General features: G+C 66.7%; 43 protein-coding genes and 1 tRNA gene (1 of these 44 only partly in view). 36 read left to right on the plus strand and 8 right to left on the minus strand.

Going from position 1 to position 57,671, the window contains the following annotated elements; translation table 11 throughout:
• The 18 genes from F7D09_RS02160 to F7D09_RS02250 form a co-directional block, all read left to right on the plus strand.
• Positions 1-1,246 carry the 3' portion of an enolase C-terminal domain-like protein gene (locus F7D09_RS02160; protein ID WP_152233797.1) on the plus strand. Its footprint begins 38 nt before the window's first position, so the window shows 1,246 of its 1,284 coding nt (coding positions 39-1,284); the start codon falls outside the window, past its left edge; its stop codon occupies positions 1,244-1,246.
• Positions 1,247-1,295: 49 nt separating this feature from the next.
• The gene (locus F7D09_RS02165; RefSeq protein WP_152233798.1) at positions 1,296-2,087 is read left to right on the plus strand and encodes an L-fucose dehydrogenase; all 792 of its coding nucleotides are present in this window, start codon (positions 1,296-1,298) and stop codon (positions 2,085-2,087) included.
• A 135-nt stretch (positions 2,088-2,222) separates the two neighbouring features.
• Positions 2,223-3,224 (plus strand): amidohydrolase family protein, encoded by a 1,002-nt coding sequence (locus F7D09_RS02170; RefSeq protein WP_226835865.1) that lies wholly within the window; start codon positions 2,223-2,225, stop codon positions 3,222-3,224.
• Between the two features lie 78 nt (positions 3,225-3,302).
• Positions 3,303-4,190, plus strand: a complete 888-nt coding sequence (locus F7D09_RS02175; RefSeq protein ID WP_152233799.1) for a dihydrodipicolinate synthase family protein — start codon at positions 3,303-3,305, stop codon at positions 4,188-4,190.
• Positions 4,191-4,595: 405 nt separating this feature from the next.
• Positions 4,596-5,093 (plus strand): RbsD/FucU family protein, encoded by a 498-nt coding sequence (locus F7D09_RS02180; protein WP_152233800.1) that lies wholly within the window; start codon positions 4,596-4,598, stop codon positions 5,091-5,093.
• 479 nt (positions 5,094-5,572) lie between these two features.
• Positions 5,573-6,910 (plus strand): carbohydrate ABC transporter substrate-binding protein, encoded by a 1,338-nt coding sequence (locus F7D09_RS02185; RefSeq protein WP_152233801.1) that lies wholly within the window; start codon positions 5,573-5,575, stop codon positions 6,908-6,910.
• A gap of 266 nt (positions 6,911-7,176) precedes the next feature.
• The gene (locus tag F7D09_RS02190) at positions 7,177-8,109 is read left to right on the plus strand and encodes a carbohydrate ABC transporter permease (RefSeq protein ID WP_226835867.1); all 933 of its coding nucleotides are present in this window, start codon (positions 7,177-7,179) and stop codon (positions 8,107-8,109) included.
• 15 nt (positions 8,110-8,124) lie between these two features.
• Positions 8,125-9,048 carry a carbohydrate ABC transporter permease gene (locus F7D09_RS02195; protein ID WP_152233802.1) on the plus strand — a complete coding sequence of 308 codons (924 nt, stop codon included), beginning with the start codon at positions 8,125-8,127 and terminating at the stop codon, positions 9,046-9,048.
• Positions 9,045-9,224, plus strand: coding sequence for a DUF6903 family protein (locus tag F7D09_RS02200; protein ID WP_152233803.1), 180 nt, complete (start codon positions 9,045-9,047; stop codon positions 9,222-9,224). Before F7D09_RS02195 ends, F7D09_RS02200 begins: the two co-directional genes overlap by 4 nt.
• A gap of 287 nt (positions 9,225-9,511) precedes the next feature.
• On the plus strand, positions 9,512-10,936 hold the full coding sequence (locus F7D09_RS02205) for an alpha-L-fucosidase (RefSeq protein WP_193312280.1): 1,425 nt from the start codon (positions 9,512-9,514) through the stop codon (positions 10,934-10,936).
• A gap of 26 nt (positions 10,937-10,962) precedes the next feature.
• Complete coding sequence (locus tag F7D09_RS02210; protein WP_152233804.1) at positions 10,963-11,997, plus strand: hypothetical protein; 1,035 nt, start codon at positions 10,963-10,965, stop codon at positions 11,995-11,997.
• A gap of 164 nt (positions 11,998-12,161) precedes the next feature.
• On the plus strand, positions 12,162-15,521 hold the full coding sequence (locus tag F7D09_RS11335) for an immunoglobulin-like domain-containing protein (protein WP_226835869.1): 3,360 nt from the start codon (positions 12,162-12,164) through the stop codon (positions 15,519-15,521).
• A 234-nt stretch (positions 15,522-15,755) separates the two neighbouring features.
• Entirely contained in the window at positions 15,756-18,008 is a 2,253-nt protein-coding gene (gene gnpA / locus F7D09_RS02225; RefSeq protein WP_152233805.1) for a 1,3-beta-galactosyl-N-acetylhexosamine phosphorylase, read from the plus strand.
• A gap of 376 nt (positions 18,009-18,384) precedes the next feature.
• Positions 18,385-18,774: a Rid family detoxifying hydrolase gene (locus tag F7D09_RS02230; protein WP_152233806.1), complete on the plus strand. Its 390-nt coding sequence runs from the start codon at positions 18,385-18,387 to the stop codon at positions 18,772-18,774.
• Between the two features lie 229 nt (positions 18,775-19,003).
• The gene (locus tag F7D09_RS11340; protein WP_226835871.1) at positions 19,004-20,398 is read left to right on the plus strand and encodes a glycerophosphodiester phosphodiesterase; all 1,395 of its coding nucleotides are present in this window, start codon (positions 19,004-19,006) and stop codon (positions 20,396-20,398) included.
• A 282-nt stretch (positions 20,399-20,680) separates the two neighbouring features.
• Positions 20,681-22,510: an arginine--tRNA ligase gene (gene argS, locus F7D09_RS02240; protein WP_152233807.1), complete on the plus strand. Its 1,830-nt coding sequence runs from the start codon at positions 20,681-20,683 to the stop codon at positions 22,508-22,510.
• A gap of 684 nt (positions 22,511-23,194) precedes the next feature.
• Positions 23,195-23,599: a hypothetical protein gene (locus F7D09_RS02245; RefSeq protein WP_152233808.1), complete on the plus strand. Its 405-nt coding sequence runs from the start codon at positions 23,195-23,197 to the stop codon at positions 23,597-23,599.
• Positions 23,600-23,728: 129 nt separating this feature from the next.
• Positions 23,729-25,360, plus strand: coding sequence for a diaminopimelate decarboxylase family protein (locus F7D09_RS02250; protein WP_152233809.1), 1,632 nt, complete (start codon positions 23,729-23,731; stop codon positions 25,358-25,360).
• A 368-nt stretch (positions 25,361-25,728) separates the two neighbouring features.
• On the opposite strand, the gene F7D09_RS02255 is transcribed toward F7D09_RS02250, so the two are convergent.
• From F7D09_RS02255 to F7D09_RS02265, 3 genes are all read right to left on the minus strand, one after another.
• Entirely contained in the window at positions 25,729-27,174 is a 1,446-nt protein-coding gene (locus F7D09_RS02255; protein WP_152233810.1) for a Maf family protein, read from the minus strand.
• Positions 27,175-27,271: 97 nt separating this feature from the next.
• Positions 27,272-28,270 carry a homoserine kinase gene (gene thrB / locus F7D09_RS02260; protein WP_152233811.1) on the minus strand — a complete coding sequence of 333 codons (999 nt, stop codon included), beginning with the start codon at positions 28,268-28,270 and terminating at the stop codon, positions 27,272-27,274.
• A 112-nt stretch (positions 28,271-28,382) separates the two neighbouring features.
• The gene (locus F7D09_RS02265) at positions 28,383-29,696 is read right to left on the minus strand and encodes a homoserine dehydrogenase (protein ID WP_152233812.1); all 1,314 of its coding nucleotides are present in this window, start codon (positions 29,694-29,696) and stop codon (positions 28,383-28,385) included.
• 525 nt (positions 29,697-30,221) lie between these two features.
• Here F7D09_RS02265 and nagE point away from each other — a divergent pair.
• The 4 genes from nagE (at position 30,222) to F7D09_RS02285 (ending at position 34,986) form a co-directional block, all read left to right on the plus strand.
• Positions 30,222-31,769, plus strand: coding sequence for an N-acetylglucosamine-specific PTS transporter subunit IIBC (nagE, locus tag F7D09_RS02270; protein ID WP_152233813.1), 1,548 nt, complete (start codon positions 30,222-30,224; stop codon positions 31,767-31,769).
• Complete coding sequence (locus F7D09_RS02275) at positions 31,766-32,272, plus strand: PTS sugar transporter subunit IIA (RefSeq protein WP_152233814.1); 507 nt, start codon at positions 31,766-31,768, stop codon at positions 32,270-32,272. The genes nagE and F7D09_RS02275 overlap by 4 nt, the downstream gene beginning before the upstream one ends.
• 276 nt (positions 32,273-32,548) lie before the next feature.
• Entirely contained in the window at positions 32,549-33,520 is a 972-nt protein-coding gene (locus tag F7D09_RS02280) for an ABC transporter ATP-binding protein (RefSeq protein ID WP_376862830.1), read from the plus strand.
• Complete coding sequence (locus F7D09_RS02285) at positions 33,517-34,986, plus strand: FtsX-like permease family protein (RefSeq protein ID WP_152233816.1); 1,470 nt, start codon at positions 33,517-33,519, stop codon at positions 34,984-34,986. Before F7D09_RS02280 ends, F7D09_RS02285 begins: the two co-directional genes overlap by 4 nt.
• A 143-nt stretch (positions 34,987-35,129) precedes the next feature.
• On the opposite strand, the gene F7D09_RS02290 is transcribed toward F7D09_RS02285, so the two are convergent.
• Positions 35,130-36,074 carry an AEC family transporter gene (locus F7D09_RS02290; RefSeq protein WP_152233817.1) on the minus strand — a complete coding sequence of 315 codons (945 nt, stop codon included), beginning with the start codon at positions 36,072-36,074 and terminating at the stop codon, positions 35,130-35,132.
• A 125-nt stretch (positions 36,075-36,199) separates the two neighbouring features.
• Between F7D09_RS02290 and dapE the strand changes: the two genes are divergently transcribed.
• The 4 genes from dapE to rpmA all read left to right on the plus strand — a co-directional run bounded on the left by dapE (position 36,200) and on the right by rpmA (position 41,646).
• Positions 36,200-37,453, plus strand: coding sequence for a succinyl-diaminopimelate desuccinylase (gene dapE, locus F7D09_RS02295; protein WP_152233818.1), 1,254 nt, complete (start codon positions 36,200-36,202; stop codon positions 37,451-37,453).
• Positions 37,454-37,952: 499 nt separating this feature from the next.
• Entirely contained in the window at positions 37,953-40,880 is a 2,928-nt protein-coding gene (locus F7D09_RS02300) for an Rne/Rng family ribonuclease (RefSeq protein ID WP_152233819.1), read from the plus strand.
• Positions 40,881-41,052: 172 nt separating this feature from the next.
• Positions 41,053-41,361: a 50S ribosomal protein L21 gene (rplU, locus tag F7D09_RS02305; protein ID WP_152233820.1), complete on the plus strand. Its 309-nt coding sequence runs from the start codon at positions 41,053-41,055 to the stop codon at positions 41,359-41,361.
• Between the two features lie 33 nt (positions 41,362-41,394).
• Complete coding sequence (gene rpmA / locus F7D09_RS02310; RefSeq protein ID WP_152233821.1) at positions 41,395-41,646, plus strand: 50S ribosomal protein L27; 252 nt, start codon at positions 41,395-41,397, stop codon at positions 41,644-41,646.
• A 160-nt stretch (positions 41,647-41,806) separates the two neighbouring features.
• Here the strand turns inward: rpmA and F7D09_RS02315 are convergent, their stop codons facing one another.
• Positions 41,807-42,817, minus strand: coding sequence for a CTP synthase (locus tag F7D09_RS02315; RefSeq protein ID WP_226835873.1), 1,011 nt, complete (start codon positions 42,815-42,817; stop codon positions 41,807-41,809).
• 170 nt (positions 42,818-42,987) lie between these two features.
• On the opposite strand from F7D09_RS02315, the gene obgE reads away from it, so the two are divergent.
• The 9 genes from obgE (at position 42,988) to rplA (ending at position 51,893) form a co-directional block, all read left to right on the plus strand.
• Positions 42,988-44,694 carry a GTPase ObgE gene (obgE, locus tag F7D09_RS02320; protein ID WP_152233822.1) on the plus strand — a complete coding sequence of 569 codons (1,707 nt, stop codon included), beginning with the start codon at positions 42,988-42,990 and terminating at the stop codon, positions 44,692-44,694.
• A 126-nt stretch (positions 44,695-44,820) separates the two neighbouring features.
• Positions 44,821-45,951 (plus strand): glutamate 5-kinase, encoded by a 1,131-nt coding sequence (gene proB / locus F7D09_RS02325; RefSeq protein ID WP_152233823.1) that lies wholly within the window; start codon positions 44,821-44,823, stop codon positions 45,949-45,951.
• Between the two features lie 218 nt (positions 45,952-46,169).
• Positions 46,170-47,375 carry a pyridoxal phosphate-dependent aminotransferase gene (locus tag F7D09_RS02330; RefSeq protein ID WP_152233844.1) on the plus strand — a complete coding sequence of 402 codons (1,206 nt, stop codon included), beginning with the start codon at positions 46,170-46,172 and terminating at the stop codon, positions 47,373-47,375.
• A 224-nt stretch (positions 47,376-47,599) separates the two neighbouring features.
• Positions 47,600-47,675 (plus strand) — tRNA-Trp (locus F7D09_RS02335).
• Positions 47,676-47,711: 36 nt separating this feature from the next.
• Positions 47,712-47,939, plus strand: a complete 228-nt coding sequence (gene secE / locus F7D09_RS02340) for a preprotein translocase subunit SecE (protein ID WP_152233824.1) — start codon at positions 47,712-47,714, stop codon at positions 47,937-47,939.
• A gap of 29 nt (positions 47,940-47,968) precedes the next feature.
• Positions 47,969-48,805 carry a transcription termination/antitermination protein NusG gene (nusG, locus tag F7D09_RS02345; RefSeq protein ID WP_152233825.1) on the plus strand — a complete coding sequence of 279 codons (837 nt, stop codon included), beginning with the start codon at positions 47,969-47,971 and terminating at the stop codon, positions 48,803-48,805.
• A 712-nt stretch (positions 48,806-49,517) separates the two neighbouring features.
• Positions 49,518-50,429: an ABC transporter permease gene (locus tag F7D09_RS02350; protein ID WP_193312281.1), complete on the plus strand. Its 912-nt coding sequence runs from the start codon at positions 49,518-49,520 to the stop codon at positions 50,427-50,429.
• A gap of 325 nt (positions 50,430-50,754) precedes the next feature.
• A complete protein-coding gene (gene rplK / locus F7D09_RS02355; RefSeq protein ID WP_152233826.1) occupies positions 50,755-51,186 on the plus strand; it encodes a 50S ribosomal protein L11 in 432 nt (143 codons plus the stop codon).
• Between the two features lie 14 nt (positions 51,187-51,200).
• On the plus strand, positions 51,201-51,893 hold the full coding sequence (gene rplA / locus F7D09_RS02360) for a 50S ribosomal protein L1 (protein ID WP_152233827.1): 693 nt from the start codon (positions 51,201-51,203) through the stop codon (positions 51,891-51,893).
• Positions 51,894-52,176: 283 nt separating this feature from the next.
• On the opposite strand, the gene F7D09_RS02365 is transcribed toward rplA, so the two are convergent.
• Positions 52,177-53,064, minus strand: coding sequence for a PucR family transcriptional regulator (locus F7D09_RS02365; protein ID WP_152233828.1), 888 nt, complete (start codon positions 53,062-53,064; stop codon positions 52,177-52,179).
• 40 nt (positions 53,065-53,104) lie between these two features.
• Entirely contained in the window at positions 53,105-55,450 is a 2,346-nt protein-coding gene (locus F7D09_RS02370; RefSeq protein WP_226835875.1) for a DUF6020 family protein, read from the minus strand.
• 134 nt (positions 55,451-55,584) lie between these two features.
• On the opposite strand from F7D09_RS02370, the gene F7D09_RS02375 reads away from it, so the two are divergent.
• Positions 55,585-56,529: a biotin--[acetyl-CoA-carboxylase] ligase gene (locus F7D09_RS02375; RefSeq protein ID WP_376862877.1), complete on the plus strand. Its 945-nt coding sequence runs from the start codon at positions 55,585-55,587 to the stop codon at positions 56,527-56,529.
• Positions 56,530-56,750: 221 nt separating this feature from the next.
• Here F7D09_RS02375 and F7D09_RS02380 read toward each other — a convergent pair whose 3' ends face one another.
• Entirely contained in the window at positions 56,751-57,350 is a 600-nt protein-coding gene (locus F7D09_RS02380; RefSeq protein WP_152233830.1) for a biotin transporter BioY, read from the minus strand.
• Positions 57,351-57,671: the final 321 nt, after the last annotated feature.

Below are 57,671 nucleotides of genomic sequence, written 5' to 3' on the forward strand. Positions count from 1 at the left end.
CTTCCCCACCTCCAGCACACTGTCCGGATCGGACGCGATGAACAAGGACCCCGACTACTCGTCGGCGTACGTCGTCGTCTCCACCGACGCCGACGACGGCCTGAGCGGCACCGGCTTCGTCTTCACGATCGGCCGCGGCAACGACGTCGTGGTCGCCGCCATCGATTCGCTCGCCCACACGCTCGTCGGCCGCAACGTCGAGAACCTGCTCGACGACATGCGCGCCGCGTGGGACATGTTCGTCCACGACTCGCAGCTGCGCTGGCTCGGCCCCGAAAAGGGCGTCGAGCACATGGCCATCGGCGCGGTCCTCTCCGCGCTGTGGGACCTCAAGGCCAAGCGCGCCGGCATGCCGCTGTGGCGGCTGCTCGCTCACATGGACCCCGAGGAGCTCGTCGCCACGCTCGACTTCCGCTACCTGACCGACGTGCTCACCCCCGACGAGGCCGTCGACATGCTGCGTCGCGGCAAGGACGGACTCGAGGAGCGCGAGGCCCAGCTGCTCAAGCTCGGCTACCCCGGCTACTCCACCGCCGCCGGCTGGCTCGGCTACTCCGACGAGAAGATGATGGCCATCGCCCGCGAGGAGACCGAAGTCAAGGGCTTCAAGCAGATCAAACTCAAGGTCGGCCAGAACCTCGACGACGACCTGCGCCGCCTCGGCCTCGCCCGCGAGACCATCGGCCCCGACGTCAAGCTCGCCGTCGACGCCAACCAGGTGTGGGACGTGCCGCAGGCCATCGACTGGATCAACCACTTCCACGACTTCGACCTCGAATGGGTGGAGGAGCCCACCTGCCCCGACGACGTGCTCGGCCACGCCGCCATCCAGAAGGCCATCGACCCGATCGCCGTCGCCACCGGCGAGCAGATGCAGAACCGCATCATGTACAAGCAGTACCTGCAGGCCGGCAGCTTCAAGGTCATGCAGATCGACGCGACGCGCGTCGCCGGTCCGCAGGAGATCGTCATGGAATACCTGCTCGCCAACAAGTTCGGCGTGCGCGTGTGCCCCCACGCGGGCGGCGTCGGCCTGTGCGAGGCCGTGTGCCACTTCGCGATGTTCGACTACCTCGCCGTGTCCGGCAAGTGGGACGACCGCGTGATCGAATACGTCGACAACCAGCACGAGTACTTCGTGCACCCCACCGAGATCCGCAACGGCCGCTACGTGGCCCCGACCGCGCCCGGCTCCGGCGTCGACATGAAGCTCGAGGCCGCGCAGCGCTACCTGTACCAGGGCTGAGCGGGCGCGAACGCACGACAGAACGGCATAGAAGGGACGGACAACCATCATGGATCTGCATCTGAAAGGCAAGGTCATCATCCTCACCGGCGGTTTCAAGGGCATCGGCAAGGGCATTGCGCTGCGGCTCGCCCGCGAAGGCGCGATCCCGGTCGTCATCAACCGCGCGGACGGGGCCCAGGAGGAGTTCGACAGGGAGATGTCGGCCATCACCGGCGACTACCGCACGTACCTGATGGACCTCAACGACACCGACGACATCGCGCCGATCGTCGAGGAGGTCGCCAAGGACTACGGGCACATCGACGGCCTGGTCAACAACGCCGGACGCAACGACAACCTCGACCTCGACACCACGTCGTGGCGCGAGTTCGAGCAGTCGCTGCACGGCAACCTCACCCACTACTTCGAGCTCGCCCACCGTTGCGCGCCCTGGCTGCGCAAGTCCAAGGGCTCGATCGTCAACATCTCCTCGAAGACCGCGCTCACCGGTCAGGGCAAGACCAGCGCCTACGCCGCCGCGAAGGGCGCGATCCTCGGCCTCACGCGCGAATGGGCCGCCGCCCTCGCCAAGGACGACGTGCGCGTCAACGCCATCGTCGTCTCCGAGGCGTGGACCCCGCTCTACGCGAAATGGATCACCACGTTCGGCGACGAGGCCGCCCAGAAGGCTCAGCTCGAGAAGATCACCTCGCGTATTCCGCTCGGCCACCGCATGACCAACGTCGACGAGATCGCCAACACGGTCGCGTTCCTGCTGTCCGACTGCGCCTCGCACACGACCGGCCAGTGGGAGGTCGTGGACGGCGGCTACGTGCACCTCGACAGGGCGCTCGCGTAGGCGTCGGATCACGCCGATGCCCGGCTCCGCCCTCCGCTCCCGGCCGTTTCCGTCACAGCGGATGTTCGCCCGTTGTGACGGAAACGGGCGCAGGGCAGGCACGGGCGAGGCCGAGACGAAGCAGGGAAGAGACGATTGGCAACGGAAGGCGCAACAGTGGACGAATGGGACGACGACGCCATGCACACGCTGAAAACCGGCATATACGATGACGGCGGCGGACTGTCGGTCATCGACGCTCACTTTCACATCTGGGACCCGGCCGAGCAGCGGCTGGACTGGCTGGGCGGTGACGCGTCCGGTGACGCGGCCGGCGGTCTCGCCGCGCTCAACCGGCGCTGGACCATGCGCGACCTCGAGACGTGCTACCGGCCGTTCGCCGCGCAGGGCGTGCACTGGCTCGGCGGCGTGTACGTGGAGGTCGACTGCGACGACCCGATCGCCGAGGACCGGCTGGTCTACGGCAACCGCGACCCGCACATCCTCGCCGACGTGATGCGATCCGCCGTCTCGCCGTGGATGCGCGTGCCGCTGTTCGCCGCCGGCGTGCGCGATCCGCTGCACGTGCCGTCCAGCCCGCGCGGCCGCTGCCTCGAGCCGACGTTCGTCGCCGGACTGCGTGCGCTGGGCGCGGCCGGGCTGCCGTTCGACGCCTGCGTGCGCGTGGACGAGCTGGACGACCTCGCCGCCGCGCACGAGCAGACGCCGGGGCTCACGCTGGTCATCGACCACATGGGCAACGTCACGCCCGACACGTTCGACGAACGATACATGGCGGCGATGCGGCGGCTGGCGGCGTCGCCGAACACGGTCGTGAAGGTCTCGGGATACCCGACCGCCGACCGTGCGTTCGTACGCGACCTGCTCGCGTTCTCGCGCGAGACGTTCGCCGGGCGGCGCATGTACGCGTCGAACTGGCCGGTGGTCTCCATGTACTCCACGTTCGACGAGCATCTGCAGCTGCTGCTGGACGAGGACGGCGGCGACGAATCGCTGTTCCGAGACGTGGCAGCCCGCGTGTACGGCATCGACGTACGCGGGGCGCGCGGGAGCGGCCGGCGGAACGCGGACGGGGGACGACCGTCACAGGCAGACGAACCGGGGGAGCCGGCAGAGCTGGGTTCGCCTGCCCACTGACGGCGGCCGGCCGCGTGCGCGAAACGTGCGTGTGAAACGTACTGACGAAACGAAACCAACTGGTAAGAAGGAGACATCATGGGAGCACAGTTCGAAGGCGTGTTCTGCCCGTCGATCACCATCACCAAGGCCGACGGCTCGCTGGACGAGGAGCTGTGGGGCCGCCACCTCGACCATCTCATCGAGGCCGGCATCAACGGCGTGCTGCTGTTCGGCAGCATCGGCGAGTTCTACGCGTACCCGCTCGAGTTCAAGGAGCGGGCCGTCGACTTCGCCGTGCGGCACGTGAACGGCCGCATCCCCGTGCTCGTCGGCGTCGGCGGCACCAACTTCGGCGACGTCCTCGCGTTCTCGAAGCACGCCGAGAACGTCGGCGCGAACGGCCTCGTCGTCGTCTCGCCATACTACTTCGGGCCGTCCGAGGCGGCCGCCGAACGGTATTTCGGCACGATCGCGGATTCGGTCGAGCTTCCCGTGCTGCTGTACAACTTCCCGCCGCGCACCGGCGCCGACCTGAGCCCGCAGCTCGTGGCGTCGCTCGCCGCGAAGCACCCCAACATCGTGGGCATCAAGGACACGGTCGACACGATCAGCCACACGCGCATGGTCATCGACGCCGTGCGCAAGGTGAACCCCGACTTCAGCGTGCTGTCCGGCTTCGACGAGTATTACACGCCCAACCGCATCGCCGGCGGCAACGGCGTGCTGTGCGGCCTGACCAACGTGGTGCCGGAGGATTTCGCGGCGATGCACCGCGCCTGGCAGAAGGGCGACTATGCCACTGCGCTCGATCACGCGAAGCGGATCTCCAAGCTCATGGCCGTCTACGGTCAGGCCGACCTGTTCATCGGCGCGATCAAGGAGGCTGTGCGCGTCAAGGGCCTGCCGATCGACACGACGATCCGCGAGCCGCAGGTGCCGCTGACCGACGGGCAGAAGGCCGCCATCGCCGACCTGCTCGCCTGATGTAGGTGCGCGGTCCGGCGCAGTCGCGCCTTGGCCCCCTCGGTGGAGGGGGCTGTCAGCGAAGCTGACTGGGGGAGCGTCCGCGGCCGAAGGCCGCTGATAATACGGCATCGCGCTGTCGCGCGATACTGTGCCTGTCGGCGGCGCCGGCGCGCCGCTGACGCTCCCCCAGTCACGGCCTTCGGCCGCGACAGCCCCCTCCACCGAGGGGGCCAAGGAGGCGGGACGGTCGGTTTTGCTGATAGCGTCCGGCGGTCAAGGGGTGGCTTTCGGCTTTGACGGCCTTCGGCCGCGACAGCCCCCTCCACCGAGGGGGCCAAGACCGGGCCGGGGCCGAGGCGGGTCAAAGGCGGCGTAGGATGGTGGCGATACCGCCGACCGTCGAACGAACATGAAAGGAACATCATGCTGCTGGGCATTCCTCCGATTGTCTCCCCGCTGCTGCTCAAGACGCTGAGCGAGATGGGCCACGGCGACCGTCTGGTCATCGCCGACGGCAACTTCCCAGCCGAATCGGTCGGCCGCGACGCCATCGTCATCCGCTGCGACGGCCACGGCGTGCCCGAGCTGCTGGACGCCATCCTGCGGCTGGTCCCGCTCGACCAGTACGTCGACAAGCCGGTCACGCTCATGGACGTGGTGCCCGGCGATCCGGTCGCCACGCCGATCTGGGACGAGTACCGCGACATCATCGCACGGCGTGACCCGCGGCTGAACGCCGCCGCCGGCGACCGTCGTCCCGGCCCCGCCGGCGAAGGCCCGTCCGGTCCGGACGACCTGATCGGCAAGGTCTCGCGCTTCGACTTCTACGACCTTGCGAAGTCCGCCTACGCGGTCATCGCCACCTCGGAGAGCGCCCAGTACGCGAACGTCATGCTGCAGAAGGGCGTCGTGTTGCAGTAAACGTGCGTTCGCCGGGGTACCACCCTCAGTCTCGCTTTGCGAGCCAGCTCCCGCCGGCGGGAGCGCATTCCTTCTGCTCCCGCTGGCGGGGGCTGTCAGCGAAGCTGACTGGGGGTGGTACCCGTGTTACACGCCGCATCGCGGTCAATATATGCGTAATATGAACATATACGATGTAACAATTGGATAAACGGCATGTGCCGGCAATGTGTGCCGGTGTTACCGGCGTGTTTCTTTGGTCTGGTTTTTTCTGCTGTCGAAAACGTTGGAATTCCAACGAAACCACAATCAAGGCAAGAAATAACAACAAACAAGTTAAAGAAAATTTCAAAAAAACCTCTATCAGATTCCACTTTTCTCGAAACTTGTTGTACACTCTGTAACTGTACAAAGCAGTACGGGTGACGAAAGAAGCCCGGAAGCGCGGATCGCAAACCAGACCCGTGCACCTCCAACCAAGAGACAAGGAGGTCAAAGCAATGAAGAACATCGCTTTGGCAAAGAAGATCATCGCCGTCGTCGGCGCGGGCGCCATGATGGCCTCGATGGCCGCGTGCGGCAGCACCAACTCCAGCAGCGACGGCAAGGTCACGCTCAAGTTCGCGGCCTTCGAAGGCGGCTACGGCGTCCAGATGTACAAGGACGTCGTCAAGGAGTACGAGAAGCTCAACCCGAACGTCACGATCAAGCTGCAGACCTCCAAGAAGATCGCCGACGAGATCACCCCGGGCATGAAGGCCGGCAACTACCCCGACATCATCGAGCTGGGCCAGGGCACCGAGTCCGGCCTGACCGAGACCATGCTGAAGGACAAGGCCGTCGAGAACGTCACCGACGTGCTCGACATGAAGGTCCCCGGCGAGTCCAAGACCGTGCGCGAGAAGCTCGTCGACGGCATCATCGGCCTGTACACCAACCCGTACGGCGACGACAACACCTACCTGATGCCGATGTACTACTCGCCGTCCGGCCTGGTCTACAACCAGAAGCTGCTCAAGGACAACGGCTGGGAGGTCCCGACCACGTGGGACGAGTTCTTCAAGCTCGGCGATGAGGCGAAGGCCAAGGGCATCTCGCTGTTCACCTACCCGACCTCCGGCTACTTCGACGCCTTCTTCAACGCGCTGCTCGCCGACATCGGCGGCACCGACTTCTACAACGACGTCATGACCTACAAGAAGGACGTCTGGAAGTCCAAGGACGCCAAGGAGGCCCTGACCCTCGTCCAGAAGCTCGTCACCAAGTACCTCAACCCGGACACGGTCGGCTACGCCAACGGCCAGGACTTCACCAAGAACCAGCAGTCCGTGCTGGACGGCAAGTCCCTGTTCATGCCCAACGGCACCTGGATCGTCAACGAGATGAAGGACGCGCCGCGCACCGACGGCTTCGAGTGGGGCTTCGCTCCCGTCCCGACCACGAAGGAAGGCGGCACCCGCTACATCAACACGACCATCGAGGCCGTGTGGATCCCGTCCAAGGCCAAGAACAAGGAGGAGGCCAAGAAGTTCATGGCCTTCCTGTACTCCGACAAGGCCGCCGACATCTTCAACAAGACCGGCGCCGTGCAGCCGATCAAGGGCATGACCGATAAGGTCGACTCCTCCATGAAGGTCTTCTACGACGCCTACAACCAGGAGAACGTCAAGGCCGTGGCCGGCTCCTTCTCCACCACCGCGTCCGTCGAGGGCAAGAACATCAAGGACGACCTGTACACCGCGGTCGATTCCGTCGCCTCCGGCAAGAAGAACCTCTCCGATTGGCAGAACGCCCTGAACGAGACCAGCAACGCGCTCAACGCCGCCTCCGGCAACTGATCGCGCGGGCGAACGCCCGAACATCACATAACTGAATACCCATAACTCAATACCGACGAGGCCTGCGGATCGCGCAGTGCAGTTTCCGCCCCATCCGCAGGCCCCGTGTTTTTCCTATCTTCGATGGCCGCCGCGGCCCACTCGCGACACCTCCTACTCCTTTCTTCGTCCCTGCGGCCTGCAGGGCGGCCATCGACTTTGATTTTTCACGCAACCATCAATCGCCCCGCTTGTGCGGGACCCTACTTTCAGCTGGGAGAACATCGATGTCGTCATCGACTACTCGCGCGGAAAAGGGCAAGAAGACCGTGCTTGAACGCAAGCGGGCGCGGTTCGGCCTGCTCTGGGCCCTCCCCACCGCGATCCTGTTCATCATCTTCATGGTCGTGCCGACCATCAACGTGTTCCGCATGTCGCTGTTCAAGTGGAGCGGCTTCTCGGACGACGCGACGTTCGTCGGCCTGTCGAACTTCAAGACCCTGGCCGGCGACATGAACTTCGTGCACGCCTGCCAGAACACGATCCTGCTGCTCGTGGTCGTCACGTCGATCACCATGCCGATCGCCATCATCTTCGCGGCGATCCTCACGCAGGACAGGATCATCGGTTCCGGCTTCCTGCGGTTCGTCATGTACGTGCCGTCCATCCTCTCCGCCGTCGTCATCGCCGCGATCTTCTCCGCCATCTACGACCAGAAGGACGGCCTGCTCAACGGCACGCTCGGCTTCCTCGGCCTCGGCGCCCTGCAGCGCGTGTGGCTCGGCGACCAGAAGATCGTCATCTACTCCGTGGCCTTCGCCATGGTCTGGCAGTCCTTCGGCTACTACATGGTCATGTACATGTCCTCGATGGCCGGCGTGGACCGCAGCCTGTACGAGGCCGCCTCGATCGACGGCGCCGGCAAGGTCCGCCAGCTCTTCTCCATCACGATCCCGATGATCTGGCAGAACATCCGCACCACGCTGACCTTCTTCATCATCAGCTCCGTCAACCTGAGCTTCGTGCTCGTCACCGCCATGACCAACGGCGGCCCGGACGGCGCCTCGCAGACGATCCTCGGCTACATGTACCAGCAGGCGTACACCAACTCCACGTACGGCTACGGCATGGCCATCGGCGTCGTCATCTTCCTGTTCAGCTTCATCCTGTCGCTGCTCGTCAGCCAGGTCACCAAGCGCGAGATCGTCCAGCAGCTGTAAAAGGGGAGCATCGTCATGACTAACGAAACCAAGACAACCAAGGGCGCGGTGTTCAAGCCCGCCAAGGCCCGCGGGTCGGCGACCTCGTGGACCGTCGGCCGCACGGTCGGCCAGATCGTCCTCGTCATCTCCGCACTGACCATCTTCGTGCCGGTCGTGTGGGTGTTCTTCGCGTCCTTCAAGGACAAGTCGGAGTTCTACGGCAGCCCGTGGACCCTGCCGAAGGGCCTCGACTGGCAGAACTACGTGGACGCCTTCCGCGACGCCCACCTCGGCCAGTACTTCGGCACCTCCGTGTTCGTCACCGCGCTTGCCATGGTGCTCGCGCTGATCATCGCACTGCCGTGCTCCTACGTGATGGCCCGCTTCGACTTCCCCGGCAAGAAGATCCTTAAAGTAGCCATCCAGGGCGGCCTGTTCATCAACGTGAACTACATCGTCGTCCCGATCTTCCTCATGCTCGTGGACGCCGACAAGCTGCTCTACGACATCTTCCCGGACGGCTTCTTCGTCAACAACCCGGTCATGCTGGCCGTGGTCTACGCGGCGACCTCGCTGCCGTTCACGGTGTTCCTGCTGCAGGACTTCTTCGCGTCCATCCCGAAGGACTTCGAGGAGGCCGCGCTCATCGACGGCGCCTCCCAGTTCAAGATCATGACCCGCATCTTCTTCCCGATGGCCATGCCCGCCATCTCCATGTCGATGCTGTTCAACTTCCTGAGCTACTGGAACGACTACATCATCTCCATGACCCTCATGACCGGCGACAACCGCACCATCCAGGTCGGCCTGCTCAACCTGATGCAGACCCAGAAGGCCGCCACCAACTACGGCCGTCTGTACGCCGGCATGGTGATCGTCATGGTGCCCGTGCTCATCTTCTACGCGATCGTGCAGAAGAAGCTGCTGCAAACCTCGACCATGGGAGGTCTGAAATGAGTGACAAGACCCGTCGCGGAATCTTCGCCGCGATCAAGATCGTGCTGTACATCGTGTTCGTGATCATCACGATCATCGGCGCCAAGACCACCTCGTGGGCCTCGCTGGGCCTCGAATGCGTCGGCCTGGCCGGCGTGGTGATCATGCTCTGGGTGTACAACCGCTCGCAGAAGTAAAAGCCCGGGACGTGCATGCGGCGGGCGTCTTTCCCTTGGCCTCCCACGCACGTCCCGTCGCCCCGCAAGGGGCGCGGCCGCCCGTCCGGCGTCACACCGCCGGCGGACGGCTTCTTCACACGGCCGCCGGCCGGGCAGACAAGACCCGGCAGCAAGCATCCGCAACAGGCCGCGCGCAGCCACCGAAGGACCGACGCGCGGCCACGCAAGGGAAACAAGGGAAACCGCAACAGGGACATTGGGGGAGGTGCGGCCCGACGAGGCGCCGCACGCTACGAAAGGACATCATGAACGAGGATTATCTCGCCAACATCCGGCCCGCGCACCGGCAGCTCGCCTGGCAGCGCATGGAGATGTACGCGTTCACGCACTTCGGCATGAACACGATGACCGACCGCGAGTGGGGACTCGGCCATGAGGATCCGGCCCTGTTCAACCCGACCGACTTCGACGCCGACCAGTGGATGGAGGCGATCAAGGCCGCCGGCATGACCGGCGTCATCCTCACCTGCAAGCACCACGACGGATTCTGCCTGTGGCCGAGCGCCTACACCAAGCATTCCGTCGCCTCCAGCCCGTGGAAGGACGGCAAGGGCGACGTCGTGCGCGAAGTGAGCGACGCGGCCCGCCGTCACGGCCTCAAGTTCGGCGTCTACCTGTCGCCGTGGGACCGCACCGAAGCCACGTACGGCTCCGGCAAGGCGTACGACGACTACTACGTCAACCAGCTCGTCGAACTGCTCACCCACTACGGCCCGATCTTCTCCGTCTGGCTCGACGGCGCCTGCGGCGAGGGCCCCAACGGCAAACGCCAGCAGTACGACTGGCAGCGCTACTACAACGTGGTGCGCGCCCTGCAGCCCGAAGCCGTGATCTCCGTCTCCGGCCCCGACGTGCGCTGGTGCGGCAACGAGGCCGGCCACACCCGCGAGAACGAGTGGAGCGTCGTGCCCGAGCGCCTGCGCTCCGCCGAACTGACCGCCGCCAAGTCGCAGCAGGCCGACGACGGCGAATTCTCCCGCCTCGTACGCTCCGACGAGGAGGACCTCGGCAGCCGCAAGGCGCTCGCCGGCTACGACGGCCCGCTCGCCTGGTACCCGTCCGAAGTGAACACGTCCACCCGCCCCGGCTGGTTCTACCACGCCAACGAGGACGCGCAGGTGCGCACCCCCGAAGAGCTGTTCGACATCTGGGCGTCCTCGGTCGGCGGCAACGCCACGTTCCTGCTCAACATCCCGCCCGCCCCGGCCGGCCGCATCGCCGAGGCGGACGTCAAGGCGCTCGCCGGGCTCGGCAGGCTGATCGCCGACTTCAAGTCCCGCGAGATCACCGACGGCGTGACCGTCACCGTCTCCAGCACGTGCCGCCGCTGCGCCGCCGCCGGATTCGAGCCGTCCGCGCTGCTCAGCACCGCCGCCGACTCCGCCTCGTGGCGTCCGACCTGCCACGACATGACCCCGCGCGTGACGCTCGACTTCGGCCGTCCGCGCCGCATCGGCGCGCTCATCCTGCGTGAGGACATCGCCGTCGGCCAGCGCATCGACATGGTCGACGTGTACGCCGACGAGCAGCAGATCGCCCACAAGGAGTCGGTCGGCTACCAGCGCATCATCCGCTTCGACACCCCCGTGCGCACCAGCCAGATCACCGTGCGCATCCCCGAATACCGTCTGCGCCCGCAGCTCGCCTCGGTCATCGCCGTGGAAGCCTGAGCGCGGCAGAGAAAGGACCGCCAGTCATGACCGCATCCCGCACCGCAAGCCGCCGCGCCGGCCGCGTCGCCGCCATCGTCGCGGCGCTCGCCGTCGTGTGCCTGGCGGCGGCCGGGATGCTCGTCTGGCATCCGTGGCAGGCGGCCGCACAGTCAAGTGCACGGTCCGATGACGTCACGTTCGCGATCGGCGACGACGAGATGCGGCTGTACGCCGACATCTGCGCGGCGCAGACGTGCGCCGGCGCCAGCGCCGGCAAGGCCGCGGCCGACGACGTCACCGAGCAGATCCGCGACGACAAGGCGCTCCTGCTGCTCGCGAAACAGTACGGGTATGGCGACGCGACCACCTACGAGTCGTTCGTCGTCGCGATGCGGTCCACCAACACCGCAAAAAGCGCGCAGGCGAAGTCCGGCGAGACCGTCTACGGCGTCACCTCGTACACGCCGGTCGACTTCCACTCGCGGCTGATCACGCAGGCGGGCGAATACCTCGAAAGCAAGCTGTCCGCCAAGGCCGGCGATCCGCTGTACGTCTCGACCACGCAGGCGAAGGCCTATTTCACCGCGCACCGCGGCGAGTGGACCTCGCAGCCCACGCGTACGGTCCTGCAGGTCAGCCTGCCGGTCGCCGCCGGGCACAGCGCCGCCGACGCCACGCAACAGCTCGACCAGGCGCTCGCGCAGGTGACCGCAGCCGACGCCGCGAACGCGAAGCAGACCATCGCCGCGGCCCTGCCGCAGGCGAACGTCTCGAGCATGACCCTCGACTCGTCCGCGGCCGCCTCGCCGCAGATGCAGGACCTCATCAGCTGGCTCGGCGCGCTGTCGGCCGGCCAGCACACCGACGTCACGGCTGCCGCAGACAACACGACGGTCAGCGCGTACCTCGTCACCGCGGTCACGCAAGCCAGCGACGAGACCGATTGGCAGACCTACCAGAGCCGCATCATGGCGAAACTCACGCAGGCGAAACTCGACAGGCTCGTCGCCGCCAAGGCGAAACACGTCACCATCCAGCTTGACCAAGACAAGCTGACCACGATACTTGCCCGCCGATAAACGGGCGACACATAACTGAAGAACAACTGAACAAGAAAGAGAGTCCCGACGCACGGCCACGGCCGCAATCCGCGACCGTGCGGGAGAGACAAGACCAACACATCCACGCGACGCGACGACGCTACCACACGCAACGCATCGCGGGAACGAGAGAAAGGTCCCACATGTCAGCATACTCGCATGGGGGTAAGGTGGCGGCGCTGCTGCTCGCCGTAGCCACCTCGATCGGCTTTGCGGTCCCCGCAGCCACCGCCGCGCCCGCGGCCAAGAGCGCGACCGCCACGACGGCCGCCACCGCCGACTGGGCGGGCAACGAGAAGAACCCGTACGGCGGCACCGATTATTACATCGACGCCGAAAACGGCAAGGACACCAACGCCGGCACCTCCGCCGACGCCGCCTGGCAGAACCTCACCAAGGCCAACGAGACCACGTTCCAGCCCGGCGACCGCATCCTGCTCAAGTCCGGCTCCACCTGGCACAAGCAGCAGCTGTGGCCGAAGGGCTCCGGCTCCGACGGCAAGCCGATCACCATCACCGCGTACGGCGACTCGGACGCCCGCCCGTACATCGCCACCGACGGCAACGTCGTCCAGCCGTTCGACTCCGGCGTCGGCGGCCGCTCGCCGCACAAGAACCCCGACACCGTGGGCCTGACCGGCGCGATCGTGCTGCGCAACCAGCAGTACTGGGAGATCAACAACGTCGAACTGTCCAACGACAACGACTTCGACACCGACATCACCGCGCAGGACGGCAACATCTGGGACGGCATCTCCGTCTCCATCAACGCCGACAAGTTCCCTGAGGGCACCGCGGCGGCCGACACCGTGATGCACCACTTCCGCATCAATGACGTCTACGTGCACAACACGGACGCCGGCGCCCAGTGGCAGTCCATCTACGCGGCCGGCGTCGACTTCCAGGTGTTCGGCTCCAAGACCGTCACCGACTACGCCGAGCACGGCTACTACTTCGACGACGTGCGCATCGAGAACAACACGTTCAAGAACGTCGACCTCAACGCCATCCAGTTCGGCTTCAATTGGATGGGCAAGGACGGCGGCTACACCGACGAGACCGGCAAGTACCACGAAGGCTGGGAGGACTACTGGGTCCGCTCGCGCGACCTGTACAGCCGCAACCTGTACATCGGCCACAACTACATGGAAAGCATCGGCCAGGGAGCCGTGCAGGTGGGCCACACCAAGGACGCCGTCATCGAATACAACGAGATCAACGGCTTCCTCGCGCGCTACACCGAAGTCTCCTGCGCCCTGTACATGTGGGCGTCCGCCGACTCGGTGATGCGCTACAACGAGGTGTACAACGGCCCCGCCGGCCAGTACGACGGCACGCCGTGGGACCTCGAGTACACGAACTTCAACGTGACCTACGAGTACAACTACAGCCACGACAACAAGGCCGGCTGGATGGCGTACATGGGCAACTCCGGCAACTCGATTGCCCGGTACAACCTGTCGATCAACGACAACGGCGTGCTGCTGAAGAACATGCTCTCCACCAACTACTCTCCGACCTACATCGCCAACAACGTGCTCGTGTACGACGCCTCCAAGGGCGGCCACTTCCACGACGAGGTCCTCAAGGACACCGTCTACTTCCTGAACAACGTGTTCTACAACACCGCCACCGACCAGCCGACCCAGTGGTCGCGCAAGGAGGGCGCGCTCGACAAGGCCGTGTTCTCGAACAACGACTTCTACGAGGCCGGCGGCAAGCAGTCCGACACGCAGCCCGCCGACAAGAACGGCCTTGAGGTCGACCCGAAGTTCGCCGGATTCTCCGGCGGCACCGACACCCCGGCCGGCAAGCTCGCCGACGTGACCCCGAAGTTCAAGCTCGCCGACGACTCGCCGCTCATCGACGCCGGCCGCTACAACGCGCACCTCGGCACCGCCGACATGTTCGGCACGCAGCTCTACTACGGCGACGCGCCCGACATCGGCATCGCCGAGACCAAGAAGGGCGAGCAGGTGAAGAACCCGGTCGACAACGACCCGATCGAGCAGGAAGGCAAGGACACCCGCACCAACCTCGCGCTCGGCGCCACTGTGACCGCCAGCTCCACCCACCCGCAGCTGCCCGGCTCCGCCAAGTACCTGGTCGACGGCAACGACGCGACCCGCTGGGCCGCCGCCGACGACGCGACCTACCCGATCACCCTCGACCTCGACTTCGGCAAGGACATCACCTTCGACGAGGTGGACCTCAAGGAGTTCATCGACGGCGAGACCCCGGCCCGCGTGGCGCAGTACTCCTTCTACACGTGGGACGCCTCCGCGAACGACGGCAAGGGCGACTGGACGAAGATCTACACCTCCGCCGCGGACGCCGGCATCGGCACGCTCGCCAAGGTGAACCTCGACAAGGCGGTCACCTCCTCCAAGCTGCGCGTGGCGCTCGATTCCGTCAAGCCCGGCACGGTCTGGACGCCGACCATGACCGAGATCCAGGTGTACAACGGCTCCGGCTCGGCTTCGCACAAGCCTGCCGTGAGCGTGGTCAACGCCGAGTTCAACACGAAGGACACCGCCACGCTGCCCGAATACACGGTCAAGCTCGACGGCGACACCCTCAGCTCGATCCGCTGGATCGGCTCCGAAGGCAACGTGCTCGGCAGCCTCGACGCCAAGGACTACACGGTGGCCGACGGCGCCGACGCGGACACCAAGACCGTGAAGATCGCGGCCGACTTCCTCGCCGACAAGGACCCGGGCTCCTACGGCCTGCAGTTCGAGTTCGCCTCCGGCGCGACCCGCAAGGTGGCGCTCGACGTGGTGAGCAAGGACGTGACCGTGCCCGACACGACCGCTCCGGTGTTCAAGGGCGTGGAGGATGTGACGCTTGACTACGGCGCTGACTTCGATCCGCTGGCCGGCGTGACCGCGACGGATGATGTCGATGGCGATGTGACCGCCGGCATCAAGGTCGAAGGCACGGTCGACACGAAGAAGGCCGGCGACTACACGATCACCTACACGGTGTCCGACAAGGCCGGCAACGAGGCGAAGGCCACCCGCAAGGTGACCGTCAAGCCGGAGGCGAAGCCGGAGCCGCAGCCGGTCGACAAGACCAAGCTGAATCAGGCCATCGCCACAGCCGAAGCGTACAAGGAGGCCGACTACACGGCCGAATCGTGGAGTGCGTTCGCCGAGGCGCTGAAGACCGCGAAGAAGGTCGCCGCCGACGAGAACGCGTCCGCCGAGCAGGTGAAGACCGCGCTCGCCGCGCTGCAGGACGCCGAAGGCAAGCTGGTCAGGAAGTCCGACAACGGCGGCACCGACAACGGCGGCAAACCGACCAAGCCGACGACTCCGACGACCCCGAACAAGCCTGCTGCCAAGCCGGCCGCCAAGCCGACGACCGGCGACAAGACCCAGCAGCAGTCCGGCCTGTCCAAGACCGGCGCCTCGGTCGAGGCCGCCGCGTTCGCGGCCCTTGCGCTGGCCGCCGTGGCCGGCGCCGCGTTCGCGGTCCGCAAGCGCCGCGAGACCCGCTGACGCACGTCCGGCGGCCGGAACGGTCCGGGATGACGTAAGGCGGCAGCCCCCGTCATCCCGGACAGGCCGGCCGCTGACACGCCGACGGTACACACAGCCGGGGCTGGAAACGCAGCCCCGGCTTCGTGCGCGCGGCACCACCGCCGCGTACGATGGAACAGAACCTGCCGCCGCGACCGCGACGGCACCGAAAACAACACAACGGAACGTTCCAGAACACAGAAAGGAACATTGATGTCTACTTCTGGTCGTTTTACGATTCCGAGCGAGTCGAACTTCGCGGAGAAGACCGCGGAGCTCGCTCAGCTGTGGGGCGCCGACGCGATCCGCAACTCGGACGGAACCCAGCTTGACGAGGCGGTGCAGGCTCTGGGCAAGCGCATCTACAGCGCGTACTTCCCGACCCGTGCGCACAACGAGTGGATCACGCTGCACATGGACGAGACCCCGCAGGTCTACCTGCTGACCAACCGCGTGCTGGCCGAGTCCGACTCGGTCGACATTCCGCTCATGGACGGCTTCTTCGACGAGCAGCTCAAGCCGAACCGCGACGCCGACCCGCACAAGTACTGGGAGGTCGTCGACCGCACGACCGGCGCCGTGGTGCCCGCCGAGCAGTGGACGCTGGACCCGGACTCCGACACCGTGCACGTGTCCGGCGTGACGCCGATGCACGAGTACACCGCGTCGTTCCTCGCGTACATCATCTGGGATCCGGTCGAGATGTACAACCACCTCACCAATGACTGGGGTGACAAGGAGCATGAGATCCCGTTCGACATCTACCATCCGGCGACCCGCCAGTTCGTGTTCGACACGTTCGCGAAGTGGCTCAAGGACAACCCGCAGGTGGATGTGGTCCGCTTCACCACGTTCTTCTACCAGTTCACGCTGCTGTTCGATCCGAAGCACCGCGAGAAGATCGTCGACTGGTTCGGCTGCGCGTGCACGGTCTCGCCGGCCGCGCTCGACGACTTCGAGAAGCAGTACGGCTACCGCCTGCGCCCGGAGGACTTCGTGGACGGCGGCTCCTACAACTCGGCGTGGCGTGTGCCGCGCAAGGCGCAGCGCGACTGGATCGACTTCCTGTCGGGCTTCGTGCGGGCGAACGTGAAGAAGCTCGCCGCCATGTCGCACGAGGCCGGCAAGGAGGCGATGATGTTCCTCGGCGACCAGTGGATCGGCACCGAGCCGTACAAGGACGGCTTCGAGGACCTCGGCCTTGACGCGGTCGTCGGCTCCGTCGGCGACGGCACCACGACGCGCATGATCGCGGACATCCCCGGCGTGCGCTACACCGAGGGCCGCTTCCTGCCGTACTTCTTCCCCGACACGTTCTACGAGGGCAACGACCCGAGCATCGAGGGCCTCGACAACTGGCGCAAGGCCCGCCGCGCCATCCTGCGCTCCCCGCTGTCGCGCATGGGCTACGGCGGCTACCTGTCGCTCGCGGCCAAGTTCCCGAAGTTCGTGGACACCGTCACCCACATCGCGAACGAGTTCCGTGACATCCACGACCGCACCGACGGCAAGCCGGCCGAAGGCGAGCTCAACGTGGCGATCCTCAACTCCTGGGGCAAGATGCGCTCCTGGATGGCGTTCACCGTCGCGCATGCGCTGCCGAACAAGCAGACGTACTCGTACTACGGCATCCTCGAGGCGCTGTCGGGCATGCGCGTGAACGTGCGGTTCATCAGCTTCGACGACGTGCTCGAGCACGGCGTGGACGACGACATCGACGTGATCATCAACGGCGGCCCGGTCGACACCGCGTTCTCCGGCGGTTCCGTGTGGACCGACGAGCCGAAGCTGGTCGAGACGCTGCGCGCCTGGGTGCGCGGCGGCGGCGCGTTCGTGGGCGTCGGCGAGCCGAGCTCCCAGTGGGCTCAGGGCCGCTTCTTCCAGCTGGCCGACGTGCTGGGCGTCGACGAGGAGCGTTACCAGACGCTGTCCGTGGACAAGTACTTCCCGACCGTCACGCCGGAGCACTTCATCACCGCCGACGTGCACGTGGACCCCGCGGCCCGCGAGGCGTGGGAGAAGGCCGGCTACCGTGCGCCGCTCTCCGGCTGCGGCGGCGGCCAGGGCATCGAGCCGCTCGGCGGCATCGACTTCGGCGAGCCGATCGCGAACACGTTCCCGATCAATGAGGACGTGACGCTGCTGCGCGCGGACGGCGGTCAGGTGCAGCTGGCGGTCAACGAGTACGGCAAGGGCCGCGGCGTGTACGTGTCCGGCCTGCCCTACTCGGCCGCCAACGCGCGACTGCTCGAGCGCATCCTGTTCTACGCGAGCCACAACGAGGACAAGTACGCGGCCTACAGCTCCACCAACCCGGAGTGCGAGGTCGCCGTCTTCCCCGAGGCGAAGCAGTACTGCGTGATCAACAACACCGCCGAGCCGCAGTCCACCGACGTGGCGCTGCCCGACGGCACGGTCGAGCACTTCGACCTGGAGCAGAGCGGCATCGCCTGGCGCACCATCTGATCGCGCCGGGTCGGTTGATCGCGCCGGGTTGGTTGACCGCGCAGGCCGGTCGCCTGACCGGCTGATCACGCGTTCACGCCGCCGCTCTCATGTCACAGCGGGTACCTACCCGTTGTGACGGAGACGCGGAATCGTTGAAAAACCGCGGAATTCACAGGGCTGTCACAGCGGGTAGATACCCGCTGTGACAGCCCTGTGCCGTTGTATGGGCGGTGCGTGCCGCAATGGCCGGCGTACGCAGTGCGGACGCCGGGCGCCGCGCCGCGGGCGAAGCGGCCTATAGTGCAGAACAAGGCGTATCGTGCGCCGGAACCGCACGGTCGTGCGTAAGTCAACAGCCCCGCCCACCCACGGCAGGGGCGGAAAGCGAGGAATCATGAGCGAGAAGATGGAAGGCGTGGCCACGTCGGAGGCCCCCGCGGCGCTGGGCGCCTACAGCCAGGCGGTCAAGGCCAACGGCTTCGTGTTCGTCTCCGGCCAGCTGGGCATCGACCCGTCCACCGGCGAACTGGCCGGCGAGACCGCGGGCGAGCAGGCCGCGCAGGCGCTGAAGAACATCAAGTGCATCCTCGACGCGGCCGGCACCGGCATCGAACACGTGGTGCGCGCCACGATCTACCTGAAGAACGTCGAGGACTTCAAGGAGGTCGACGCCCGCTACGCCGAGGTGTTCATCGGCTCCGTCAAGCCGGCGCGCGTCGCGTTCGGCGGCAACGACATCCCCAAGGGCGCGCTCGTCGAGATCGACGCCATCGCCGCACTGTAAACGGGCGCCTGGCAACGTCGCCGCCCGGTGAATATCCGACTTTCGGATGACTGCCGGCTCGCCGTCGCCACTCTACACTGTTCCACGAATGGACCGATGGTGTGGCATACGCCGCCGATTCGCTGGTCGCGGCCATCCCCGCACGGTCCGATCGGAAAGTACAGACAGTACGTACGGACAGTGCGTGCGAGCATGACGAGCAGAATGAGAGGTGCCGACAGTGCGCAGGATGAAGCAGTACCGTGATCCGGGCTCCGCCACCGGCGTCGCCGCCATCGTCGTCGCGGCGGTGACGAGTCTGGCCATGGTCGTCGGCTTGGTGGCCGGAGCCGTGTTCGCCACCAGATGGGCGCTGACCGTGCTCGACGGCACATCGCCGCTGCACCGGCCGATTGTCATCGCACACCGCGGCGACGCCCGACACGCCCCCGAAAACTCGCTGGCCGCCATCCGCGCGGCCGGCCGCAACGGCGCCGACTATGCGGAGGTCGACGTGCGGCTCACCCGCGACGGCATTCCCGTCATCTTCCACGACCGGTTCACCGGACGACTCAACGCCGGCGGCCGCAACGTGCTCGTCAACAGCCTGACCCTGGCCCAGCTGGAACGGTTGCACATGCGCCAGCACGGCATCATGTTCCAAGTGCCCACGCTGCGGCAGGCACTGATCGAAGCGTCCCGGGCGAACGCCGAACGCGCCGGCGGCACGGGCGACGTCCCCCGCGTCGGCAGCGCGTCCGCACATGCGCAGGGCGGGGCCGGGCGTACGCAGCATGTCGTCGACGCCGCCCGCACGCCAACGCACGTCGGTCAGACGGACGTCCCATCCGGCGTGCGTGCCGGCGGCAGCGGCGTCACTGGCAGCAGCGTTGTCGGTCGGGCTGTTGCCGGCCGTTCGGGCGCCGCGCAGGCCGCCGCCGCAGGTTTCGTGCGGGCCGTCGCAGGTTCCGCGCCCGCCGTCCGGCAGCCGTCGCAGTCGCACCGTTTCGGCCTGCTGCTCGACATGAAAACCGACGCCCGCCACGCCCGCAAACTCGCCGAAGCGGTCGCGCAGGTCATCGACGAGACGCGCTACGACGGCGCGCTCATGCTGATGTCCGCGAACCCCGAGGCGGTCGGCGTGATCCGGCAGGTGCGGCCCGGCTGGCATGTGGGCCTGTGCGCGAGCGGCAATCCCGGACTGACCGGCTGGCGTGAGCGCGGCGGGCGATACGATCGCGGCCATCGCGTGCGCACGACCGCCGCTGACGGCGTTCGCGGGATGTCGACGCGCACGGCCGCGGATTCCGCGCGCCGTTCGCCTTGCCCGCGCCGCATGCCCGCCGATCCGCGGTCTGGACCCGGCTTCTCGCGCGCGACCGCCGACTTCGTGGTGTTCCGCGACCACGATGTCACCGCGACCCTGCTGCGCACCGCGCGGTCGCGGGGGCTGCCGGTGTACGTCGGCGCGGTCATCTCGTTCACCGAGGCCCGCACGATGCTGCGGCACGGCGTCAGCGGCCTGCTGGGCGAGGACATCGCGCCGTTGTGCCGCGCCTGCAAAGGGTACGACGACACCGGGCTGCCCGAGCAGTTCGCCGACGAGGACGACATCGACGCTGCCGCCGACCACGCATCCGCGTAACCATTCGCATATCCTGCGCCCCGCGGCCTTCCCCGCGGCATTCTGTGCGGCCTTCCCCACTGCCTTCCGCCGAGATGCCTCATCGTGTCACGTGGGCCGCCCGTCCCACGTGACGCACGGTTGAAAACCCCTGAAATCTCAGGGAATACAAGCACCACGTCACGCGGGACGGGCGGCCCGCGTGACGTGCTCTGACGGCGCGCATGACGGTGCCGCGACAATGCCAGCGCCGGCAGAAGGACGTCGGCGGCGACTGTCAGCGCGGCCGGTACACTGGGAAGAATGAGTCCTGAAGCGTTGAGCGAACTGATTTCGCAAATTGCCCATTCCCTGGTCGCCGCCGGAAAAGCCGGCGTCCTGACCGACGACCTGATTCCCGACGTCACCAAGCTGACCGTCATGCGCCCCAAGGATCGCGCACATGGCGACTGGGCGTCGAACGCGGCCATGCAGCTGGCCAAGAAGGCCGGCATGAAGCCGCGCGACCTCGCCGAGCTGTTCGCCGCCGAGCTGACCGCCGCCGACGGCATCAAGTCCGTCGAAGTGGCCGGCCCCGGCTTCATCAACATCACGCTCGATTCCGCGTCCGCCGCCGCCGTGGTCGATAAGGTGCTCGCCGAAGGCGTGAACTACGGCCGCAACACGCATCTGTCCGGCAAGACGCTGAACCTCGAATTCGTCTCCGCCAACCCGACCGGACCGATCCACATCGGCGGCACCCGCTGGGCCGCGACCGGCGACTCGATGGCCCGCGTGCTTGAGGCCAACGGCGCCAAGGTCGTGCGCGAATACTACTTCAACGACCACGGCGAGCAGATCAACCGCTTCGCCAAGTCCCTCGTCGCCGCATGGGCGCGCGCCTTCGACCTCGGCGACAAGGGCTACCAGACCGAAACTCCGTTCGACGGCTACAAGGGCGCGTACATCGACGAGATCGCCCGCCGCGTCGAGGCCGAAGCCAAGGCCGACGGTGTGGACCTGACCGCGCTGAGCCACGAGGACCAGGGCCTCAACGCCGACGGCGAGCCGGTCGGCGAGTCGGACTCCGAACTGCGCGAGGAGTTCCGCAAGCGCGCCGTGCCGATGATGTTCGACGAGATCCGCAAGTCCATGAAGGACTTCCGCGTCCACTTCGACGTGTGGTTCCACGAGAACAGCCTGTACACGGACGGCGAGGTCGACAAGGCCATCGCCGCCCTGCGCGAACGCGGCGACATCTACGAAAAGGACGGCGCCACCTGGTTCGAATCCACCAAGCACGGCGACGACAAGGACCGCGTCATCATCAAGTCGAACGGCGAGTTCGCCTACTTCGCCGCCGACATCGCCTACTACTGGAACAAGCGCCACCGCGAGCACGACCCGGCCGACGTGGCCATCTACATGCTCGGTGCCGACCACCACGGCTACATCGGCCGTATGATGGCCATGTGCGCCGCGTTCGGCGACAAGCCGGGCGAGAACATGCAGATCCTCATCGGCCAGCTCGTCAATGTGATGAAGGACGGCAAGGCCGTGCGCATGTCCAAGCGCGCCGGCAACGTCGTCACCATCGACGATCTGGTCGATGCGGTCGGCGTGGACGCGGCCCGTTACTCGCTCGCCCGCACCGACTACAACACGCCGGTCGACATCGACCTCAACCTGCTCGCGTCGCACACCAACGACAACCCGGTCTACTACGTGCAGTACGCACACGCCCGCTCCTGCAACGTGGACCGCAACGCGGCCGCCGCCGGTGTCACCACGGACGGCGCCGACCTGAGCCTGCTCGACACCGAGGCGGACGGCGAGGTGCTCGCCGCGCTCGCCCAGTGGCCGGCAACGCTGTCTCTGGCCGGCGACCAGCGCGCCCCGCACAAGGTCGCCCGCTACCTTGAGGACCTCGCCGCCACCTACCACAAGTGGTACAACGTGGAGCGCGTCGTGCCGATGGAGCTCACCGAGCCGGAGGAGCGCACGGATGATGCGGCCGCCCTCGAGGCGCTGCGCATCGCCAAGGCCCCGGAGCCGGCCCGTGCCGCCGCCCGACTCAAGCTCAACGACGCGGTGCAGGCAGTCATCGCGTGCGGCCTCGACTTGCTCGGAGTCACCGCTCCCGATAAGATGTGACGGCCTTTGGCCGTCGCCGTCCCGTTGCTCGGCCCCTCGACAGGGCCGGTAGCGGAGCTGACTGGGGGGCGCCGGTGCGGCATCGCCTGCGGCATGTGACCACCCCCAGTCAGCTGTCGCTGACAGCCCCGCCGGCGGGGGCGGGTGTGAAGGCGGTGGTGCGGATTGGTGTCTTCTGCGGTGTTTCGCTCCCGCTGGCGGGAGCTGGCTCGCGTAGCGAGACTGAGGGTGGTCTCCAGCATCAGCCCGGCATTTCGCCAGATGGGCCACCCCCAGTCAGCTGTCGCTGACAGCCCCCGCCAGCGGGAGCGGATCATAAGGTCTGCTGGCGGGGGTCGGTGTCTTCTGCGGTGTTTCGCTCCCGCTGGCGGGAGCTGGCTCGCGTAGCGAGACTGAGGGTGGTCTTGCCGCGGACTATCCCGACACAGAGTCTTGGCCCCTTTACATCAGCCTGTTTTCGACCGCATTCCGGAGTAGGCGGGCATCGGTGCGAGTAGACGGTGATGGGTCCCATCATCCGCTGTTGGAAAATGGCGGTTTTCCAACAGTGCAACATGCACTGAACGCGGTGATACTCCGCACAATGCCCGCCTACTCCGGAATAGGCCCGTATTCAAGCCGAAACCGACTCGGATGAGGCAGCGAAGCCCTCACCGCAAGGGCCGGCGAAAGGAGCGTGCCGATATGCAGGCCTTCGGACGGATGCTGCATACCCTCCGCAAGCACGTCAACGGCTTCCTCGACCGTGCGGCCGAACGGGTTGACCATGCCCGACTGACCGGGCTGCTCGGCCTGCTTACACCAGCGGCGCTGATTGCCTGGATGGTCGTGGCGTTGCCTGCCTGCGCTTGGATGGCCGTCATATTCCAATGGACATGGCCGCTGTGGTGGCTCATCTGCGCCGTGCTGGTGACGGTGACCCGCCGCGCCGCAAGCCTCATGGCGGACCGTCATCGTCTTGGCCGCAGCCTGCACGATGCGGCCTGCCGGCAGCTCGCCCGCCGTATGCGCCGGCCGGATCTGACGTTGATGCTGATCGCCGACCTGCCGTTCATGGCGCTGATGGCCATCGGACTCGGCTCGCAGTGACGTCCTGCGGCAACCGTCAGCCATAGCCGGTCTGTCTTATGGGCGCATGATGGTAGCGCGGCCCCGGTTCTGGCACAATGGCACAATAGCCAGAAGAACACGCAGGTCCCAACAAGCGAAAGAGCCATCATGACCGCATCATCCGCACACACCGCCGCCACGTCACAGCACGGCGTCACCCCCATCTGGCCGGCGGCCACTGCCGTCGACCCCGAAACCGGCGCACTCACGTTCCACGGGCGAACCGCCGAATCGCTGCTCGACGAGTTCGGCTCGCCGCTGTACCTCATCGACACCGACGAGGTGGACGCGCGCGCACGGCATTTCGTCCGCGCCGCCGCGACCGCGTTCAACACATCCACCACGCATGTGAGCTTCGCCGGCAAGGCGTTCCTGTCCAAGGAGATCGTCCGCCTCGTCACCGTAGCCGGCATGTACGTCGACACCTGCACGATGGGCGAGATGCGCATCGCGCTCGCCGCCGGCGTCCCCGGCCGGCGCCTTGTATTGCACGGCAACAACAAGTCGGATGACGAGATCGCGCTCGCCATCGAACAGGGCTTCGCCAAGATCGTCGTCGACGAGCCGGACGAACCCGCCCGCATCGCCGTCATCGCCCGCCGCCTCGGCAAGCGGGCGCGCGTCATGCTGCGCGTCACCGCGGGCATCCACGCGGGCGGCCACGAATACATCTCCACCGCGCACGAGGACCAGAAGTTCGGCGTGCCGCTGTTGCCGGCCGACGCCGACGCGAGCGTGCTCGACGTGCTCGGCGACCTCGCCGATGTGACCCCGGCGGCGACCAACGCGCGCATCGCCGAACGGCAGCCCGCCGACGCGGCCTCCACCACCCCGGCCCCGCATGAACGCAAGCTCCAGTACGATGTCAAATACCCGTACGACCTGAGCCACGAGGAGGTCTCCGACACGGACAAGGCGCTCGCCGCCGCCATGGAGACCGTGGCCGACGGCCCGGCCATCGCCGTGCTCAAGTCGATCGCCGCGCTCGGTGACGATCTGGAACTGGTCGGCATCCACTCGCATATCGGCTCCAACATCCATGACGCCGACGCCTTCATCCAGGCGGCCCGCCGCATGATGCTCCTGCGCAAGACCTTCTACGCGACCGACGCCTACACGCTGCCCGAGGTCGACCTTGGCGGCGGCTACTCCGTGGCGTACACGGACGGCGAGGATTCGATGGACATCGACGTGGAGCTGGGTCGTCTCGCCGATGCGGTCACCGCCATCAACCGCGCGCTTGGCATGCCCGCGCCGGCGATCAGCTTCGAACCCGGCCGCTGGATCGTCGCCCCGGCCGGTGTCACCCTGTACCGCGTGGGCACCATCAAGCCGGTGCACCTGACCGACTCGAAGGACAGCGCCGGCAACCCGATCTCGACCCGCACCTATGTGTCGGTCGACGGCGGCATGAGCGACAACATCCGCCCGGCCCTGTACGGCGCGAACTACACGGCGCGGCTCGCGAACCGCCGCGGCGGCGACGAGACGATGCTCGTGCGCGTGGTCGGCATGCACTGCGAATCCGGCGACATCATCGTGCACGAAGACCGTCTGCCCGCCGACCTGCACCGCGGCGATATCCTCGCCGTGCCGGTCACCGGCGCATACGGCCGCACGATGGCGAGCAACTACAATCAGGCGCTCATCCCCGCGGTCGTGGCGGTCAGCGAATCCGGCGCGCACGTGATGCTCCGCCGTCAGACCATCGACGACCTGCTCGCCCTCGATCAGGGCTGAGCGAATCCGGCAGGCCGGGTCGAATCGGTCTGTCTTGGAGGGTAATCCGTATTCTTAGGAACAGCGTCGCGCACATCGGGGGTTTCGCCCCTCAACAATGGCGTTATAAGCGTTGTTATGAGCATCTTGCGCATGCGCTGACGACACCGGAGACCTAAGAATACGGAATATGCCGTGAACAAGGCCGTTGCCGGCGAGCGTCCTCATCGTCGGCTCCAGTTCGTCTGGAAAGAGAGGTCCGTAAGGCGCCGATGCCTCGGACAGACGGGCGGAAGCCAACAATGGAGGCATGTATGGCCTGATCGTGTCGTATACAAGAAATGACGCGCCGGTCGCACGTACCATGTGAATGCGACCGGCGCCCAGTCTCACCGCCCGCGATGCGCGGCGGCGATGGCGTCGAGGCGCGCGGCGAAGCGCGGCCAGTCGGTCTTCATGGCGGTCAAGAGCCTGCGGTTCGGCACGTCGTCGATCGGCACCCAGCAGATCTCCATGCTCTCGTCGTCGTTCGCGCGTGGCTCGACCTTGTGCCCCGGCTTCTCGAAGGCGAAGACCGTCGTGTAGGCCCACGGCCCGTGGTCCTCGCGGTATGAGCCGACCACTTCGATGTCGGCTGGCGTGATGTTCGCCTCCTCGTAGCTTTCGCGCAGCGCGCCTTCAATCGGCGATTCGCCGTCGGCCGTCGCCCCGCCGGGGATGCCCCACGTGCCGCCTTCGGCCGACCATGCGGCCCGATGCTGCATCACCACGTGCGTGACGCGCCCGGTCGCCGGGTCGCGACGCGCGAGCAGCACGCCGGACGCCCCGTTCGTGCCCCAATGTTTGCGCCCGCACGCGCAGTCGATCCAGCCGTCGCCCGGCTGGTGCACGTTCTCCTTGGGCGGCAGCTCCTTGCCGTCCGCGTCGAGCACGCCGGGCAGGCTTTCGCCGGGCGCCACGTTCCACAGGTCGGTCCACGCGACGCCCAGCTCGCCGACCAGCCGGCGCAGCAGCGGCAGCGAGATGCCGATCACGCCGTGCGGGTCGCCGTCGATGCCGTCGATGAACGCGCCGCCGAACCCTTCCAGCGTGAACGAGCCGGCCACTTCCAGCGGTTCGCCGGTGGCGATGTACCGTTCGATGTCGCGGTCGTCGAACTTGCCGAACCGCACGACCGCCTTGCTGGCGGCGCTCACCACGCGGCCGGACGCGAAGTCGATGACGCAGTGGCCGGTCCACAGCTCGCCGGTCGCCCCGCTCATGCGACGCAGCCGTTCGCGCGCCACATCGGCGTTGTGCGGCTTGCCGTAGCAGACGCCGTCGAGCAGGAACATCGAGTCGCAGCCGACGATGAGCGGCCCGACCTCGGCCCGCGTGAGCCCCGGCTGCATGGCCACGACGTTGCGGATCGGCTCGGTGACGGTGGGGATGGTGACGTGCGAGAAGTCGCGTGTGGTGGCGACGGGCGCCGACGAGTAGTCGATCGGCCCGTTGACGGCCGCGGCCGCTTCGGAGCCGGCGTCGTCGTCCATCTCGCCCTGCAGTTCCTTGGCCTGCAGCGGATAGGCGATCACGCGTTCACCGCTCGCCGCCGCCGACGCCGCGGCGACCTCGCGGTACGCCTGGTGCACGGCCTGCGCCTTCGCCGTGGCGAGGGTCGTCACACGCTGTTCGACGCTCAGCGCGTCGACGCCGGTGCCGGCCTGCGCGGCCGCGGCTTCGAGCGCCGCCGGCTCGTCCACGTGCGAGACGCGGATGGTGGGGCAGATGCCGGCCGCGTACAGCACGTCGCGGCGCGGCTTCGACTTGGATGCGAGTATCACCGGAATGGACATGACTCACCTTTCCGCTTGTCTGATGTGATGGTCTGATGTGACGATTGCGTGCGGCGACGGCTCCGTGCCGTCGTCACGCCGACGTCGTCGGGACCGGCTACCGGCGCTCCACCGAGACGCCGCGCGTGTCGATGGGCAGGTGCAGCACCTTCCAGTGGCCGGACGCCAGCTCCTCGGCCGCGATCTCGTTGATCTGGTCGGCGGCGTCGCCGTGGTGCAGCACGAGCACGCAGGGGCCGGCGCCGGAGACGGCGGCCGCGAAGCCGCGCGCGCGGAACCGTTCGATGAGCCGCCACGAGGGCTCCATGAGCCCCTTGCGGTACGGCTGGTGCAGTCGGTCCTGCGTGGCGGTGTACAGCAGCGCGTTCGGGTCCTCGCCGGCGGCCAGCGCGGCCGGGTTCATGGCGGCGGCCATGAGCGCCACGCGCGACACGTTGAACACGGCGTCGCGGTGGGCGACCTCGGCGGGCAGCGCCTGACGGGCCTTCTGCGTGGACAGTTCGTAGTCCGGCACGAACACGGCGGCTGTGACGGCGGGTGCGACCACGTACTTGACCGTGTGGAAGCCGCCGTGCAGCGGCTCTCCGCCGGGGATCGGCACGGAGCCGACGCCTTCCGCGGTGTCGAAGTTCCAGGAGGCGGTCATGCCGCCGTACACGGCGGGCGCCACGTTGTCCGGGTGACCTTCGATGGCGGCGGCCAGTTCGAACACGGAGTCGCGGTTGAGGTCGCCGTCCTGCGCGAACGCGGCGGCGGCGGCGATGCCGGCCACGATCGCCTCGGCTGACGATCCCATGCCGCGCGCCTGCGGGATGTTGTTGTGCGCGTCCATGATGAAGCCGACTTTGCCCAGGCCGAAGGTCTGGCAGGCCTTGCGGAACGTGGAGACGACGAGGTGCGTCTCGTCGCGCGGCAGCGTGTCCTCGCCTTCGCCTTGGATGAACACCTGCGCGGCCCGGTTCGACGGGTCGCTGCTGAGCGTGAACGTCAGCTCGTCGTGATAGTCGAGCGCCAGGCCGATCGTGTCGAAGCCGGAGCCCAGATTGGCGCTCGTGGCCGGCACGCGGACGTGGACCTGCCTGCAGATCGGTTCCATATCTATCCTTCTGTCTTCTCTTCGTAGAAAAACCGGTCGGCTCCCCGCGCGTGGCGTCTGCCTGGCGCGGGGAGCCGACCGTCAGTCATTGTCGGGGCTGGCTGTCCGCCGGTCAGTCGAGCACGCGCAGGATCGACGGCTCTCCGGTGACGAAATCGAGCTTGCACACGGCGGAGACGGTCTTGTGCAGCGTCTCCTCGTCGGTCAGGTGGGTGACGATGCGCAGCTGCTGGATCTCGCCGTCGTATCCGGGGTCGTTGAGTGTGGGCTTGAGGTCCTGGTTCACGCCGTTGATGGAGACGCCGTGGTCGGCGAACTCGCGTGCGATGGCGGCCAGCACGCCCGGCTTGTCGTGGATGAGGAAGCGCACGGCGAACGCGGCCTTGGAGGCGTTGATCGGCGCGTGCGGCAGGTTCTTGTACATGGGGATGGACGGTCCGGTGCAGCCGGATGCGATGTGGCGGGCCTCGGTGACCACGTCGCCGACCACGGCGGAGGCGGTCGGCGCGCCGCCTGCGCCGCGGCCGTAGAACATGAGGTCGTCGGCGGCCTCGGCCTTGACGAACACGGCGTTGAACGAGCCGTGCACGGAGGCGAGCGGGTGGTTTTCGTCGATGAGCGCCGGGTAGACGCGCGCGGAGACGCCGGCCTCGCCGTTCTCGACGACGGCGAGCAGCTTGACGACCTTGTGCTCGGCGGTGGCTGCGGCGATGTCGTCGGCGGTGATCTTGGTGATGCCCTCGACGGTCACGTCGTCGATGCTCACGTTGGTGTGGAAGGCGAGCGTGGCCATGATGGCCGCCTTGTTCGCCGCGTCGTAGCCTTCGATGTCGCCGGTCGGGTCGGCCTCGGCGTAGCCCTTGGCCTGCGCGTCCTTGAGCGCCACGTCGAAGTCGAGGCCCTTGGTGGTCATCTCGTCGAGGATGTAGTTGGTGGTGCCGTTGACGATGCCGAGCATACTGGTGATCCGGTCGCCGACGAGCGACTCGCGCAGGGGGCGCACGATCGGGATCGCGCCGCCCACGGCCGCCTCGAAGTAGATGTCGACGCCGTTGGCTTCGGCCGCCTTGTAGATCTCCGGGCCGTACTTGGCGAGCAGCGCCTTGTTGGCGGTGACGACGGACGCGCCGGCGTTGAGCGCGGCCAGCACGAACGTGCGCGCCACGGTGGTGCCGCCGATCAGCTCGATGACGATGTCGGCGTTGGTGGCGACCTTCATCGTGTCGCTGGTGAGCAGCGACTTGTCGATCCACGGGAAATCGACCTCGTCGGGGTTCAGGCAGGCGACGCCCACCAGTTCGATCGGCCGGCCGATGCGGGCCTCGAGCTCGTCCTTCTGCTCCACCAGCAGGCGGGCGGTCTGCGATCCGACGGTTCCGGCACCCAGCAGTCCGATGCGGATGGGGGATTCGTTCAGCTGTGCCACGGGGTTCCTCCTATATATAAGGTCTTCGTCCACGCGTGTCGCGCCGTCCCTGCCAAGCCGGCCGCGGCCACGTTCCGTCACCATCCTACGGAGGGAATCCGACACGCCGGCGCCGCCGGATCATGGTGTGTCCGGCGTCGTCAAATGTCACATGAATGTCACACGATGGTCACGTCGGGACGCCGTTTCGCGGAACATGCCGGACACAGTCGGCCGGAAACGTTGTCTTCACCCTTTCGACACGCCGATGTAAACAACATTTACAAATAAACCCAAGTGCCGCCGAACCACTGAAAACCCAATGATTTGAAACCTTCAGGGCATATACTCCACCCATGTTACGGGCTTATTTTGCTAAGAAACTTAACGAAATGGCGGGTGGGTACCGTGAAAGTAACGTACCATTGTTCATTGAAGCGGCGTTGCTGATCTACCCGTGAGCAGCCCAATCCAATGAAGGAGCGGTACGCGAATCGGGAATGTTGGCGAAGGAATCGCCGCCCGTATCCTCAGAGGGAGGTTGGAATGAAAGCATATATCCAGCGCCTTGGTCGCGCTCTTATGCTGCCCGTTGCGTGCTTGCCTGCCGCGGCACTCTTCCTGGGCATTGGTTACTGGATCGACCCGAGCGGTTGGGGTGGCGGCAACGTCGTCGCAGCCTACCTGTGCAAGACCGGCTCCGCGATCCTCGATAATCTGGGCCTGCTCTTCGCCGTTGGTGTCGCCATCGGCATGGCCCGCGACAAGGACGGCGCTTCGGCACTGTCCGCACTGGTCGGTTTCCTGACCGTCACCACCATCATGGGCTCCTCGGCCATGTTCATGGGCTGGGACGCCTCCGACGCCACCAAGTTCGCCGCTGAGCACCCGGCATTCGCCCCGGGCGCCATCGGCAACAAGAACGTGTTCTTCGGCATCCTGGTCGGCTGCGTTGCAGGCGCCCTGTATAACAAGTTCGGCAAGACCAAGCTGCCTGACTTCCTCGCGTTCTTCTCCGGCCGCCGTTGCGTGCCGATTCTGACCGCGGCTCTCATGTCCGTCGTCTCGCTGGTCCTGCTCTTCGTGTGGCCGGCCGTCTACGGCGCGCTTGTCTGGTTCGGTGAGTCCATCATGGGCATGGGCGCTCTCGGCGCCGGCATCTACGCCTTCTTCAACCGTCTGCTCATCCCGACCGGTCTGCACCACGCGCTGAACAACGTGTTCTGGTTCAACCTGGCCGGCATCGACGACATCACCAAGTTCTGGTCCGGTGAGGGCGCGACCCTCGCCACCGGCGGCTTCCACCCGTTCGGCGTGTATGTCACCGGCATCTACCAGGCCGGCTTCTTCCCGATCATGATGTTCGGCCTGCCGGCTGGCGCGTTCGCCATCTACAAGAACGCCAAGCCTGAGAACAAGAAGGCTGTCGGCTCCCTGATGCTGGCCGGCGGTATCTCCGCCTTCCTCACCGGTGTGACCGAGCCTCTGGAGTTCTCCTTCATGTTCGCCGCCTTCCCGCTGTACGTCGTGCACGCGTTCCTCACCGCCATCTCGGTGTTCATCGCCGCTTCGTTCCAGTGGATCGCAGGCTTCAACTTCTCCGCAGGCTTCATCGATTGGTTCCTGTCGCTGCGCGTGCCGCAGGCTCACATGCCGTACATGCTGATCGTCCAGGGCCTCGTGTTCGCGGTCATCTACTACTTCGTGTTCGACTTCATGATCAAGAAGTTCAACCTGAAGACCCCGGGCCGTGGCGATGAAGACGAGTCCGATGCCGGCAACGCCGCCTTCGACACCGCGACCACCGCGACCGGCGACAAGTACGTCGACCTGGCCAACGCCCTGTACGCGGCCCTCGGCGGCCACGACAACGTGGTCGAGATCGAGAACTGCGTCACCCGTCTGCGCATGGGCGTCAAGGACTCCTCCAAGGTCAACGTCGAAGCCATCAAGAAGACCGGCGTCCCCGGCGTCAAGGTCATCGACAAGAAGAACGTCCAGGTCGTCGTCGGCACCCAGGTCCAGGCCGTGGCCGACGCCATGGGCGAGATTCACGGCAAGCCGGTCCTCGGTGGTGGTAACCCAAAAGCGTGACGGCAGCCCCTGTCGCTGCCGCACCGAAGTCCACGCCGAAGGTCGCCGATAACGCGATCCTCGCCCCTGTGGACGGCGCGATCAAGCCGATCTCCGAAGTGCCCGATGAGACGTTCGCTTCCAAGATCCTCGGCGATGGATTCGCCGTGGTCCCGACGAGCGGACTCGTGACGGCCCCGGTCTCCGGCAAGATCACGACGGTCGCCGACGCCAAGCACGCTGTCGGCATCACCACGCCGTCCGGTGTGGAGGTGCTCGTGCACATCGGCGTGGACACCGTGCAGCTGCACGGCGCCCCGTTCACCATGCACGTGGCGCAGGGTCAGGCCGTCAACGCCGGCGATCCGCTGGTGGATGTGGACTGGGCCGCGATCAAGGCGGCCGGCAAGCCCACCGACGTGATCGTCGTGTTCACCAACCCGGCTCTGATCGACAACCTGTCGATCACCGCCACCGGCGCCGTGGCGACCGGTGCGCAGGTCGGCACGATGACCACCAAGTGATCCACCGCTAGGCTGATCTAGCAACACAACCGCACAAGGGGTCCCTCCTTCTGGAGGGGCCCCTTGTTGCGTTTCCTGCGGCCGATGTGCGTGCCACGTGGGTTGCCGCGGGTGCGTGCGCATCGTGCGTCGTCTGCGGTGCACTCTCGTCACGTGGTCCGCCCGGCCCGCGTGACGAGAGGTCATCCTTGGGAACGACGTCTCGGCGCCGCACGCGACGCCGGTTCATCCCACTGCCCGATGGTCGGCGGAGTGCGACCGCCGTACCGTCAAAGCATGAACGATACGCAACCCAACGTCAAGCAACCCACTGCCGTACAGTCCGCTGCCGCCGCCCGACAGCTGCTCGTCGCGCGCGGACTCGTCATGGACTACACGGCCGACATCATCCGTGCGCAAGCCGGCCACGGCACCGCTGCCGTCACGTCGCCTGCCACCGGCATGCCGCCGTTCGCCGCAAACCTCCACACGCTCGCCCTCGACCACGTGGATTTCAGTCTCGCGCCCGGCGAGACGGTCGCCGTCATGGGACCGTCCGGCTCCGGCAAGTCGACCCTGCTGCACGCGCTCGCCGGCATCATCCGGCCCACCGCCGGCGACGTGACGTTCCGCGGCACCGACCTGACCGCCATGAGCGACGCCGACCGGACGAAACTGCGCCGCGGCGCGTTCGGCTTCGTCTTCCAATCCGGCCAGCTGTTGCCCGAGCTGCCGGCGGTCGAGAACATTGCGCTGCCGCTGATGCTGGGCGGCGCCGACTACCGGGCCGCCGTCGACCAAGCGATGCTGTGGCTGGAACGGCTCGGCCTGCGCGCCCTCGCCTCGCATCGGCCTGGCGAGATGAGCGGCGGCCAGATGCAGCGCGTCGCCATCGCACGCGCGCTCGCCGTACGGCCGGCGGTCGTGTTCGCCGACGAGCCGACCGGCGCGCTCGACCAGGCGACCGGCCGCGAGGTGATGGGCATCCTCATGGACGCCGCGCACGCCAACGGCGCCGCGGTCGTTGTGGTCACGCACGATCCGAACGTCGCCGCGTTCTGCTCGCGCACCGTAATGATGCGCGACGGCCGGCTCGGCGTCGGCGATGACCGCGATGCCGGCCGCGGCGTCGATGACGGTGACGGTGTCGACACGGTCGATCCCGTGACGGCCGGTTCTGTGTCAGGCACCGCCGCGACGCCTGCCGTCGACCCGTTCACCGCAAATCCGGCGGACCCCGGCCGCGGCTGGATCGGAGGCGCCCGATGAGCACGTTCGCATTGTGGCGGCTGTTCCACCGGCCGGGCACTCGCGGCTCGGCAGGGCACACGTCGGTCCTGGCGGTCGTCGCGTTCGCGGCCGCCGTGACGATCTTCCTCACCGTGCTCGGCGGCGTGCACGGCTTCGTCTGGCGTGCGTCCGCCGACCATACGGTCGCCTGCCTGTTCGACGGCTCGGCCTGCGCGCCCGGCGCCGACGCCCACGCGTATTGGCGCGGGAGCGGACTGTCGGCGTCCGCGGTCGACGAGATGGCCGGCATGGCGGGCGGCTACGTGGGACTCGCCATGTTCGCCTGCCTGCTGCTGGTCGTGCCGTTCGTCGCCCTGGCGGGCTCGGCGGCGCGGCTTGCGGCGTCGCGTCGCGACGAGCGGCTTGCGGCGCTGCGTCTGGCCGGCGCGACCGCCGGTCAGGTGATGCGGCTCACCGCGCTCGACGCCGCCGGGCAGGCGCTGACCGGCGCGGCGATCGGCGTCGCAGGATACTTCGCGCTGATGCCGGCCATCATACTGCTGCACTTCCAGAACCGGCGGTTCACGTTCGCCCAGCTGTGGGTGGGGCCGTGGGCGCTGCTGGCCGTGCTCGTGTGCGTGCCGTTGCTGGCGCTCGTCTCGGCGTTGCTGACCCTGCGCCGGGTGGCGATCACGCCGCTGGGGGTCACGGCCAGGGTCGCGCAGCCGCTGCCGGCGAAATGGCGTGCGGCCGTGTTCGTGGTGGTGCTGGCCGCGGCGATCATTGTGTTCAAATCGCCGGGACTGTACCGCTCGATGGGCGAGACGATGGGCACGGCGGTGGTCGTCGGATTCATCGTGCTCGTGTTCGCGCTGATCAACCTGATCGGCACGTGGGTGATCACCGTCCGCGCGAAGGCACGGTCGCGGCGGCCCAGGGACGCGGCCTCGATGATCGCGATGCGGCGCATTCTTGACAATCCGAAACGCGCGTGGCGCAACGTCTCCGGCATCGCGCTCGCCGTGTTCATCGCGGGCATCACGTCGCTCGCCTCCTACGTGGCCGCGGCGGGCGGCGCTTCAGGCGTGCCGGCCGACGAGCCGGCGCTGGTGTTCGTGCGCGACATCGGCACCGGCGGACTGCTGACCCTGGCGTTCGCCGCAGTGCTCGCCGCCGTCAGCTCCGGCGTGATGCAGGCGGGCAGCGTCTACGATCAGGCCGGCGAATACCGGATGCTCATGCTGGAGGGCACCGATGCGGCCGTGCTGAACCGGGCCCGGTTCGTGGAGGTGTTCATGCCGCTCAACATGGTCGTCGTGGTCGCAGGCGGCTGCGCGATGCTGCTGATGCTGCCGCTGTTCGCCTCGTCGATGACCGATCCGGTCACGCTGCTCAGCTTCGCCGGCGGGGTCGCGCTGTGCTATGCGCTGGTCGGCGTGGGCGCCTTCGCCGCGAACCGTGTGGCTGCCGGTCTCGACCTCGCCGGTTGGCGCGCCGACGACTGACGGGCATCGCGGGCGCGCGGGGTGGCTACGTTGTTGACGTTCCGTTAGATATTCTTAACGGAACGTACTCGGGACGAGTGTTCGAGTACGTTCCGTTATTGTTCCCGAACCGGCCAGCTCGACGTTGCCGTCGCTTTACATCGTCAGCTCAACAGAGCTGCGATGACTGCAATGAACACGGGGCTGGTCATCGTCGAGATGAGGATGCCGTCGCGCGCGAACGTCAGACCGACGTTGTACCGCGCCGCGTAGTTGTACACGTTCTGGCCGGTCGGCAGCGCGGCGAGCACCACGCAGGCGTACAGTGTCGCCCCGCGGAAGCCCATGACGAAGTAGGCGAGCAGGAACGCGATGATCGGCATCACGATGTTCTTCAGCACGGCCACCGTGAAGATCGCCGGAATGTCGCCCTTTTGCTGCAGCGGCTTCGTGCCGTGCAGCGACATGCCGAACGCCATGAGGATCATCGGCACCGCGGAGTCGCCGATCATCTTGATCGGGTCGAAAATGTAGTTCGGCACCGGGAACCAGCCGGTCTTCGCCGCGATGGCGGAGACGGCGATGCCGCCGAGCGAGCCGATGAGCAGCGGCTGGTGCAGCGGCTGCTTGGCGATCTCCTTGAGCGAGACCCGGCCTTTTGTGGTCACGTCGAGCACAGTCAGGCCGATCGGCGTGAACAGCGCCTGCTGCATCACCAGGATCGGCGCCACGAGCGCGCCGTTGCCGAGGATGTACGTGGCGATCGGCAGACCGATGTTGTTCGAGTTCAGATACAGCGAGTTGAGCGCGCCGATCGTCGCGTCGGCCGCCCCCAGATGGAAGAACATCCGGTTGAGCACGAGGAACAGCACGCCGACGAGCATCGCCGAGAAGAACGCCACGATGATCGACGAATGGAAGATGTCGAAGATCGGCTCCTTCGACAGGATCGCGAACATCAGGCACGGGCTGGAGACGAAGAAGCTGAACCGGTTGAGCACCATCTGCGCGCTCGGGCCGCCGATGCGCATGCGCGCGGCGACATAGCCCACCGCGATCACGATGCCGATGACACAGAAACCTTCCATGGCGCTCAATAGACCCGGCATGTTCCACCCTTCTTCCTGTTCGCTGGCTACCCCCATACTGCCATAGCCGCGCCGTACGCGGGGATTCGTCTCATTTCCGCGCCCCGCACGGCGGTATCGTAGTCGCGTTTCGTTACGATGGGCGCATGACCAACGCAGCGCAATCAGTGAACCACGATTCTTCAGTCACGTCGTCCCCGACCACGTCCCCGACGCTCGGCTTCGGCACGGCTGGCACCCGCGAGGCGCGGCTGTCCGCCCTGTTCGAGCAGATCATGGGTGTGTACTCCGTGAGCGACGACGAGACGGCGCTCGCGGACGCCGTGGAGCGGTTCCTGCATGGGTTCGGCCATCTGACGGTCCGCCGCCACGGCGATACGGTGGTGGCTTCGACCGGTCTGGGACGCGAGCGCCGCGTGGTGCTGGCCGGCCATCTGGACACGGTTCCGGTGATCGACAACTTCCCGCCGCGCTGGTTGGAGCCGGGCGATGCGCTGATCCGTGGGGACGTGGCGGCCGCGCATCCGAGCGAGCGGGTGATGTGGGGGCGCGGCGCGACCGACATGAAGGCGTCGGACGCGGTGCTGCTGTATCTGGCCGCCACGCTGACGCGGCCGCGCTACGACCTGACGTTCGTGTTCTACGACCATGAGGAGGTCGCGGCCGAGAAGAACGGCCTGCGCAAGGTCGCCGAGGCGCACCCCGACTGGATCGCCGGCGATTTCGCGGTCATCGGCGAGCCGACCGACTGCGGTATCGAAGGCGGCTGCAACGGCACGATTCGCTTCGACGTGGTCACGCACGGCGTCGCCGCGCATTCGGCCCGCGCGTGGATGGGGGTCAACGCGATCCACAAGGCGGCCGGGATCCTCAACAGGCTGAACGCCTATGAGCCGGCCGACGTGCCGGTGGACGGCCTGGTGTACCGCGAGGGGCTCAACGCCACGCTGATCTCGGGCGGCAAGGGCACGAACGTGATTCCCGACGAGTGCCGCGTGCATGTGAACTACCGGTTCGCGCCCGACAAGTCGATCGCCGAGGCGAAGGCGCTGATGATGGGCGCTGACGCCGGCGCCGAGCTCGGCAACGGCGAGCATACGGCCACGGGCGGCGTGTTCGAGGGGTTCGGCATCGAGATGAAGGACGAGTCGCCGTCCGCGCGGCCCGGCATGGATGCGCCGCTGGCCGTCTCCTTGGCCGATCTGGTGCGCGAGCGCACCGGACGTGAGCCGCTGGCCAAGCTCGGCTGGACCGATGTGGCCCGGTTCGCCGCGTTGGGCGTGCCGGCGGTGAACCTTGGCGCGGGCAGCCCCCTGCTGGCGCACAAGCATGACGAGCAGATCGCCGAGGGCGAGCTGGCCACGATGGCATCGATCCTCGAGGATTGGCTCACGGCGTAGCCGGCTTTCGAACCGACGATGCGGCATGGCTTTGGCCCTATGATTCAGCCCCCTCGGCGGAGGGATGTCAGCGAAGCTGACGGGGTGGCGTCATGGCCTCTGGGCGGAGCATCGGCAGTCGTGCGGTAGCAGTCAGGGGTTTGGCCCCCTCGGTGGAGGGGGCTGTCAGCGTAGCTGACTGGGGGAGCGTTACAACCGTCTTGCGTTTCCGCTGATTCATGGTCCGCATCCGGGCGACTCCCCGAGTGTTCACACGCCGTCAATTTTTGTGTCATACTTAAGGACGGCGGTTCTGCAAACCGCCTGAGCGCGAAAAGGCGTCGATCCCCTCGCAGCATGGCATGCGCGAGCGCCGGTGTCCGCCGAGACGCGCAGATGGACTTTTGACGGAGTTTGCCTCCTGCGAGCGCGAGCGTAGCGTGGCCATGGTGAGAGCATGGCGTGAGAGCGTATGGGGGCCTTGAGTTGCGATGCGGTGCAGCGCATCGTGAGGAGCATCGTGCCTAGTGTGAACGATACCGGTTTCAATCCGGGTGAATCTGATCAGCATGTGTCCAATGCCGCTTCCGGTGATGCGGCCCAGCCTTCGGCTCCCGCCCCGCGACGTCGTCGCGGCGGTCGTCGTGTGGTGCGCGGCGCGGGCGCGGCCGGCGCCGCGGTGGCGCTGAAGGTCGAGGACCATTCCATTCCGCTGTTCACCGAGCCCAAGAGCGCGCCTGACGATGCGCCGGCCGACGGTTCCGATGCGCCGGCCGACGGCGAGAGCCAGCCGACGCGGCGTTCGCGTCGCAGCGCGAGCCGGTCGCGCAAGACGGCCGCCGCTGCCGAGTCCGCGTCCGCCGAGACCTCGGACGCCGCCGCCGATGCGTCGCAGTCGGACGCGAAGTCCGACGCGCCTGCCGAATCCCAGCCGACGCGCACCCGCGTGCGCCGCCGCAGCGCCATCTTCTCCGCGCTCGAGGACGACATCGAGGACGCCCGCGCGTCCCGGACGTCCACGCGCACCCGCCGTCGCGGCAACCATGACGAGGCCGCCGAGGCATCGTCGGACGACATGTCGCGTGCGCTCGACGTCATCGATACGCTGCCGCAGTCCGCGCACAAGTCCCATGCGATGACGTCCATCCTCTTCCAGGAGCCGGTGCTGCCGTCGCTTGACCGTGTGCGCAAGCGCGGCGCCGGCCATGACGATGCCGATGCCGACGGTCGTGACGTTTCCGGTCGTGACGTCGACGGTCGTGACGCCGCCGCCGACTCCGCCGGTGAGGACGAGACCAAGCCGACGCGTTCGCGCCGCTCGCGCTCCGGCCGTGGCGGCGACTCCTCCGCGCGCCGCGGCAACCTCAGCCACATCGAACGCATCGACAGCATCGACGACAACGCCGGCGCCGCGGACGACGATTCGGACGTCATCACGCTCGACTCCGCCGTGAAGGGCGATGACGACGGCGAGACGACGGAGCGCCAGGGCAAGCGCAACCGCCGCCTCAACGCGCAGGAGCGCCGCGCCGCCGCCGAAGTCGAGCAGATCGAGGAGGACCTCGAGCTCGACGACATCTCCTACACGCCGATCGACGGCGAGGAGGGAGGCCGTACGCGCCGCCGTCGCCGCAACCGGAACCGTTCGGCGGACGACGCCGCGCGCGAGCCGCAGCAGGCCGACGATACCGAGAAAAGCGACGACGACGCCCAGCCGCAGGAGAACGTGCGCGTGCTGCGTCGCTCCCGCGCCGCCGAGGACGAGGACGACGACGCGACCGTGACCCGTCGCCGTCGACGTCGCCGTTCGCGCGCCTCCGAGGAGGACGACGAGCCGGTCGTCGTGCGCCGTTCGCGCAAGCAGCAGTACATCGACGAGATCACCGACGTCGAAGGCTCCACCAGGCTCGAGGCGAAGAAGCAGCGCCGCCGCGACAACCGCCGCGAGCGCAGCCGCCAGAGCCAGCTCATGGAGCAGGACTTCCTCGCGCGCCGCGAGAACGTGAACCGCCTCATGGTGGTGCGAGAGCGCGGCCATCACACGCAGATCTCCGTCATCGAGGACAACGTGCTCGTCGAGCATTACGTCTCCGACATCCAGGAGGTCGCGACCGTCGGCAACATCTACCTCGGCCGCGTGCAGAACGTGCTGCCGAGCATGGAGGCCGCGTTCGTGGACATCGGCCAGTCGCGCAACGGCGTCCTGTACGCCGGCGAGGTGAACTGGGACGCGACGCGCCTCGAAGGCCAGCCGCGACGCATCGAGCTGGCGTTCAAGTCCGGCGATCCGGTGCTCGTGCAGGTCACCAAGGACCCGATCGGCCACAAGGGCGCGCGACTGACCTCGCAGGTCACGCTCGCCGGCCGGTTCCTCGTGCTCGTGCCCTCCGGCGGCATGACGGGCGTGAGCCGCAAGCTGTCGGAGCGTGAACGTTCGCGCCTCAAGGGCATCGTCTCCAAGATCGCGCCCAAGGACATGGGCGTGATCATCCGCACCGCGGCCGAAGGCGCGAGCGAGGAGGCGATCGTCAAGGACCTCGACAGCCTGGTGCGCCAGTGGGAGCGGATCAACGCCAAGCGCGAGGAGTTCTGGCACGGCAAGCGGCCGAAGCTGCTGCAGGGCGAGCCGGACGTGGCGATCCGCGTGGTGCGCGACATCTTCAACGACGACTTCAGCGAGCTGATCGTCGAAGGCGACAAGGTGTACGAGCGCATCGAGGAGTACCTCGACACGATGGCGCCGGACCTCAAGGGCAAGCTGGTGCGCTGGGACCCGTCCGAGCATCAGGGCAAGGACGTGTTCGACAAGTGGCAGATCGACGCCCAGCTGCGCAAGGGCATGGAACGCCAGGTCTACCTGCCGTCCGGCGGCTCGATCGTCATCGACCGCACCGAGGCCATGACCACCATCGACGTGAACACCGGCCGGTTCATCGGCCGCGGCAAGTCGCTGGAGGAGACGGTCACGCGGTGCAACCTCGAGGCGGCCGAGGAGATCGCGCGGCAGCTGCGCCTGCGCGACATCGGCGGCATGGTCATGATCGATTTCGTCGACATGGTGATGCCCGCCAACCGCGACCTCGTGCTGCGCCGTCTGGTCGAATGCCTGGCGCGCGACCGCACCAAGCACCAGGTGGCGGAGGTCACCTCGCTCGGCCTCGTGCAGATGACGCGCAAGCGCATCGGCCAGGGCCTCGTCGAGGCGTTCTCAGAGGAATGCCCGACCTGCAAGGGCCGTGGGTTCATCCTGCACGACGAGCCGACCGTGAGCGCGGACTACGACGATCCGTACGCGCTCAAGGGCGGCGACCCGTTCATCAAGACGAACAAGCACGGCCGCGGCACGGATGTGCCGGTGCCGCAGGGTTCGTCCGCGGACGTGAAGGCCAAGCTGGCGCAGATCGCGGCGGCGGCCGTCGCGGCCGGCTCGGACGACGACGAGGAGTGACGGGTGCTGATTCTTGGCCGCACGGCGGAATTCTTCGGCGTGTCGCGTTGACACGCCGGGAATTCAGCTTGCGTTAGTACAGGGGTCAGTGTATGTTTGATAGTCGGTGTCTGACCAGCGGCTTGCGTGCGTCAGGCAAGAAGCTTTATAACACCATAGCAAGGAACGAAGCATGTACGCGATTGTGAAGGCCGGTGGCCATCAGGAAAAGGTCGAGGTCGGTGACGTGATTCTCGTCAACCGTCTTGAGGCGAAGAAGGGCGAGACCGTTGAGTTTCCGGTCGCGCTGGTCGTGGATGGCGCCAATGTGACGCTGGCCGCCAAGGATCTCGCCGCGAAGTCCGTCAAGGGCGAAGTCGTGGATGACGAGGCCAAGGGCCCGAAGATCAGCATCATGAAGTACAAGAACAAGACCGGCGTGGCTCGTCGTAAGGGTCACCGTCAGAAGCTGACCGCCGTCAAGATCACGGCGATCGCCTGAACCCAACGGCCATAACAAGGAAGGATCTGAATCATGGCACATAAGAAGGGTGCTTCCAGCTCGCGCAACGGTCGCGATTCGAAGCCTCAGTACCTCGGCGTCAAGAAGTTCGGTGGCGAAGCCGTCATCGCCGGCAACATCATCGTCCGCCAGCGTGGCACCAACTTCCACCCGGGCCAGAACGTCGGCATGGGCAAGGACCACACTCTGTTCGCCCTCACCGACGGCAGCGTGAAGTTCGGCGTCCGCCACGACCGCAAGGTCGTCGACGTCATCGCCGCCTGAGCGATATAGCGTTTACGCCACACAAGCCGTGTGTGCGGGTTGCTGAAAAGCACCCGCCACACGGCTTGTTGCGTTTCAGGGGCGGAAATGTTCGCTCCGGCCGGTTCATGGTGCGGATTGCCCTTTTTAACGCTTGAAAGCGGGCAAAACGCACCATCAATCATCGGGAACGGGCATATGGCCTGCGTCTGCGGGCGATACTGTACGCGGTATGTCGGGTAGGGCTTGGTGACGTATGACGGCGGGAGACGCCCAAGGCATCAAGCTGTCGTACAACGCGCTCCGGATTGTCGAGGTCGGTATGGTACATGCGCAGCACCACTGCCCGCCGTCGTTCGAGACACTGCTGTCTGCGGCGCTCCTCGTCCACGACCTCCCTGATGGTCCTGCCGGACGTCATCTGCGGGTCCACGTATTTGCGCGTCCCGTCGAATTCCCCGACGACCAGGGTGCCGTCCTTTCTCTTCCAAAGGAAGTCGCCGCGGTGGGTGCGGCCAGGCTCATCCAGACACGGGAACTGGGGCTGGACGTCATCCGGCGGATACCCGCAGTCACAGGCGACACCCCGCGCCTCGGATTCGCCGCCGTTCTCGCTGCGGCCGTCGGCCAGCGAAAAGGCCCGTTCCACGGCCTGCCGATGCCGTGTGTATTTCACGCTGCATGGATAGGCCAGCAGGGTCGTCTTGCTGACCAAGCCGAGGCGTAGCGCGGAATCAAGCGGACCGAGCGAGTAGCGCAGAGGGTATCCCGCCGCACAATCGAACAGCGTGCGCAGCAGACCGGTCACCTTCACATGCCCTATCGTCGTGGTCTCCGGATAGGCCACGACGCAGTGCGCAAGGTCGGCGGTGTCGCGATGGCCGCCGCCGGGGCGTGCAGCGACGCATATCGGGAACGCCAGCCGGTACGAGCAGTCGAGTCCATGCATGATTGCGGCGGTCGGCCCGCAGAACACCCAATCGGGATGCTGCATCGCAAGCGCCCGCACGATGTGACGGACCTGCTCATGCACATCCAGCGTGTTCCAGTATGCGGTTTCGGCATACAGACCGCGATATGCGCGAATCACCGTGCCGTGCTTCACCCGGCGTTGAATGGCCCGTATGTCCGTCTTGGTCTGCGGTCTGGCGCAGCGTCGCTCCCTGCGGGCCGCAGCGAACAGAATAGTCAAAGAATGATGTGTCCCCATAGGCCAAGTGTAGGGGATAGGCAGCGCGGAATCCCCTTTCCCCATGGTTGATGGTGCGTATTGCCCGTTTTCCGGCGCTAAAACGGGCAATACGCACCATCAACCGCAGGCAAGCGATCCGCCATCACCCCCAATCGGTAGAGTGGAGGGTTATGAGTGATTTTGTGGATAGAGTGACCGTCCATGTCAAGGGCGGAGACGGCGGAAACGGCTCGGCCGGCATCCGCCGCGAGAAGTACAAGCCGCTGGCCGGCCCCAACGGCGGCAACGGCGGTGACGGCGGCTCCGTGGTGTTCGTGGCCGACCCGAACGCGAACAGCCTGCTGGACTACCGGTTCATGCCGCATCGCGCGGCCGGCGACGGCACGATGGGCCTCGGCGACGTCAAGGACGGCTCCAAGGGCGCCGATCTGGTGTTGCCGGTGCCCCCGGGCACGGTGATCTTCGAGGCCAAGGGCCCGGTCGGCAAGCCGAAGCGCCCCGGCGAGCAGCTGGCCGACCTGCGCCACGCCGGCGACCGGTACGTGGCCGCGGCGGGCGGCGCAGGCGGTCTCGGCAACGCGGCGCTGGCGAACAAGACCCGCCGCGCCCCCGGTTTCGCACTGCTCGGCGAGCCCGGCGAGGAGCGCGACGTGATCCTGGAGCTCAAGTCCATCGCCGATGTGGCGCTGGTCGGCTTCCCGTCCGCCGGAAAGTCCAGCCTGATCGCGGCGATGAGCGCCGCCAAGCCGAAGATCGCCAACTACCCGTTCACCACGCTCGTGCCGAACCTCGGCGTCGTCATGGCCGGCGACCGCCGCTACACCATCGCCGACGTGCCGGGCCTCATCCCCGGTGCGTCGCAGGGCAAGGGCCTGGGCCTGGAGTTCCTGCGCCACATCGAGCGCACGGAGATCATCGCCCACGTCATCGACTGCGCCACGCTGGAGCCCGGCCGCGACCCGATCTCCGACTACCATGCGCTCGAGCATGAGCTCGCCGAATACGCCGACAAGCTGGAGCTGCCGCTCGGCGCCATCCCGATCCCCGAACGTCCGCGCATCATCGTGCTCAACAAGATCGACGTGCCGGAGGCCAAGGAACTGGCCGATTTCGTGCGTCCCGAGTTCGAGAAGATGGGCCTCAGGGTCTTCGAGATCTCCACCGCATCGCACGCGGGCCTCAAGGAGCTCAACTTCGCGCTCGCCGATCTGGTCGCCGCGATGCGCGAGGAGGTCGCCGGCCGCGAGCAGGCTCAGGAGGCCGAGCGCGTGGTCATCAACCCGCTCGAGCAGACCGGCCGCCGCCGTCGCGCCGCAGCCGGCACGGTGCCCGACTTCGCCGTGACCCGCCGTGAGAACGCCAACGGCGACATCTGGTTCGAGGTGACCGGCACCAAGCCGGAGCGTTGGGTGACGCAGACCAACTTCGACAACGACGAGGCCGTCGGCTATCTGGCCGATCGTCTCGCCCGCCTTGGCGTGGAGGACGAGCTGCGCCGTCAGGGCGCGCGCCCCGGCGACGAGATCCGCATCGGCCGTGGCGACCGCGCCGTCGAATTCGACTGGGATCCGACTATCGCGGCCGGCGCGGAGCTGCTCGACGGCTCCCAGCTGGGCGCTCGCGGCAAGGACCTGCGACTGCAGCCCGACGAGCCGGGCGGACGTCGCCGTACGAACGCGGAACGTCGCCGCCAGTACCACGAGATGATGGACGCGAAGGCCGCCGTGCGTGCGGCGATGGCGGCGGAGCGCGAGGCCGGCCACTGGTCCGACCCGAGCGTGGACGACGACCGTCACGACGAGCAGAGCCTGTTCGGCCGCGGCGAAAGCCTCGACGATTCGGACAGTGCCATCGACGACGCCATCGACGAAGGCTGACGGCACCGGTCGCAGCATGCTATGCCGCCCGTCGCATGACCGTCGCGACGGGCGGCATCGTCATCGTCCCGACGCATACGCATGTGCGGCAGCGCACGTAGGCGGTCGCAAGGCAGGGGAGGACACATGACCATGGTTGAGGAGGACGTCAGACGAGCCGTCGCCGCCGCGCGGACCGTCGTCGTCAAGGTCGGCTCGAGTTCGCTGACCAAGCCGAGCGGGCATCTTGACGCGGCCCGGCTGCGTGCGCTGGTCGCCGCGCTCGCCGCCGCCGCCCAGCAGGGCGCGCGCGTCGTGCTCGTCTCGTCCGGTGCGATCGCGGCCGGTTTCGGCCCGCTCGGCTTCGAAGCCAGACCGTCGGACGTCGCCACGCAGCAGGCGGTCGCGGCGGTCGGCCAAGGACTGCTCATGGCGCAGTACGAGGCGGCGTTCTCCCGATATGGCCTGAAGGTCGGGCAGATCCTCATCACCGCCGAGGACACGATCCGCGCCACCCAGTACCGCAACGTGCAGCGCACGCTGGACCGGCTGCTCGACCTCGGCGTGGTGCCGATCGTCAACGAGAACGATTCGCTGGCCAGCAACGAGATCCGTTTCGGCGACAACGACCGGCTGTCCGCGCTCATGGCGAACCTCGTGCGGGCCGACGCACTCGTGCTGCTCACCGACGTGGACGCGCTGTACACCGCGCCGCCCAGCCAGCCGGGCGCGCGACGCATCGGTTTCGTGCCGGATGTGGTCGCCGCCCTCGATGACGTGACCGTCACCGGCCCCACATCCGGCGTGGGCACCGGCGGCATGGTCACCAAACTGGAGGCGGCCCGCGTGGCCGCGGTATCAGGCATCCCCGCCGTGCTCACCAGCGCCGTCAACGCCGGTCCTGCGTTGATGGGCGACCCTGTGGGCACCGCGTTCGCGCCCGTCAAGCACCGCGGCTCGTCGCGCCGCCTGTGGATCGGGTTCGCGGCCGAGCCACGCGGCGCGCTCGTCGCGGACGCCGGCGCGGCCAAGGCCGTACGCGGCGGCCGCGCCAGCCTGCTGTCCGCCGGCGTGCTGGAGGTGCGCGGCGAGTTCTCGGCAGGCGACCCCGTCTGGATCGACGACGAGTCCGGCCGTCACCTCGCGCGTGGACTGTCCGGCTTCGACTCCGAGGAGATCCCGCAGATGCTTGGCCGCACCACCACGCAGCTCAAGAGGTTCCTCGGCGCCGAATACGCGCATCCGGTCGTCCACCGCGACGACCTCGTGCTCGTGTGACGGTCGCATGTCCGCTACGGCCCGTCCCCGCATGCCGTCAGCAGCTGCGGTGCGTGCCCAGCGACGTCTTCACCAGGACTCGCCCCAGCCGGCGGGGGCTGTCAGCGTAGCTGACTGGGGGTGGTCCCCGGTCGCAGGACTGTCCCCCGCGACGGTCCTGCACGTGTCGCCGGACCTGTCGGTTTTCGCCCACTGGGTTTAGCATGGAAGCCATGACTATGGCTGATTGGCAGACTTTTTCCGACCGTATCAACAATGTGGCCCCGAGCGCCACGCTGGCCGTCGACTCCAAGGCGAAGGCGATGAAGGCCGCCGGCGTGGACGTCATCGGATTCGGCGCAGGCGAGCCTGATTTCCCCACCCCAGCGAACATCGTGGACGCCGCCGTCGAGGCATGCCGCGAGCCGCGCAACTACAAGTACACGCCGACCGCCGGCCTGCCCGAGCTGCGCCGCGCCATCGCCGACAAGGTCCTGCGCGACTCCGGCTACGAGGTCGCGCCCGAACAGGTCGTCGTCACCAACGGCGGCAAGCAGGCCGTCTACGAATCCTTCCAGGTCCTGCTCAACGACGGCGACGAGGTCATCATCCCCACCCCGTTCTGGACCAGCTACCCGGAGGCCGTCAAGCTTGCCGGCGGCAAGCCGGTCGAGGTGTTCGCCGGCGCCGACCGCGACTTCGAGCCGGATATCGACGCCATCGAGGCCGCCCGCACCGGGCGCACGAAGGCGATCATCATCACCTCGCCCAACAACCCGACCGGAGCCGTGTGGAGCCGCGAGACCATCCGCGCCATCGGCCGCTGGGCCGTCGAGCACCACGTGTGGATCATCTCCGACGAAATCTACGAACACCTCAACTACGACGGCGCCAAGACCGCGTACGTCGGCGTCGAAGTGCCCGAATGCCGCGACCAGCTGCTCGTCCTCAACGGCGTCGCCAAGACCTACGCCATGCCCGGCTGGCGCGTCGGCTGGATGGTCGCCCCGCTCGAGGTCGCCAAGGCCGCCTCCAAGCTGCAGGGCCACCTGAGCTCCAACGTCTCCAACGTCCCCCAGCGCGCCGCGCTCGCCGCCGTCGCCGGACCCCTCGACGACGTGTACATGATGCGCGAGGCGTTCGACGCCCGCCGCAAGGCTATCGTCGCCGCGCTCAACGACATCCCCGGCGTCGTCTGCCCGACCCCCACCGGCGCGTTCTACGCCTTCCCCGACGTCTCCGGCCTGCTCGGCAAGCCGCTCGGCCCGAACGGCACCGTTTGCGCCACCTCCGCCGAACTGGCCGCCGCCCTGCTTGACGAGGCGCACGTCGCCGCCGTGCCCGGCGAGGCGTTCGGCGCGCCCGGCTACCTGCGCTTCTCCTACGCGCTCGCCGACGACCAGCTCGCCGAAGGCATGCGCCGGTTCCGCCAGTGGGTCGGCTGACCTTCAGCGTGTTGCGTGTCGCACAATGGTCGATGTCATGCGTTTTCGTTGATATTCCAACGATAATGCACGACATCGGCGGTGCCGCGCCACGCCGGTGACGCGGCCGGAACAACACGCGATTGGACGAAATCGCCAAGAGCCGCTAATATGACCTCTTGGCGGTTTTGCCAAGTGTCGGCCACGTAGTCTTACGGGGCAAGTACACTGGGCAAAGTTCACCTAGGGATGTGGCGCAATTGGTAGCGCAACGGTCTCCAAAACCGTAGGTTGTGGGTTCGAGTCCCGCCGTCCCTGCCAAGCTTTTGTAACCAAATACACTCACAAAGGATGAATATGGCGAAGGCAAGCAAGTCGGAGAAAGCAGTCAAGCCGAATGTATTCATGCGCATTGGCCTGTTCATCAAGCAGATTATCGACGAGCTCCGCAAGGTCGTGACCCCCACCGCCAAGGAACTCTTCTTCTGGTCCCTCGGCGTGTTCATCTTCGTCGTGCTCCTCATGGTTCTCGTCACGGGAATGGATTTCGGTCTGGGCAAGCTCGTGCTGTGGGTGTTCGGCTGATCCAACGACACTGAAGGTGAATAGTTCGCATGACTGATGAAGTGAATCTCGAAAATCTCGACGCACTGGCGGATCTTCCCGATCCGACCGACGCGGCTGCTGACGCGGATCAGGCTGCGGATGCGGCGGTTGATTCCATCAACACCGATGTCGTTGCCGCCTCCGAGCCTTCCACCGATTCCACCGACGAATCCTCCGCCGCCGAGCAGGACAACAACGCCGACGACTCGAGCGAATCCGACGAGCTCGACGCCGGCCAGATCGCCGTCGAAGAATTCTCCAAGTCCCTTCGCACCCTCGAAGGCAAGTGGTACGTTCTCCACACCTACTCCGGCTACGAGAAGCGCGTCAAGACCAACGTCGAATCCCGCATCGTCAGCTTCGGCCTCGAAGACAAGATCTACCAGGTCGAAGTCCCCATGGAGGAAGTCGAAAAGCACACCGAAAAGGGCAAGAAGGTCGTCACCCGCGTCCGCGTCCCCGGCTACGTCCTCATCCGCATGGAACCCGACGACGACGCCCGCCGCATCGTCCGCGAGACCGAAGGCGTCACCGGCTTCGTCGGCCCCACCAAGGAACCGGCTCCCCTCACCCGCAAGGAAGTCGTCTCCATGCTCGCGCCCATGATCGCCTCCGAGGCCCTCAAGAAGGCCGGCGACAAGCCCGCAGCCAACAAGAAGCGCGCCGTCGAGGTCTCCTACGCCGTCGGCGATCAGGTCACCGTCACCGACGGACCCTTCGCCACCATGGCCGCCGTCGTCTCCGACGTCGAGCCCACCACCCAGAAGCTCACCGTGCTTGTCTCCATCTTCGGCCGTGACACGCCGGTGGAGTTGGGCTTCCACCAAGTCGAAAAACTGCAGTAAATTCCGCTGCGGAGCGTATACCGCCTTTCTTCACCACTCGGCGTACCCTGGTACGCCTTCGGGTTCAGACGGCGGTCTCCGCACGCGCAGCGAAATTTACTGTCGAAGATCGCATAAAGCCGCCGCGAAACGTCTTTCCTCACCACTCGACGTACCAGATGTACGCCTTCGGGTTCGGACGACGTTTCTCGGCGGCTTTCTGCGATTTACTGAGATAATGCGACACCGCCTTTCTTCACCACTCGGCGTACCCTGGTACGCCTTCGGGTTCAGACGGCGGTCTCCGCACACGCAGCGAAATGTACTGTCGGTACATCACATAACGGAGCGTCTTCTGCGTTGCTCCTCGGTCGCTGTACCTTGGTACAGCTTCCCTCGGTGCGCCTTGAAGCCGCACACGTTATGTGATGTACTGTCAAAGATCGTTAGGCCGTCGCGAAACGTTTGGATGTTTTGCGGCGGCTTTTTTGTCACTGTGCTCGCCCTTGCAGAGTGACGCAGACGTGAAAATGGTTGGAAACAGTGAGGTTTGAGTGGTGCGTCACTGTGAGCGGGCGAGCAGGGTGACGTTCCCGAGCTCTCAGGGTCGGCGGGCGGCGTAACACGACCGTCAACAATGCGGGCGTCGATGCCGGATATGTGAGGCAATGCTGGTAACGTAGGGGACAGGCCGAGCAACGATGTTTCGGCAATACGAGAGAGGGCATGCATCATGACTGATCCGAACACCAACCCATACGGAACGCCGGCACCGCAGAACCCGACGCCCGAACAGCCCCAATACCAGGCTCCCGCCCAGCCGCAGTATCAGGCGCCCACTCCGGCCCCCGGCATGCCGGCCCCGGCCGCAGCCACCGACTATGCGGCGAACGTTCAGGCCTCCGTGACCAACTTCGCCCAGCAGATGGGCGGCAAGAGCGTCAACGTCGGCGGCCAGAACTTTGACTACATCTCCATCATCACGTTCGTCGCCGCCGTGGTCAGCCTGCTCGGCTGCATCGTGCCGTTCGCGTCGATCAGCGCATTCGGCTATTCGCAGGAGGCCAGCCTGTTCACGGGCGGTGACGGCTGGTTCTTCCTCGCCATCGCCGTGGTGGTCGTCATCCTGACCGTGTTCAAGAAGCATCTGGCCGCCATGATCATCGCCATCATCGATCTGGCACTCGGCATCTTCGAAATCGTATGGACCAATCACAAGATCGACGAACTCGTGAGCGGCTATGGTTCGCTCGGTTCGCTCGCCAAGAACGCCATCCACTACAGCATCGGCGCGTGGCTCGTCATCATCGCCGGCATCGCGATGGTCGTCGGCACGCTGCTCGCCTTCATCAACCAGCGCAAGGCGAAGGCCGGTGCCACGCCGTCCGGTGCCGCCGCGCCGCAGGCTCCCTACGGTGCCGCTCCCACGCCGTTCCCCGGTGCTCCCGCACCAGCGGTCCCGGCCGCTCCGGGTGCCGCGCCCGCAGCTCCGTACGCCGCCGCGCCGACGGTCCCCTCTGTTCCGCTTCCGCAAGCCCCGGCCGCTCCGGCCGCGACCGATCAGACGGTTCCGGCCGCTCCGGCCGCTTCGGCTCCGAGCGACCCGTACAACGGCCAGTTCCCGACCGCCACTCCGCAGGCGTGACATCGGCCTGACCGCCTAGAATCCGCAATCCCAACGCCGTCACAGCGTGCGAACACCCGCTGTGACGGCGTTCTTGTTTCCCGCCAGTCGTAAGGTATACGCCATTTGTGTCACAGCGGGTAGCTACCCGCTGTGACACAAAGGAGGCGGGCTGCTGCGCCATCGCTGATATGTCCATGAAATCCGGCATAATAGAAAAGTTGTGTCTGGAGGGCGGCCATCGCATCGCCTGCTAGCACAGCACAGCAATATAGGTTGCGGGAGGAGTTCGTCGGGTGACCGGCGTCCGCCGATATCACCGCTTCATAGAAAGAAGAACCATACAATGGCTCCCAAGAAGAAAGTCACGGCGCTGATCAAGCTCCAGATTCAGGCTGGCAAGGCCAACCCGGCCCCGCCGCTGGGTCCGGCTCTGGGTTCCCATGGCGTGAACATCATGGACTTCTGCAAGCAGTACAATGCTAAGACGCAGGACAAGATGGGTCAGGTCATCCCGGTCGAGATCACCGTCTTCGAAGACCGTTCCTTCACTTTCGTTCTCAAGACCCCGCCGGCCGCGGCTCTGCTGAAGAAGGCCGCCGGCATCGAGAAGGGCACCGAGAACCCGCTGACCCACAAGGTCGGCTCCGTCACCAAGGCTCAGCTGCGTGAGATCGCCGAAACCAAGATGGCCGATCTTTCCGCTCGCGACGTCGAGGCTGGCATGAAGATCATCGCCGGCACCGCTCGCTCCATGGGCATCACGGTTGAGGACTGAGAGGAGAAGGACACATGGTAAAGCGTTCCAAGAAGTACCGCGAGGCGGCCGAGAAGGTCGATCGTAACAACCTGTACACCGCCAACGAGGCCATCGCCCTGCTCAAGAGCATGCCGGCCTACAACTTCGACCAGACCGTCGAAGCCGTGTACCGCCTGAACGTCGACCCGCGCAAGGCCGACCAGCTGGTCCGTGGCACCGTCAACCTGCCTCACGGCACCGGTAAGACCGCCAAGGTCGCCGTGTTCGCCCGTGGCCCGAAGGCCACCGAGGCCCAGGAGGCCGGCGCCGATATCGTCGGTGATGACGACCTCATCGCCAAGGTGCAGGGCGGCTTCCTCGACTTCGACGCCGTCGTCGCCACCCCGGACATGATGGGCAAGGTCGGCCGCCTCGGCCGCGTGCTCGGCCCCCGTGGCCTCATGCCGAACCCGAAGACCGGCACGGTGACCATGGACGTCACCAAGGCCGTCAAGGACATCAAGGGCGGCAAGATCGAGTTCCGCGTGGACAAGAACGGCAACCTGAGCTTCCTCATCGGCAAGCTCTCCTTCGACGAGGCCGCTCTGGACGAGAACTTCAAGGCCGTGGCCGATGAAGTCAAGCGTCTCAAGCCCGCCACCGTCAAAGGCCGCTACATCACCAAGGCGACCATCACCTCCACGATGAACCCGGGCGTCCCGGTCGATCCGGCCACGCTCGCCTGATTCCAGGTGAACGGTGCGGCCACACGCGCCGCATGACATGCATGGTCCCCCGCAGGGTCTTCTGCGGGGGACCATTGCATATGGGTGTCGGTTACGGTACCGGCGACGTCAGCTGACCGGATACGGCGACGATGTGACGACGCAACGACGCGTCGCTCAAGTGATGACCAGGATAGCCGGCACGAGCTGCGACCTTGCGACCTTGCGGCATTGAGACGTTGCGGCCCTGCGATGTTGCGACGCCCGAGTACCGCAACGCACGGCAGCGTGCGTGGCCGTCCGCTCAGCCGCGCTGCCGTCCTCCGGCGGTTCCGGCCGCGCCGACCGACGGCGCCTTCGCACCGGCCGTTCCCGTCTGCCGCATCCGCCCCAAAGCGATCGCCGTACGCAGCACGTAGGCCTCACGCGCGTCGGTCGCATCCCAGCCGGTCGTCTCCGCGGCGCGCTTGAGCCGATAGCGCACGGTGTTCGGGTGCACGCTCAGCTCCTTGGCGCACGTCTCAAGCGACCCACCGTTGCCGAGGAACGCGGAGACCGTCTCCAACGTCGGATCGTCCGGCCCCGCGGCGGTCAGGCTCGCGTACACGGTGTCGACCAGCTCATCGGCCGCATCCTCGTCACCCAGCAGCGCGCGCTCCGGCAGCACATCGTCGGCGCGCATCGGCCGCGGCACCTTGGCCAGCGCCGGCGCCGCGGCGATCGACGTGACCACCGCGCGCACGACCCGCGCCGCACCCGTCACGCCACGGCGCAACGGCGACAGGCACACGGGTGATTTGGGGTCGAACGCGGGCATGGCGTTCGTGCAGGTCACATCCGGCGTGACCGCAGCGCGAGGCGTGATCATGGCGATGCACAAGCCGCCGATCGTTCCCGTGACGCACGGGCCGCCGCCAAGGTCACGCACGGTCTTGTGCAGCGCCGCACGCGTGCCAGCGGTCGTATGCAGCGGGGTGCCGCCGACCGCAAAGCACAGGAAGTCGTCGTCGAAGCCGAGCATCCCCAGGATCGCCGCGGCACGCGCGTCCGTCAGTCCGTTGGCCAGGCAGGCGAACGCGACCGACTCCAGCCGCGTATCGGCGTCGTCGTCGGCCGAACCACGGTTCAGCAACTCCAGAAAATCAACAGACGAATGTCCCATGCCCACCCAATCAGTCATGTCATTCAGCATAGCAGCGTAACCGCTCACACGCCGTCGTCACACGTCGCCGTCACTGTACGCCGCCGCGAGCGAGCGTCGCCGCCGAACGTCCCTCAGGCATCCACGCGGCCGCCGCGGCCCGCCGCTCGGCCTGGGACTCACGCCAGAACGTGAGCAGTACGAAACCGAACGTGAACGCCACCGGCAGCATGTGCCGCTCGAAATTGTTCGCCGGAGCCGTGATCATCACGCCCATGAACAGCAGCATCGGCAGGTGCACCGCCAGCGTACGCCAACGACGCAGCACCACTTCGGCCGCGCCCGTCAGCAGCATCAGCGTCACGTACAGGTTGCCGTGCGTCACCCAGCCGACCACCGGGATCTCGCCGAACTGGTGCGCGCCGCCGCCGATGGCCGCCCGCCACTGGCGGCACCAGTTCTTGATCTGGTCGGTCTGCTCCTGCACATAGTCGTTGGTCACGTAGTAGTCCATCGCCACGTACGGCTGGTCGGTGGGGTTGAAATAGCCGAAGCACTTGGCCAGCAGCGCATCTATCGCGGTGATCGGGTCGGCCTTGACGATGCTCCACCAGGCGTCGTTGAACCTGCGCATGTCCGCGGCGGTGACCGACCGCCAGCGGTAGCTCACCTTCTTCGACTGGATGCCCGACGACTTCACCGGATCGGCGTCCTGCGGGAAGTACGCGTCGGCCATCTGATCGAGGTTGAAAATCGACGAGATCTCCTCGCGCGCGGTCAGCGGAATGCTCTGCGGGTTGCGCTTGGCGATGCGCGCGATCTGCTGCAGCTGCACGCCGTGGCTTTCGATCGGATCGCCGCCGATGATCGCCCCGGACGCGGTCAGCATCACCACGCCGCCATGCAGGATGACGACCGGCAGCAGCAGCGACACCGCATACACGCCCCAACGCCGGCGGTCGGCGAACAGCGCGAGCACGATCTCGAACAGCAGGATGTACCAGGCGTACTTCGCGCTCGCCAGCATCACCACGCTCGCCACCGTCATCGCCGCAAGGCTGCGGCCGCGCAGATGCAGCACCGCGTCCGGCTTGTCGCGCTGCGTGCGCAGCAGCTCGTACCACACGCCGAACGCCCACACGAACGCGAACGCGAACAGCGGCGACTTGGTCAGCGAGATCGTCGAGAACACCACCAGCGGGCACAGCATGAAGAACAGCATGATCGTGAGCCTGGCGAACCAGCCTGCCGCGCCCGTCGGCAGCACACGGCCGTGGGTGCGCCACCAGCAGCGCGACTCCCCGCGTTCGGGGTGCAACGGGTCGTGCGGGCCGCCCAGCGTCATCGCGCGACGCTGCGGATCGGCGAAATCGGCCGCCGCCTCGGCGCGCGAGCCGAACCCCAGCCATGGCAGGTTGAAGAACCGGTGCATCGTCGCCGAGACGCAGAACACGGCGAACAGGAACTGCAACGCCGACAGCACCACGAAACCGGGGTCGTTCGACTCGGTGAAGTAGCGTGACACCGCCAGCACCGCCCCGTAGAACACGGTGAGGATGATGTTGTGCTGGTCGGTCAGATACGTGGGGTCGGCCGGCCAAATGTAATGCGCGGTCGGGTAGATGTCCATCGGCACGAACGAGAAGAAGCCGATGTACGGCTGTTTGATGCCGGTCCACTGGTTCCACGCCCAGCTGAACTCGCGCGCCTGCGAGCGGATGTCCGCGCCGAACGCGGTGACCAGCGTCGTCGGCACCCACAGCCAGCCGATGAACACGATCAGCACGATCTTCCACCAGCGGTCGGTGGCGCGCACCCACAGGCGGCCGGCCGTGCGCAGCGCGGAGCCGAACGGCGAGACGGCGATGCGCATCGTCGTCTGCCGCACACGTTCCGGCATGATGCGGCGGACGCGCAGCCCGTCCGGTCCGCTCGCCCAGCCGAAGATTGGGATGCCGCGAGCCCAGCGCACCGAGGCGATGATGATGCCGAGCGCGATGCCGAACGCGATCAGACCGTACAGCCAGTTCAGCGGCCCGAAGTCGGCGATGGAGTCATCCGCCCAGTAGATCGGCCCGACGGCCACGCATAGGGCGATCCACAGGCAGGCGGCGACGGCGAGCGCCCAGCGTGCGGCCGCGGCGGCCGGTGCGACGACGGAACGCGCGTGCGTGTGCGGACGGCGTGCGGCGTCGCTCGGTGCCGTGTTGCGCGACGTGACGTTGTCTGATGAGACGTTGTCTGATGAGACGTTGTCCGATGAGACGTTGTCCGATGAGACGTTGTCCGATGAGACGTTGTCCGATGAGACGCTGTCCGACGTGACGCTGTCTGACGCAACGTCATGGCGGTCGGCGACGTCACGCACGACGCTGCGGTCGTCGCGGGCGTTGCCGGATTCCCGGCTTGGGTGCTGCTGTCGGCGGGTGTGGGTCATGCAGGCCATTGTACAGCTCAGAGGAGCGGCGCCCGCCGGCTGGCGGCCTGTTCGCTTTTCGGATGCCGTCTGGCGTTTCCGCCGCGGCTCGGCTAGGCTGAGGCGGCGTTAGCTGGGCAAGAGAGGAACCTATGTTGACTGTACGAAGAAGAGGAATGGCGCCGTACCTGCCGCTCACCGAGCAGGCGGCGGACCATGTGGTGTCGGTGGCGCAGGCCGATTCCACGAACGCGCTGGCCCGAAGGATGCTGCGCGACGGCGAACTGCCGGTGCACGCGCCGCAGGATGACGGTGAGGGACGGCCGCCGAAGCTGGCCATGGACGCGGTGTTCTGCGATGTGCAGACCGCGGGGCACGGGCGGCTGGGACGCACGTGGGTGAGCGAGCCCGGTGCGTCGTTCACCGGCTCGTTCGTCACGGTGCTGCCGCGTTGCGTGCTGACCGACCCTGCGGTGAACGGATGGCTGACGGTGATCGCCGGACTGGCGTCGCTCGAGGCATTGGACGGCGGACTGGGGGAGTGCGGCGCGCGTCGCGTCGACCCCGAGGAGTGCCGTCTGACGCTGAAATGGCCGAACGACCTGTACTGTCATGGGCTCAAGCTGGGCGGCATCCTGACCGAGATGGTGCCGCTTGACGGTGACGTTGCCGGTGAAGACGTGGCTGATGACAACGTGGCTGACGACAACGTGGCGCTGGTGATCGGCATCGGCATCAACCTGGGGCTGCACGCGGCCCAGCTGCCGACGCCGCAGTCGACCTCGCTGCAGATGCACGTGGAGGGCCTGCCGCCGGTGAGCCAGATTCGCGATATCGTCGCGGCCCGCCTCGCCAAGTCGCTGCGTTCCCGACTGGCCGCGTTCGTGGCCGACCCTGCGGGGGCGGCGCCGGCGATCCGTGACGAGGCGCTGCCGTTGCTGTGGACGCTGGGCCGTCGCGTCGAGGTGACGTTCGTCGACGGCGGTACGCTGACCGGCACGGCAATCGGGCTCAATGAGGATGCGTCATTGCAGGTGCGCGGCGACGACGGCGCCGACCATGACGTGCACACGGGGGACGTCGGCGTGCTGCCGGCCTGATCAGGACATCGACTCCCGGTTTTCTCCCACTTCGGCCCTACGAAATGGGAGAAAACCGGGAGTCTTGATATTGAACTCCCGATATTCTCCCATTCCGGAGTCCGTATATGGGAGAAAACCCGGAGTCACGAATGCCAACTCCCGGTTTTCTCCCACTTTGGCCTTGCAAAATGGGAGAAAACCGGGAGTCTTGCGGTTGATGACTACGGCTGCAGCGGCCGTCACAGGCGCGACAGGCCGGCGGCGGCGAGGGAGGCGATGGATGCCTTGATGATGTCGCCGATGACGAAGCCCATCGACGCGACCGCCACGACGGTGATCGGCGTGTGCGTGAGCGCCGACTGCAGCACGAATCCGAACGCATAGACGACGACCACGCCGCCGGCGAGCGACGCGCCGAAGTATCGCAGCGCGGCCAGCAGCGTGCCGGCGAGACCGGTGCGCGAGCCGTCGGCGCGCTTGGCGCCGCGACCCTTGAGCAGTGCGGTCACGACGGCGCCCGGCAGGAATCCGATGAGGAATCCGGCGCTCGGCCCGAACAGCGCGGCGGTGGAGGCGCCGCCGGCGAACACCGGCAGCCCGGCCGCGCCGGCGGCCAGATACAGGGCCACCGAACCGGCGGCCTGACGCCAGTCGAGCATCAGCGAGGCGAGCATCACCATGAAGGTCTGCAGCGTGATCGGCACGGGCGTGCCGGGGATCGGCACCTCGCCGGCCGCGGCGGACAGCCAGATCAGCACGGTGAACATGAGCGGCTTGGCGAGGTAGGCGGCGAGCGCGCGGCCGTGCAGCGAGGCGACGGCGGAAGAACGGGTGGACATGGGCATTCCCTTCTCGGTTGATACGAAGACGTCCCGCCAGACGGGCGGCGCCGGCGCCGTGAGGCGGGGGAGCCGTGCTGGGGCGTGGACCTGCCGGCGGGGGTACATGCCGGTCGGTGACCGGTCACGTCGGCTGCCGGCGTTGACGATTGCCCATCGTAGGACCGCGCCGCGCGGACCGTCATGACGGGAACGCACAAAAACCCGTCCGGCTTTTTGTGGGACATGTCCGGTTACGCCGGCGAAGGTTACGGCAGCGAAAGCTACGCCCCCGGAACCTACGCGACCGTTTGTCTCGCCCCTACAAAATATCGATGCCGA

The sequence above is a fragment of the Bifidobacterium leontopitheci genome (genome assembly GCF_009193355.1).
Lineage (GTDB): Bacteria > Actinomycetota > Actinomycetes > Actinomycetales > Bifidobacteriaceae > Bifidobacterium > Bifidobacterium leontopitheci.

Bases quoted from the DNA above. Each gene is read 5' to 3' on its own strand.
- F7D09_RS02165 (WP_152233798.1), top strand. From the start codon at position 1,296: ATGGATCTGCATCTGAAAGGCAAGGTCATCATCCTCACCGGCGGTTTC.
- F7D09_RS02175 (WP_152233799.1), top strand. From the start codon at position 3,303: ATGGGAGCACAGTTCGAAGGCGTGTTCTGCCCGTCGATCACCATCACC.
- F7D09_RS02180 (WP_152233800.1), top strand. From the start codon at position 4,596: ATGCTGCTGGGCATTCCTCCGATTGTCTCCCCGCTGCTGCTCAAGACG.
- F7D09_RS02185 (WP_152233801.1), top strand. From the start codon at position 5,573: ATGAAGAACATCGCTTTGGCAAAGAAGATCATCGCCGTCGTCGGCGCG.
- F7D09_RS02190 (WP_226835867.1), top strand. From the start codon at position 7,177: ATGTCGTCATCGACTACTCGCGCGGAAAAGGGCAAGAAGACCGTGCTT.
- F7D09_RS02195 (WP_152233802.1), top strand. From the start codon at position 8,125: ATGACTAACGAAACCAAGACAACCAAGGGCGCGGTGTTCAAGCCCGCC.
- F7D09_RS02200 (WP_152233803.1), top strand. From the start codon at position 9,045: ATGAGTGACAAGACCCGTCGCGGAATCTTCGCCGCGATCAAGATCGTG.
- F7D09_RS02205 (WP_193312280.1), top strand. From the start codon at position 9,512: ATGAACGAGGATTATCTCGCCAACATCCGGCCCGCGCACCGGCAGCTC.
- F7D09_RS02210 (WP_152233804.1), top strand. From the start codon at position 10,963: ATGACCGCATCCCGCACCGCAAGCCGCCGCGCCGGCCGCGTCGCCGCC.
- F7D09_RS11335 (WP_226835869.1), top strand. From the start codon at position 12,162: ATGTCAGCATACTCGCATGGGGGTAAGGTGGCGGCGCTGCTGCTCGCC.
- gnpA (WP_152233805.1), top strand. From the start codon at position 15,756: ATGTCTACTTCTGGTCGTTTTACGATTCCGAGCGAGTCGAACTTCGCG.
- F7D09_RS02230 (WP_152233806.1), top strand. From the start codon at position 18,385: ATGAGCGAGAAGATGGAAGGCGTGGCCACGTCGGAGGCCCCCGCGGCG.
- F7D09_RS11340 (WP_226835871.1), top strand. From the start codon at position 19,004: ATGAAGCAGTACCGTGATCCGGGCTCCGCCACCGGCGTCGCCGCCATC.
- argS (WP_152233807.1), top strand. From the start codon at position 20,681: ATGAGTCCTGAAGCGTTGAGCGAACTGATTTCGCAAATTGCCCATTCC.
- F7D09_RS02245 (WP_152233808.1), top strand. From the start codon at position 23,195: ATGCAGGCCTTCGGACGGATGCTGCATACCCTCCGCAAGCACGTCAAC.
- F7D09_RS02250 (WP_152233809.1), top strand. From the start codon at position 23,729: ATGACCGCATCATCCGCACACACCGCCGCCACGTCACAGCACGGCGTC.
- F7D09_RS02255 (WP_152233810.1), bottom strand. From the start codon at position 27,174: ATGTCCATTCCGGTGATACTCGCATCCAAGTCGAAGCCGCGCCGCGAC.
- thrB (WP_152233811.1), bottom strand. From the start codon at position 28,270: ATGGAACCGATCTGCAGGCAGGTCCACGTCCGCGTGCCGGCCACGAGC.
- nagE (WP_152233813.1), top strand. From the start codon at position 30,222: ATGAAAGCATATATCCAGCGCCTTGGTCGCGCTCTTATGCTGCCCGTT.
- F7D09_RS02280 (WP_376862830.1), top strand. From the start codon at position 32,549: ATGAACGATACGCAACCCAACGTCAAGCAACCCACTGCCGTACAGTCC.
- F7D09_RS02285 (WP_152233816.1), top strand. From the start codon at position 33,517: ATGAGCACGTTCGCATTGTGGCGGCTGTTCCACCGGCCGGGCACTCGC.
- F7D09_RS02290 (WP_152233817.1), bottom strand. From the start codon at position 36,074: ATGCCGGGTCTATTGAGCGCCATGGAAGGTTTCTGTGTCATCGGCATC.
- dapE (WP_152233818.1), top strand. From the start codon at position 36,200: ATGACCAACGCAGCGCAATCAGTGAACCACGATTCTTCAGTCACGTCG.
- rplU (WP_152233820.1), top strand. From the start codon at position 41,053: ATGTACGCGATTGTGAAGGCCGGTGGCCATCAGGAAAAGGTCGAGGTC.
- rpmA (WP_152233821.1), top strand. From the start codon at position 41,395: ATGGCACATAAGAAGGGTGCTTCCAGCTCGCGCAACGGTCGCGATTCG.
- obgE (WP_152233822.1), top strand. From the start codon at position 42,988: ATGAGTGATTTTGTGGATAGAGTGACCGTCCATGTCAAGGGCGGAGAC.
- proB (WP_152233823.1), top strand. From the start codon at position 44,821: ATGACCATGGTTGAGGAGGACGTCAGACGAGCCGTCGCCGCCGCGCGG.
- F7D09_RS02330 (WP_152233844.1), top strand. From the start codon at position 46,170: ATGGCTGATTGGCAGACTTTTTCCGACCGTATCAACAATGTGGCCCCG.
- secE (WP_152233824.1), top strand. From the start codon at position 47,712: ATGGCGAAGGCAAGCAAGTCGGAGAAAGCAGTCAAGCCGAATGTATTC.
- nusG (WP_152233825.1), top strand. From the start codon at position 47,969: ATGACTGATGAAGTGAATCTCGAAAATCTCGACGCACTGGCGGATCTT.
- F7D09_RS02350 (WP_193312281.1), top strand. From the start codon at position 49,518: ATGACTGATCCGAACACCAACCCATACGGAACGCCGGCACCGCAGAAC.
- rplK (WP_152233826.1), top strand. From the start codon at position 50,755: ATGGCTCCCAAGAAGAAAGTCACGGCGCTGATCAAGCTCCAGATTCAG.
- rplA (WP_152233827.1), top strand. From the start codon at position 51,201: ATGGTAAAGCGTTCCAAGAAGTACCGCGAGGCGGCCGAGAAGGTCGAT.
- F7D09_RS02365 (WP_152233828.1), bottom strand. From the start codon at position 53,064: ATGCTGAATGACATGACTGATTGGGTGGGCATGGGACATTCGTCTGTT.
- F7D09_RS02370 (WP_226835875.1), bottom strand. From the start codon at position 55,450: ATGACCCACACCCGCCGACAGCAGCACCCAAGCCGGGAATCCGGCAAC.
- F7D09_RS02380 (WP_152233830.1), bottom strand. From the start codon at position 57,350: ATGTCCACCCGTTCTTCCGCCGTCGCCTCGCTGCACGGCCGCGCGCTC.